The organism is Nocardia sichangensis (genome assembly GCF_047200615.1).
GTDB lineage: Bacteria > Actinomycetota > Actinomycetes > Mycobacteriales > Mycobacteriaceae > Nocardia > Nocardia sichangensis.
Genome location: NZ_JBJZOK010000026.1, coordinates 1 through 54132, shown reverse-complemented (window position 1 = coordinate 54132; position 54132 = coordinate 1). Strand labels below are relative to the sequence as shown.

The 54132-nt window shown below is 68.4% G+C and carries 59 protein-coding genes and 1 tRNA gene (1 of these 60 only partly in view); 24 read left to right on the top strand and 36 right to left on the bottom strand.

The genetic code is table 11. From position 1 onward, the window contains the following. Together ccsB and ACL03I_RS29465 are read left to right on the top strand one after the other, a co-directional pair. On the top strand, nt 1-311 hold the 3' end of the coding sequence (ccsB, locus tag ACL03I_RS29470) for a c-type cytochrome biogenesis protein CcsB (RefSeq protein ID WP_355071966.1). The gene continues 655 nt to the left of window position 1, outside the view; the window shows 311 of its 966 coding nt (coding positions 656-966); the start codon falls outside the window, past its left edge; its stop codon occupies nt 309-311. A 71-nt stretch (nt 312-382) separates the two neighbouring features. After that, complete coding sequence (locus ACL03I_RS29465; protein ID WP_355071967.1) at nt 383-1036, top strand: Uma2 family endonuclease; 654 nt, start codon at nt 383-385, stop codon at nt 1034-1036. A gap of 16 nt (nt 1037-1052) precedes the next feature. On the opposite strand, the gene ACL03I_RS29460 is transcribed toward ACL03I_RS29465, so the two are convergent. From ACL03I_RS29460 to ACL03I_RS29435, 6 genes are all read right to left on the bottom strand, one after another. Continuing rightward, on the bottom strand, nt 1053-1772 hold the full coding sequence (locus ACL03I_RS29460) for a hypothetical protein (RefSeq protein ID WP_412807477.1): 720 nt from the start codon (nt 1770-1772) through the stop codon (nt 1053-1055). A gap of 142 nt (nt 1773-1914) precedes the next feature. Then, the gene (locus ACL03I_RS29455) at nt 1915-2268 is read right to left on the bottom strand and encodes a hypothetical protein (protein ID WP_412807476.1); all 354 of its coding nucleotides are present in this window, start codon (nt 2266-2268) and stop codon (nt 1915-1917) included. Between the two features lie 220 nt (nt 2269-2488). Beyond that, the gene (locus ACL03I_RS29450; protein ID WP_412807475.1) at nt 2489-2755 is read right to left on the bottom strand and encodes a hypothetical protein; all 267 of its coding nucleotides are present in this window, start codon (nt 2753-2755) and stop codon (nt 2489-2491) included. Further along, entirely contained in the window at nt 2752-3240 is a 489-nt protein-coding gene (locus ACL03I_RS29445; RefSeq protein WP_412807474.1) for a DNA-directed RNA polymerase subunit beta, read from the bottom strand. Before ACL03I_RS29445 ends, ACL03I_RS29450 begins: the two co-directional genes overlap by 4 nt. Next, nucleotides 3237-3698, bottom strand: a complete 462-nt coding sequence (locus ACL03I_RS29440; protein ID WP_412807473.1) for a hypothetical protein — start codon at nt 3696-3698, stop codon at nt 3237-3239. The genes ACL03I_RS29445 and ACL03I_RS29440 overlap by 4 nt, the downstream gene beginning before the upstream one ends. A gap of 191 nt (nt 3699-3889) precedes the next feature. Further along, nucleotides 3890-5125 carry a helix-turn-helix domain-containing protein gene (locus tag ACL03I_RS29435; protein WP_397080052.1) on the bottom strand — a complete coding sequence of 412 codons (1236 nt, stop codon included), beginning with the start codon at nt 5123-5125 and terminating at the stop codon, nt 3890-3892. A 321-nt stretch (nt 5126-5446) separates the two neighbouring features. On the opposite strand from ACL03I_RS29435, the gene ACL03I_RS29430 reads away from it, so the two are divergent. Then, a complete protein-coding gene (locus tag ACL03I_RS29430; protein WP_412807502.1) occupies nt 5447-6517 on the top strand; it encodes a GNAT family N-acetyltransferase in 1071 nt (356 codons plus the stop codon). A 292-nt stretch (nt 6518-6809) separates the two neighbouring features. On the opposite strand, the gene lppU is transcribed toward ACL03I_RS29430, so the two are convergent. Continuing rightward, entirely contained in the window at nt 6810-7460 is a 651-nt protein-coding gene (gene lppU, locus ACL03I_RS29425; RefSeq protein WP_355071981.1) for an LppU family putative lipoprotein, read from the bottom strand. Between the two features lie 309 nt (nt 7461-7769). On the opposite strand from lppU, the gene ACL03I_RS29420 reads away from it, so the two are divergent. Further along, nucleotides 7770-8378: a hypothetical protein gene (locus tag ACL03I_RS29420; protein WP_356962556.1), complete on the top strand. Its 609-nt coding sequence runs from the start codon at nt 7770-7772 to the stop codon at nt 8376-8378. 192 nt (nt 8379-8570) lie between these two features. Here the strand turns inward: ACL03I_RS29420 and ACL03I_RS29415 are convergent, their stop codons facing one another. Both ACL03I_RS29415 and ACL03I_RS29410 read right to left on the bottom strand, forming a co-directional pair. Continuing rightward, entirely contained in the window at nt 8571-8777 is a 207-nt protein-coding gene (locus ACL03I_RS29415; protein WP_355071985.1) for a hypothetical protein, read from the bottom strand. Nucleotides 8778-8894: 117 nt separating this feature from the next. Further along, nucleotides 8895-9107 (bottom strand): BldC family transcriptional regulator, encoded by a 213-nt coding sequence (locus tag ACL03I_RS29410; RefSeq protein WP_039802103.1) that lies wholly within the window; start codon nt 9105-9107, stop codon nt 8895-8897. Nucleotides 9108-9292: 185 nt separating this feature from the next. On the opposite strand from ACL03I_RS29410, the gene ACL03I_RS29405 reads away from it, so the two are divergent. The 5 genes from ACL03I_RS29405 to ACL03I_RS29385 all read left to right on the top strand — a co-directional run bounded on the left by ACL03I_RS29405 (nt 9293) and on the right by ACL03I_RS29385 (nt 12114). Then, complete coding sequence (locus tag ACL03I_RS29405; protein ID WP_379253994.1) at nt 9293-9655, top strand: DUF4229 domain-containing protein; 363 nt, start codon at nt 9293-9295, stop codon at nt 9653-9655. After that, the gene (gene cds1 / locus ACL03I_RS29400; RefSeq protein ID WP_355071987.1) at nt 9652-10737 is read left to right on the top strand and encodes an L-cysteine desulfhydrase Cds1; all 1086 of its coding nucleotides are present in this window, start codon (nt 9652-9654) and stop codon (nt 10735-10737) included. Before ACL03I_RS29405 ends, cds1 begins: the two co-directional genes overlap by 4 nt. A 116-nt stretch (nt 10738-10853) precedes the next feature. Next, a complete protein-coding gene (locus ACL03I_RS29395) occupies nt 10854-11075 on the top strand; it encodes a helix-turn-helix domain-containing protein (protein WP_039802098.1) in 222 nt (73 codons plus the stop codon). Continuing rightward, nucleotides 11075-11656, top strand: coding sequence for a Clp protease N-terminal domain-containing protein (locus ACL03I_RS29390; RefSeq protein WP_355071991.1), 582 nt, complete (start codon nt 11075-11077; stop codon nt 11654-11656). Before ACL03I_RS29395 ends, ACL03I_RS29390 begins: the two co-directional genes overlap by 1 nt. Before the next feature lie 74 nt (nt 11657-11730). After that, nucleotides 11731-12114: a phage holin family protein gene (locus tag ACL03I_RS29385; protein WP_355071993.1), complete on the top strand. Its 384-nt coding sequence runs from the start codon at nt 11731-11733 to the stop codon at nt 12112-12114. A gap of 89 nt (nt 12115-12203) precedes the next feature. Here the strand turns inward: ACL03I_RS29385 and ACL03I_RS29380 are convergent, their stop codons facing one another. Together ACL03I_RS29380 and ACL03I_RS29375 are read right to left on the bottom strand one after the other, a co-directional pair. After that, entirely contained in the window at nt 12204-13073 is an 870-nt protein-coding gene (locus tag ACL03I_RS29380; protein ID WP_356962547.1) for a 1,4-dihydroxy-2-naphthoate polyprenyltransferase, read from the bottom strand. 126 nt (nt 13074-13199) lie between these two features. Beyond that, the gene (locus tag ACL03I_RS29375) at nt 13200-13664 is read right to left on the bottom strand and encodes an SRPBCC family protein (protein ID WP_355071996.1); all 465 of its coding nucleotides are present in this window, start codon (nt 13662-13664) and stop codon (nt 13200-13202) included. Nucleotides 13665-13796: 132 nt separating this feature from the next. Here ACL03I_RS29375 and ACL03I_RS29370 point away from each other — a divergent pair, with 132 nt between their 5' ends. Continuing rightward, nucleotides 13797-17135 (top strand): AfsR/SARP family transcriptional regulator, encoded by a 3339-nt coding sequence (locus tag ACL03I_RS29370; protein WP_412807472.1) that lies wholly within the window; start codon nt 13797-13799, stop codon nt 17133-17135. Between the two features lie 114 nt (nt 17136-17249). Here ACL03I_RS29370 and ACL03I_RS29365 read toward each other — a convergent pair whose 3' ends face one another. The 5 genes from ACL03I_RS29365 to ACL03I_RS29345 all read right to left on the bottom strand — a co-directional run bounded on the left by ACL03I_RS29365 (nt 17250) and on the right by ACL03I_RS29345 (nt 22121). Next, nucleotides 17250-18083, bottom strand: coding sequence for an ABC transporter permease (locus ACL03I_RS29365; protein WP_355071999.1), 834 nt, complete (start codon nt 18081-18083; stop codon nt 17250-17252). A gap of 70 nt (nt 18084-18153) precedes the next feature. Then, nucleotides 18154-19146: an ATP-binding cassette domain-containing protein gene (locus ACL03I_RS29360; RefSeq protein WP_355072000.1), complete on the bottom strand. Its 993-nt coding sequence runs from the start codon at nt 19144-19146 to the stop codon at nt 18154-18156. A 189-nt stretch (nt 19147-19335) separates the two neighbouring features. Further along, nucleotides 19336-20496, bottom strand: coding sequence for an o-succinylbenzoate--CoA ligase (menE, locus tag ACL03I_RS29355; protein ID WP_355072003.1), 1161 nt, complete (start codon nt 20494-20496; stop codon nt 19336-19338). 337 nt (nt 20497-20833) lie between these two features. Then, nucleotides 20834-21226, bottom strand: coding sequence for a VOC family protein (locus ACL03I_RS29350; protein ID WP_355072004.1), 393 nt, complete (start codon nt 21224-21226; stop codon nt 20834-20836). Between the two features lies 1 nt (nt 21227). Next, nucleotides 21228-22121 carry a 1,4-dihydroxy-2-naphthoyl-CoA synthase gene (locus ACL03I_RS29345; RefSeq protein ID WP_159841692.1) on the bottom strand — a complete coding sequence of 298 codons (894 nt, stop codon included), beginning with the start codon at nt 22119-22121 and terminating at the stop codon, nt 21228-21230. A gap of 187 nt (nt 22122-22308) precedes the next feature. Between ACL03I_RS29345 and ACL03I_RS29340 the strand changes: the two genes are divergently transcribed. The 3 genes from ACL03I_RS29340 (at nt 22309) to menD (ending at nt 25292) form a co-directional block, all read left to right on the top strand. Continuing rightward, a complete protein-coding gene (locus tag ACL03I_RS29340; RefSeq protein WP_355072005.1) occupies nt 22309-22965 on the top strand; it encodes a PaaI family thioesterase in 657 nt (218 codons plus the stop codon). 74 nt (nt 22966-23039) lie between these two features. Then, complete coding sequence (locus tag ACL03I_RS29335; RefSeq protein ID WP_355072006.1) at nt 23040-23486, top strand: DUF6918 family protein; 447 nt, start codon at nt 23040-23042, stop codon at nt 23484-23486. A gap of 162 nt (nt 23487-23648) precedes the next feature. Beyond that, entirely contained in the window at nt 23649-25292 is a 1644-nt protein-coding gene (gene menD, locus ACL03I_RS29330; RefSeq protein ID WP_412807471.1) for a 2-succinyl-5-enolpyruvyl-6-hydroxy-3-cyclohexene-1-carboxylic-acid synthase, read from the top strand. A gap of 5 nt (nt 25293-25297) precedes the next feature. Here the strand turns inward: menD and ACL03I_RS29325 are convergent, their stop codons facing one another. Continuing rightward, nucleotides 25298-25522 carry a hypothetical protein gene (locus ACL03I_RS29325; RefSeq protein WP_355072009.1) on the bottom strand — a complete coding sequence of 75 codons (225 nt, stop codon included), beginning with the start codon at nt 25520-25522 and terminating at the stop codon, nt 25298-25300. A gap of 129 nt (nt 25523-25651) precedes the next feature. Then, nucleotides 25652-25900, bottom strand: a complete 249-nt coding sequence (locus ACL03I_RS29320) for a hypothetical protein (protein WP_412807470.1) — start codon at nt 25898-25900, stop codon at nt 25652-25654. 127 nt (nt 25901-26027) lie between these two features. On the opposite strand from ACL03I_RS29320, the gene ACL03I_RS29315 reads away from it, so the two are divergent. Further along, entirely contained in the window at nt 26028-26630 is a 603-nt protein-coding gene (locus ACL03I_RS29315; RefSeq protein WP_412807469.1) for a TIGR03086 family metal-binding protein, read from the top strand. Here ACL03I_RS29315 and ACL03I_RS29310 read toward each other — a convergent pair. Beyond that, a complete protein-coding gene (locus ACL03I_RS29310) occupies nt 26627-27247 on the bottom strand; it encodes a TetR/AcrR family transcriptional regulator (protein ID WP_412807468.1) in 621 nt (206 codons plus the stop codon). The two genes, ACL03I_RS29315 and ACL03I_RS29310, sit on opposite strands and share 4 nt — an antisense overlap. 113 nt (nt 27248-27360) lie before the next feature. Here ACL03I_RS29310 and ACL03I_RS29305 point away from each other — a divergent pair, with 113 nt between their 5' ends. Continuing rightward, a complete protein-coding gene (locus ACL03I_RS29305) occupies nt 27361-28395 on the top strand; it encodes an aldo/keto reductase (protein WP_412807501.1) in 1035 nt (344 codons plus the stop codon). Nucleotides 28396-28417: 22 nt separating this feature from the next. On the opposite strand, the gene ACL03I_RS29300 is transcribed toward ACL03I_RS29305, so the two are convergent. The 5 genes from ACL03I_RS29300 to ACL03I_RS29280 form a co-directional block, all read right to left on the bottom strand. Then, nucleotides 28418-28768: a hypothetical protein gene (locus tag ACL03I_RS29300; RefSeq protein WP_412807467.1), complete on the bottom strand. Its 351-nt coding sequence runs from the start codon at nt 28766-28768 to the stop codon at nt 28418-28420. Nucleotides 28769-28904: 136 nt separating this feature from the next. Next, entirely contained in the window at nt 28905-33086 is a 4182-nt protein-coding gene (locus ACL03I_RS29295) for a molybdopterin-dependent oxidoreductase (RefSeq protein WP_412807466.1), read from the bottom strand. A 102-nt stretch (nt 33087-33188) separates the two neighbouring features. Then, the gene (locus ACL03I_RS29290) at nt 33189-33893 is read right to left on the bottom strand and encodes a demethylmenaquinone methyltransferase (RefSeq protein WP_355072019.1); all 705 of its coding nucleotides are present in this window, start codon (nt 33891-33893) and stop codon (nt 33189-33191) included. Nucleotides 33894-33967: 74 nt separating this feature from the next. Beyond that, the gene (locus tag ACL03I_RS29285) at nt 33968-35110 is read right to left on the bottom strand and encodes a glycosyltransferase family 4 protein (protein ID WP_355072021.1); all 1143 of its coding nucleotides are present in this window, start codon (nt 35108-35110) and stop codon (nt 33968-33970) included. 109 nt (nt 35111-35219) lie between these two features. Further along, entirely contained in the window at nt 35220-35693 is a 474-nt protein-coding gene (locus ACL03I_RS29280; protein WP_355072023.1) for a DUF3592 domain-containing protein, read from the bottom strand. Between the two features lie 39 nt (nt 35694-35732). Between ACL03I_RS29280 and ACL03I_RS29275 the strand changes: the two genes are divergently transcribed. Then, the gene (locus ACL03I_RS29275; protein ID WP_355072025.1) at nt 35733-36239 is read left to right on the top strand and encodes a DUF2505 domain-containing protein; all 507 of its coding nucleotides are present in this window, start codon (nt 35733-35735) and stop codon (nt 36237-36239) included. A 43-nt stretch (nt 36240-36282) separates the two neighbouring features. Here ACL03I_RS29275 and ACL03I_RS29270 read toward each other — a convergent pair whose 3' ends face one another. Genes ACL03I_RS29270 through ACL03I_RS29260 form a run of 3 tightly spaced genes read right to left on the bottom strand, consistent with a single transcriptional unit; the run spans nt 36283 to nt 38492 of the window. Next, nucleotides 36283-36720, bottom strand: a complete 438-nt coding sequence (locus ACL03I_RS29270; RefSeq protein WP_412807465.1) for a VOC family protein — start codon at nt 36718-36720, stop codon at nt 36283-36285. 58 nt (nt 36721-36778) lie between these two features. After that, nucleotides 36779-37207, bottom strand: coding sequence for a helix-turn-helix domain-containing protein (locus ACL03I_RS29265; RefSeq protein ID WP_412807464.1), 429 nt, complete (start codon nt 37205-37207; stop codon nt 36779-36781). A gap of 16 nt (nt 37208-37223) precedes the next feature. Beyond that, the gene (locus tag ACL03I_RS29260; protein WP_356962520.1) at nt 37224-38492 is read right to left on the bottom strand and encodes a geranylgeranyl reductase family protein; all 1269 of its coding nucleotides are present in this window, start codon (nt 38490-38492) and stop codon (nt 37224-37226) included. A 223-nt stretch (nt 38493-38715) separates the two neighbouring features. Here ACL03I_RS29260 and ACL03I_RS29255 point away from each other — a divergent pair, with 223 nt between their 5' ends. Together ACL03I_RS29255 and htpX are read left to right on the top strand one after the other, a co-directional pair. Beyond that, nucleotides 38716-39756 (top strand): polyprenyl synthetase family protein, encoded by a 1041-nt coding sequence (locus tag ACL03I_RS29255; RefSeq protein ID WP_355072144.1) that lies wholly within the window; start codon nt 38716-38718, stop codon nt 39754-39756. Nucleotides 39757-39914: 158 nt separating this feature from the next. After that, nucleotides 39915-40796 (top strand): zinc metalloprotease HtpX, encoded by an 882-nt coding sequence (htpX, locus tag ACL03I_RS29250; RefSeq protein WP_412807463.1) that lies wholly within the window; start codon nt 39915-39917, stop codon nt 40794-40796. A gap of 11 nt (nt 40797-40807) precedes the next feature. Here the strand turns inward: htpX and ACL03I_RS29245 are convergent, their stop codons facing one another. Together ACL03I_RS29245 and ACL03I_RS29240 are read right to left on the bottom strand one after the other, a co-directional pair. Further along, nucleotides 40808-41272 (bottom strand): MarR family winged helix-turn-helix transcriptional regulator, encoded by a 465-nt coding sequence (locus ACL03I_RS29245; RefSeq protein ID WP_364424254.1) that lies wholly within the window; start codon nt 41270-41272, stop codon nt 40808-40810. 69 nt (nt 41273-41341) lie between these two features. Beyond that, complete coding sequence (locus ACL03I_RS29240) at nt 41342-41833, bottom strand: YajQ family cyclic di-GMP-binding protein (protein ID WP_412807462.1); 492 nt, start codon at nt 41831-41833, stop codon at nt 41342-41344. A gap of 174 nt (nt 41834-42007) precedes the next feature. Here ACL03I_RS29240 and ACL03I_RS29235 point away from each other — a divergent pair. Further along, a tRNA-Tyr gene (locus ACL03I_RS29235) sits at nt 42008-42090 on the top strand. A gap of 256 nt (nt 42091-42346) precedes the next feature. Here ACL03I_RS29235 and ACL03I_RS29230 read toward each other — a convergent pair. Both ACL03I_RS29230 and ACL03I_RS29225 read right to left on the bottom strand, forming a co-directional pair. Then, entirely contained in the window at nt 42347-43003 is a 657-nt protein-coding gene (locus ACL03I_RS29230; protein WP_412807461.1) for a cutinase family protein, read from the bottom strand. Nucleotides 43004-43150: 147 nt separating this feature from the next. Beyond that, complete coding sequence (locus ACL03I_RS29225; RefSeq protein WP_355078553.1) at nt 43151-44149, bottom strand: zinc-binding alcohol dehydrogenase family protein; 999 nt, start codon at nt 44147-44149, stop codon at nt 43151-43153. A 197-nt stretch (nt 44150-44346) separates the two neighbouring features. On the opposite strand from ACL03I_RS29225, the gene ACL03I_RS29220 reads away from it, so the two are divergent. Both ACL03I_RS29220 and ACL03I_RS29215 read left to right on the top strand, forming a co-directional pair. Continuing rightward, complete coding sequence (locus tag ACL03I_RS29220) at nt 44347-44985, top strand: TetR/AcrR family transcriptional regulator (RefSeq protein WP_412807460.1); 639 nt, start codon at nt 44347-44349, stop codon at nt 44983-44985. After that, complete coding sequence (locus ACL03I_RS29215; protein WP_412807459.1) at nt 44982-46661, top strand: FAD-binding dehydrogenase; 1680 nt, start codon at nt 44982-44984, stop codon at nt 46659-46661. Before ACL03I_RS29220 ends, ACL03I_RS29215 begins: the two co-directional genes overlap by 4 nt. A gap of 3 nt (nt 46662-46664) precedes the next feature. On the opposite strand, the gene ACL03I_RS29210 is transcribed toward ACL03I_RS29215, so the two are convergent. The 3 genes from ACL03I_RS29210 to ACL03I_RS29200 form a co-directional block, all read right to left on the bottom strand. Next, nucleotides 46665-47531, bottom strand: a complete 867-nt coding sequence (locus ACL03I_RS29210; protein WP_356968628.1) for an expansin EXLX1 family cellulose-binding protein — start codon at nt 47529-47531, stop codon at nt 46665-46667. Between the two features lie 226 nt (nt 47532-47757). Further along, nucleotides 47758-48495, bottom strand: coding sequence for an IclR family transcriptional regulator (locus tag ACL03I_RS29205; protein WP_355081430.1), 738 nt, complete (start codon nt 48493-48495; stop codon nt 47758-47760). 142 nt (nt 48496-48637) lie between these two features. Continuing rightward, a complete protein-coding gene (locus ACL03I_RS29200) occupies nt 48638-48898 on the bottom strand; it encodes a three-helix bundle dimerization domain-containing protein (RefSeq protein ID WP_355081428.1) in 261 nt (86 codons plus the stop codon). A gap of 251 nt (nt 48899-49149) precedes the next feature. Between ACL03I_RS29200 and ACL03I_RS29195 the strand changes: the two genes are divergently transcribed. Together ACL03I_RS29195 and ACL03I_RS29190 are read left to right on the top strand one after the other, a co-directional pair. Then, the gene (locus ACL03I_RS29195) at nt 49150-49626 is read left to right on the top strand and encodes a nuclear transport factor 2 family protein (protein WP_355081427.1); all 477 of its coding nucleotides are present in this window, start codon (nt 49150-49152) and stop codon (nt 49624-49626) included. A 73-nt stretch (nt 49627-49699) separates the two neighbouring features. Beyond that, on the top strand, nt 49700-50752 hold the full coding sequence (locus tag ACL03I_RS29190; RefSeq protein WP_412807458.1) for an aminotransferase class V-fold PLP-dependent enzyme: 1053 nt from the start codon (nt 49700-49702) through the stop codon (nt 50750-50752). Nucleotides 50753-51279: 527 nt separating this feature from the next. Here the strand turns inward: ACL03I_RS29190 and ACL03I_RS29185 are convergent. Then, nucleotides 51280-52353, bottom strand: a complete 1074-nt coding sequence (locus ACL03I_RS29185; protein WP_355081424.1) for an NAD(P)H-dependent amine dehydrogenase family protein — start codon at nt 52351-52353, stop codon at nt 51280-51282. A gap of 1 nt (nt 52354) precedes the next feature. Next, on the bottom strand, nt 52355-53146 hold the full coding sequence (locus ACL03I_RS29180) for an SDR family oxidoreductase (RefSeq protein WP_379256320.1): 792 nt from the start codon (nt 53144-53146) through the stop codon (nt 52355-52357). 98 nt (nt 53147-53244) lie between these two features. On the opposite strand from ACL03I_RS29180, the gene ACL03I_RS29175 reads away from it, so the two are divergent. After that, nucleotides 53245-54126, top strand: a complete 882-nt coding sequence (locus ACL03I_RS29175) for a helix-turn-helix domain-containing protein (RefSeq protein ID WP_412807457.1) — start codon at nt 53245-53247, stop codon at nt 54124-54126. Nucleotides 54127-54132: the final 6 nt, after the last annotated feature.

Sequence of the window (54132 nt, the reverse complement as noted above, 5' to 3'; positions counted from 1 at the left end):
CCCGCACCCTCGACCGGCTCGCCTACAAGGCCACCATCATCGGCTTCCCGCTGTTCGGCGCGGGCGTCATCCTCGGCGCCATCTGGGCCGAAGCCGCGTGGGGCCGCTTCTGGGGCTGGGACCCGAAGGAAACCTGCTCCTTCATCGCCTGGGTCCTCTACGCCGCCTACCTCCACGCCCGCGCCACCTCGGGCTGGCGCGACACCAAGGCGGCGTGGATCAACATCGCCGCCTTCGTCGCGATGCTGTTCAACCTGTTCATCATCAACATGGTGATCAGCGGGTTGCATTCGTATGCGGGGTTGAACTAACCGGGCTTGATCAGCCCCTGCCGGGGTAAATAGCCATCCAGCGGGACAGCTTCGCCCACTACCATTGCGGCATGTCTGTTCCGAACACAGGACGCTCTGACCTCCCAGAGTTCATGACTTGGGAGGAGCTGGAGCGGCTCCCCGAGGAGCTCGCGGCGCAGATCGAGTTGTGGGACGGACATGTGGTCTGGGTGCGCCGCGGTCCGGCCGAGCATCAGACTTTCTCCAACCGGCTCTGGGCCACGCTCGAGCGCTGCGCACGGAAAGACATGTCGGAGAATCCCGAACAGTGTTGGCGCGTGACCACCGAGACGAACGTATTCCTTGGGGACGCCGGCAAGTCCAACTTCCTGACTCCGGATTTTCTGGTCCACCGCTGTCTCGGATCCGCCTATCAAGACGTGCGCGGCGGTGACGTCGTCTTGGTCGGCGAGGTCCTGTCGCCCGGCAACACGCAGACCGATATCGAAGCCAAGAAGGGACGGTACGCCAGCGCGGGCATCCCTTGGTACTGGGAAGTGACGTTGGCTCGTGAGGTCAGCGCGATCGCCACCGTTCGCGCGTACGGTCTCGACATCGGCCATGCACAACTCCCGGACGGGGTTCATCCGCTCCGTGCCGCCAACTACATCGTCGCCGCCGAATGGACCCACCAGAACCTGGACGGTATCGAGTTCGACCGCCCGTTCCCGATCACCATCCCATGGGATGAACTCGAATACTGACGTCGAACACTCAACCTCAGACAGTGGTAGCGGTGCGGGACCCTGCCGGTCCCATCCAGGCGCCCAAATCCACAACGCTGTTGCAATAGTCGTCGGTGTCATCGAGAACTGGCTGTCGAGCGATGTCGCCTGTACTGGCCAGCGGTGCCAACTCTTGGGCGAGGTAGGCGTATCCGGTCGGGCGGCCGTCGTCGCCGCTGACGGTCAGGTCGATGCCGTAGGTGCGGTCCGCGCGGGTGACATGGATGTAGATGCGGCAGGTGTCGGCGTCGGTGTAAAAGAATCCTGCGAACGTGTACTCGTCGGCGAACCAGGGCAGGCCGCCGCCGACCAGGAGGCTGAACAGACTGAACAGGCGTTGGTCACCGGAATCGGCTCCGGCGGTGTAGTCGAACCCGGTATCGGCTGCGGCGAGGACGGTGTTGCCGTGGCTGTCACGCGGTTGGTCCTCGTGGTCAGCCAGTAGCTGTGTGACAGCGGGCGCGAGGGTGATCCGCGCGTGGTCGATAGCGCCGGTGACATCGAATAGTCTTGTGCCAAAATTTAATTCGTAGTTAACCGCGATTCCTGAGACCATCGCTGCGTCCGGCGACAGCACGATGCGGGCATGTCCGGAGTCCGCGCGTACGACTCCCCGCACCCGCGGACCGACTGCAGTACCGGCCGGAGCGAGGATCAGCGAGATAGTGCGGCACAGCAGCAGATCGAACCGGCCATCCGCGTCTGCGTTGGGCACCGAGTCACCTCCTTGGTCAGCGGATGCCCCTCCGGGTACATATTCGTGCGCTCGAATAGAGCCTGCTGTCGCGGCGATTCTGGGGTCGCCGCAGGGCATGGGCTTGCCGCAAGCCTTCCTCTGAGGCACTTCGAGCCGCTGGCTATGCCGGTTCGGCCCAGAATCCAGCCCTATCGATCACGATGGCGCATGGCTGGTTGAGCACCCCCGCCTTGTAGACGGCCTCGCTGAGGTGAGTCGACATCAGAACCATCCACGTCTTCCACGGCGTGCTCTCGCCATTGGGAGTTCCAGCTTTCGCCGCGAGGCGCGAATAGTAGTCATGAAGTTCTTGGTCGGTGAAGCGGAACTCTACGGGGGGAACCACCGGTGATTCGCCTACAGCCGTGAGTAGCAGCCGACCTGCGCTGTCGCGGCCGATCTGGTATCCCCACTCGTTACCGGCACGAATCACCGAATCGGTGAGTTCAGCCAGATTCGGATCAGACTTTTCCACCACAGGCTCCTCCTGGGTAGGCGGTGATGATCTTGCCTCTCTCGGTGATGGCGCGTCAGCGGCCCGATACGGCTCCATCGCCTCCAGCGGGTGGTGGTAGCGCGCAGTCCTGACTGCCAACTTCATTGCTTTTCAACATGCTTTGACGCACCAGCCACGACTTCGGTTCCCTTGAGTGACTCGATCCCTTCTCTGTGTCGACGGGCACCGGCTGGCCTTGTCAACATTTGAGGTAGAGCCGCTCGTTCGGGAGGCGGGGGAGGCCGGTGGGGTCGCCGGGGAGGACGGTTACCGCGCCGGGGCGGTGGCGGGCGTTCCAGTCCTGGACGAATACCAATGCGGCGGTCAGGCATGCGGCGAAGTCCATTCGTTGGTCGTGCAGGTAGACCGAAAGGTGTACGTCGGGTTCCTCTGGGTGCGGGGACTGGGTGCGGCCGGTCATGAGACTGCGAATCGGCGGCGTGATCGATTCGCCGTGCGAGTTCATCGGCCTGTCCTGACCGCGCTTGCGAGCAGGGATGCTTGCACTGCTTCCACCACCAGCCGTCCTGAGGGCCGGTAGGTGTCGCAGGGAACCTCGAGCCATGCGCGGTATGCGGTGTTGCTGTCGGCCGGGGAAGGGAGGGCGATCAATCCGCCGTCGCGGATCACCTTCACGCGATCCCGGAACAGGCCCGCGAAGATTCGAGGTTCGTCGGGCAGATCAGGCCGCACCAGAAATGTCCAGGTCAGGGAATGCGGGTGCGTGATGATCGGACCGAGACCGTATCCGCCGCTGCGCAACCGGTCCGTCGCTGCCCGCCCCAACGGCTCGGGCACCGAGACGCCCCACACCAGCGAACCTGGTCGCACCACGATTCGGCCGAGTGCTTCGGGTTCTACCTCGGCAGGCAGTTGACAGATCATCTTGTAGTACGCGCACCGTCCGGATGGGGTTGCCAGATCGAAGCCTTCGATGCCCGGCGCGCTCATGCCTGAGCCTCCGCGTCCCCCGACGGTGCCGGGGTCGGGTACAGGGCGCGGCCGAGCATCACGTGTCCCGGCATGATCACGCTGCACTCTCGCGTGAAGTCGGCCGGAACCGAGCCGCCCAGATGCGTCATCCCCGGAACTATCACCGCACTCGCGCGGGCGACGTGCACCATTTCCAACACACGCGCCGCCGCCACCGGCGATACCGTCTGCGGCGCAACCACATAGATCGCGGCCAGTGTGTAACCGTGCCGCCGTGCGAGCGCCTCGATCGTCGCTCGATCGTTCACGGCGTCTGCCCCCGCGACCGCCGCGCACCGCATCCCGACGGCCAGTGCGCCGTGCGTATCTGTGAGCGAGCCACGCAACGGCGTCGACGCGTCTTTCAGATACGCCGCGATCCGCTCCAGCTCAGGCACTCCCGCCCGATACAACCCCTGCCGACTGCTCGCATCCATCCCCTGCGCCTCCCTGCGATCCGATTGGAAAGCACCCGACGCCGAGGGCGCAGCACCAGCCAGCGGTCATAGCCGTACTGGCGCGGCCGAGATGACGAGGTGGCCGGCTCACCCCGGCGTCGGGGCCGGAGCAGACGTTATGAGCTGGGCCACAACAGATTTGTCCACGAAGGACAAACGCGAGGACACGATCAGTTCTTGGGCGCGTGTTCGGGAGCGATACCCAGTCGCCATGCTAAGCCGCGCAATTCACGTCCGCCCGCATCGCGCCGTGCAGCGCGGAGCACATCGGCCACGGCTTCACGGGCCAGCACATCGGCGTGGACACGCTGCGGCGCAAGGTGCTCGGCGCGCAGGAGTACTTGCACGCCTTGCTCACGGCGAGTGGGATCGGTCAACAGGGAACGGCCGACTTCCATGTAGAACTCAGCTTGCCGCGACTTGCTGGGAATACTGTGCACGTTGACTCCGCGTGCGTTTTCGGCCACTTTCACGCCGTCGCCGAACTCCATGCCGATGCACGCGCGCCAGATCCCAATATTCGGCGCGCCGAACCACATGCGGCCGAATGTTCCGGTCTCGGTATCCATGCGTCCTGCCAGAGCGGCGGCTTCGTCCAAATGCGTCTCAGCCGTGGACCGATCGCGCTGCACAGCCGAAGCGAGCGCGGCCGAAAGATGCAGCATTCCGGCCGTTTGCAGGACTTGGCCGTCGTCCAAGTGCGGGCTTAGCGCATCAATGCACCGTACAGCGCGCCGGTACTGTTCAGGCCGGGACAAACCGCCCGTAGCGTCGCCACGAAGCCACGTGGCAAACCCGATCCACGCGGGCGAATCGAGCGCGGCGGCACACTCTTGTGCAGCTTTGGCGGCCAGCAGCGGAAGGCCACGCCCAGTAAGCCGTTTTGTGATCCACATCGCCGACGAATAGCAAAGAATCAGGCCAAGGAGCGTGTTGCGACGGTATTCCGGCGATCGGGCATAGACCGCATGCAACTCGGCAAGCAGGTCGGGAGTCATTCGTGCTTGTCCAGCGTAGTCGCCGCGTTGCTGAAGATCGGTCAGACGCTCTAGATCCGTGGCGATGGCGGGCCATTCGCGTACTGCGCCGCCGGGGTCGTCGCCGAGTTCGTATACATCTAGTGCGCGTTCGATCGCGACGACTCCGGCATGGGCGGACTCGTTGCCTTCGGCTCGCGAACCAGACTGTCCAGCTGCCGGATAGAACTCTGCCGGGGAGACGCGTAGCGCCCGCGCCAGCGCCTCCAGGGTGGCGCGGTTGGACAAGGCTTGCTCGCCGCGCTCGAGGCGGCCGAGATATCCGAAGCTGATACCTGCTAGGCCAGCGACTACCTCGAGGCTTTGCCCGCGCCAAACGCGGATTTCACGCAGTCTCCGCCCGACTTCGTTCGGGGGGATGTCGTTCATGGCGTACTCCTCCGCCGATGGCTATCCACTTCCGAAGGTACCTGTCGATATCCGCCGTGCAGGTGGCAAGCAGGCAAGACAATGTGGGCGGGTCTTCTCGCATCAGCCACCAAGCGACTTCCGACAAGCGGCATAGAACCAAGGCAAGTTACGCGCTGACCAGTTGGCCGACGCGCCAACGCGTGGGTGCAACGCGAGGATGATCTACACAGGCGCGGCTGATGCCGAGCCGGAGCTGCGCGGGTACGGCCGAATCCACTAGCCGTCGCGATCGCGGACGGTGATCATCATCTGGTGGGGAATAGCTCGGATACGGTCCGGATGCGCCGCGTGCCGGAATTGACCGCAGCGGCAGGCGAACTGGTTCTTCGACCTTGGTCGATGTCGTCTGCGGATCTCGACCTGGTTCGGGAAGCGTCGGACGACGACACGATCCCGTTGATCACCACTGTGCCGTCGATCTACACCGAGGAAGCGGCGAAGGAGTTCGTCGAGCGGCAGTGGGAACGACCCGGGAGCGGAAGCGGGTACCCCTTCGTGATCGCGCGAGCGACGGACGGTAAGCCGCTCGGCAGTATCGGAATCTGGACCAAGGATCTCGGAGAGGGCCGGGCATCGGTCGGGTATTGGCTGGTGCGGTCCGCTCGTGGGCAGGGTGTGGCCGCCCACGCGCTGCGGGCGGTCGCGGACTGGGCGTTCGAGCAACTGGCCGTTGCCCGGCTGCAGCTCTACGTGGAACCGTGGAATACCGCCTCCATCCGGACTGCCGAGCGGGCGGGATTCCGGCGTGAGGGGCTGCTGCGCGGGTGGCGGCAAGTCGGCGAAAGTCGTCGCGACATGTTCGTGTACGCGCGGCTCGCCCCGAGCCGCCCGTCGGCGAGACCGCGGTCGCTGACCGGCCCCACGGCTCGTGTCGCCGAGGAAGCCGATGTCGACGGGATCGTCCAACTGCGCGTCGCGGTGGCAGCGGAGGGCAAATGGATCGGGGCCGAAGCGCCGTTGGACGAGGAAGACGCCGCACGGCAGATACGAGCGAATCTCGGCGACGAGAAGCGCGGTGTGTTCGTGACGGAGATCGACGGATGCGTCGTGGGCACGGCGACGGTCTACTTCGGCACACCTGGCGTCACGGCCTTCGGCATGATGGTCGCGGCGGACCGGCGGGGACGTGGCATCGGGTCGGCGCTGCTCGAGCGAGTCATCAGTTGGTCGCGGGATCGGGGCGCCCACAAGGTGAGTCTGCAAGTATGGCCGCACAATCAGCGCGCGATGACGCTCTACGACCGAGCGGGTTTCGAGGTCGAGGGCGTCTTGCGCGGGCATTACCGACGCCGCAGCGGCGAGCTGTGGGACGCGGTGCTCATGGGCCTGTCACTCGACGGTGTGGGCTGACGAGCGCACGCCTGGAGTATTTCGCGGAAAACTAGGGTTTTTATTGGCGCGATTGCGCGAAAATAATTGAATGCGCACGTTTCAGACTGTGCGGCCCGAATTGTGTGAGATCGCCGCTGGTTTACGACGCTTGTAACGCGCGAGTGGCAGCACGCGAATTCTCCACCGGCAGAACAAATAACGTTCCGAGCCTCGCCTTAAGGGACACAAGACTTCGCATGTCTGTTAATCGGCCGCAAAGTCGCGGCTCCCTCGTGGGCGGAAAGTCCGTATCGCGGAGGTGTAACGGCACCTACAGCCGCGCCACGCAAACCACGAAATGCCTTTGCTGGTAGACGATTCCACTGTCGGCCGACCCGCACGCGTTGACGTCGACGGTGTTCTGCTTGATGTCGATGACCCGGACCGCGCCAGGGGTGTGGGCGGCGCAGTCGAGACGCTTGGGGCTGCCGGGTGTCAGTTCCATGCAGCCGCCGACGACCCAGTCGATGTCCAGGCACAGCGCGGCCTGTGTCGCCCCGTGCAAAGTTTCGTTGTAGGTGTGGTCGGCGTCGGTGGGGCAGGTGGCGTTCGCCGGTGCCTTATCGACGACTTTGTAGACGGAGTTCTGGCTGCCACAAGCGGTTTTGTCGATCGCGCCTGCTCCGCCGAGCTGTACGCAGTCGCCGATGTTCACCTGCATGCTGGTGGCGCTCTTGTTGGACGCGCCGCGCATCGCCGACGTGGTCGGCAGCGCTTCCGTGGTGGTCGGCAGCGGCTCCTCGGTGGTCGGCGGGGGAGCCGAGGTTGTTGCCGCGGCGGCGTTCTGAGCGGCGGCCTTGGCCGGCTCATCGGCGGGGCCGGACATCGATAGCGCGGCGACGACCACGATGGTGGCCGCCAGTCCGGTCCCGACCATGAAGGCGGCCAGGGTGATACCGGCGCGGACACGTTGGCGCGACACGTACGTCCTCCAGAGCTGTGAACCCTTCGACCCACCTAGCGACCCGAAGTTGTGAATCTTGCGGATTGAAGACCACGCCATGCTTACACTACGCGGCACGTCCGCGTCGAGTTTTCCTTCCCAGGCGTAGCGATCCGCGCTGGGAATTCACGTACGTGTCGGTATCCGGGCCCGGTGTGATCACGATCGGATAACGAACTTCGCGATCAGGTGTGCCGGTCGCCAAGTCTGGAAACTAGTCACGGGCGCTGTACAGTCACACGCCATCCGGCCTCCGGAGCCGGTGTCTCGGTGAGAAGGAATTCCAGAATGAAGTTCGGCACTATTGCCGCCATTACGCTCGGCGCGGTTGCCGCAGTGGGCATCACAGCGGGGGCCGCGAACGCGAAACCCGTAGAACCGGAGCGTGAGATCACGACAACCGGGGTAGAGCAGGGGGTCGACTACCACACCACGGTCTCACGCGAGACCGGAGCCATCTCGACCGCCGTCGAGCACGGCACCTTCGCGGTGGCCGACGACGGCACCAAGATCAAGCTGACCTCCGATACCGGGGCCGTGGTGGCCGAAGTGCCGCTCACCTTCCAGGTTTCCGGCAGCAAGCTGTCGGTCGCGCACGAAATCAGCGACAGCGGACGGCGTCTCGCGCTCACCCCGGTGGCAGGCGCCAAGGAGATCGGCGAGATGCAGCCGATCAGCTCGATGAACCGTCTCATCGCCGAGTTGAACCAGAACGTGGTCGGCGTGGTCGGCGGCGCGCTGCTCGGCGGACTGCTCGGGGCCCTGATCGGCCTGGGCTTCTTCAGCATCATCACCGGCCCGATCGGCCTGGTCGTCGGCGCGATCGCGGGCGGAGCCATTCAGGGTGGACAGCCGTTCACCGACGCGCTGATGGCGGTCGTCAACGGCGAACCCTGATCGATGGCGCGGATCGGATGCGGCAGGCGCACCGCAGCGCGCCTGCCGCACCCGGACCGGGTTGTCGATCGTCGTGGCGTTCGTCGAGGGCGGAGGTTCGGTCCCCGCCGGGACGGCGCCACGGCAGAGCGATGAAATCGCGCGAACGCCGGATACCGCTGGACGCGTGCTATCGCGCGGGTACTGCGAAGATCAACGCTCGGCGGAACCGGACTCGCCGTCACGGTGCTGGCGAGATAGTCGCCAGAGGAACTCCGGGTCGTCGTCGGGTCCGATGACGCGCTTGCGCCGTGGTGAACGCGATTGCGGGGCAGTGGGTCCAGTCCGCTCGGGGCCGAACGCCTTCCAGCACAACACCGCTATTGCCACCACCGCGATGAGTGCCAACAGGTACGTCACGTCGCTCACCTCCTGATTACGAGGGTAGCCGCGGACGTGACTCCAGCACACCGCAGACGCGAAAATGGTCTGCGGGCGAGCGCGGACCCGAGCACGACAGGTCCGCGCGCCCTGCGATCAGCGTGCTGCGGTCGCTTCGGTGGTCAGCGACTTGAGCAGCTGGAGTACTTCCGATTCGCGGAACCGGCGATGTCCGCCCGGTGTGCGAAGCGACCCGAGGCGCCCGGCGTGAGCCCAGCGCGTCACGGTCTTGGGGTCGACGTGGAACAGGGCAGCAACCTGGCCCGGAGTCAGCAGGGTGTCCTGGCCGCCGACGGTGATCGCAGTCATAGCAAACCTCTCCGTTCTCGACAGTTCCCTCATCAGATGGCGCCATCGTCGCACTGAAACCCCTAGGTACTCGAACCACCTACAGTTGGTAAAGGGGAGGTAATAGACAAAACGGATGCGCGCCCCACCCCCGGCTGTTGGGCGTGCACCGGGGGCGGGCAACAGCTTCGCATAGGCTGAGGGATGTGCGTGACGCGAATCCACCAAAAGGTGCTTCCGGACAGCAAACGGCTGGCGCTGGTCGTCGTCTGGCCCGCAATCTGGCCCTTTACACCGTCGCCAGGTTGGGTCTCGTGGTAGTGCTCGCCGCGCTGATCGTGCTGGCCGCGCGGCTGGTGTCGGTGGACATCCCCATCGTGGTCGCAGCCTTGTTCGCGCTCATCATCGCGATGCCGCTGTCGCTGGTGCTGTTCAAGCGGCTGCGGGCCAAGGTGAACGAGGACATCGCCCTGGTCGACGAGCGCAGGCGCCGCGACAAGGCCGAGCTACGGGCGCGGTTGCGCGGCGACGAGCCGCCCGCTCCGCCGGAGTCCGGGACTTCTTCGTGAAGTCCTGCGATCACACCGCTCCGCGCGACTGGGTCGACAACGCGGTGCGGTTGATCGACGCCGACACCCAGCGCAGCGCGGACACCCACTTGCTGCGCTACCCGCTGCCCGCCGAGTGGAACATCCAGCTCTATCTCAAGGACGAGTCCACCCACATCACCGGCAGTCTCAAGCACCGCCTGGCTCGCTCGCTGTTCCTGTACGCGATCTGCAACGGCTGGGTCGGCGAGGGGACGACCGTGGTGGAGGCGTCCTCGGGTTCGACGGCGGTCAGCGAGGCCTATTTCGCGAAACTGCTCGGCTTGGACTTCGTCGCGGTGATGCCCGCGAGCACCTCTCCGCAGAAGATCGCGCTCATCGAGGCGCAGGGCGGGCGCTGTCATTTCGTGCAACGCCCGCCGGACATGTACACCGAGGCGGCGCGGCTGGCGGCCGAGTGCGGCGGTCACTACATGGACCAGTTCACCCACGCCGAGCGCGCCACCGACTGGCGCGGCAACAACAACATCGCCGAGTCGATCTTCCAGCAGATGGCGTTGGAGACCAATCCGGTGCCGGAGTGGATCGTGGTCGGCGCGGGCACGGGCGGCACCAGCGCCACGATCGGCCGCTACATCCGGTATCGCAGGCATGCGACCAAGCTGGCCGTGGTCGATCCGGAGAACTCCGCCTTCTACGGCGGCTACGAGACGGGCGATGCGGGTTACCAGACCGGAATGCCCTCCCGGATAGAAGGCATCGGCCGCCCCCGCGTGGAACCCTCGTTCGTCGGCCAGATCGTGGACCGCATGTTCGAGGTGCCCGACGCGGCGTCCATCGCTGCGGCCCGGTTCGCGAGTGTGCGGCTCGGTCGCCGGGTCGGCGGCTCCACCGGCACCAACCTGTGGGGCGTTTTCGCCTTGATCGCCGAGATGCTCTCCGAAGGGCGCGGCGGCAGTGTCGTCACCCTGCTGTGTGACGGCGGGGATCGCTATGCCGGAACGTATTTCGACGACGCGTGGGTGGCGTCCCAGGGGCTGGAGCTCGCGGAGCCCACCGCTGTCCTGGAGAAGTTCGTGGCGACCGGAATCTGGGACGCCTGATCGGTTCGCGCCCCGGCCAGGGGTTTTGTTCGCCTGAGGCGGAACGGGGTTGAATCGCGTCCGCGCTTGTCAATTTTTGTTGACATCGCGAGCATGTGTCAATCAAAATTGACGTCATGACGGAAGCAACCACACTCGCGGCAGCCGCGGGCAGCCCCGATCCGAAGGTCGGGCTGCGCGCGGTGCTCGCGCTACGCAGGCTGCTCGAACGTCTCGAGGCGATCCAGGTGGCCAACGCCCGTGCTCAGGGCTGGTCGTGGCAAGCGATCGCGGAGGCGCTCGAGGTCAGCAGGCAAGCAGTCCACCAGAAGTACAACCGGAAAGGCAGGATCCGCTGATGTTCGAGCGGTTCAGCAGGTCTGCGCGCACGGCGATCATCGTCGCCCAGGAGGACGCGCGCGAACTCCACGCGTCGAATATCGAGGTGGAGCACGTATTGCTCGGTGTGCTCGCGCATGCCGAGCCGGAATTGGCAGCGTTGCTCGCGGACGCGGGACTCACTCGCGACGGCGTGCGCAGCGCGCTGGCCGAGCAGGGCAACGGGATACCGCTCGGCCCCGAGGACGCCGAGGCCTTGCGCTCCATCGGCATTGATCTGGACGCCGTCCGGGAGTCGCTGGACACGCATTTCGGCGAGGACGCGCTCGACCGCGCCGCGCCGGACCCGCGCCGTGGGCCGTTCCCGTGGAGCCGCGGTGGGTACTACGGGCACATTCCGTTCACGAAGGAAGCGAAGAAGGTGCTCGAGCTCTCCCTGCGTGAGGCGCTCGGTCGCAAGGACAAGACCATCGAGTCGGGGCACATGCTGCTCGGCATCCTGCGCGCCCCGAACCAGACGACGGTGCGCCTGCTCGGCGGCTCCGACGCGATCGGTGAATTGCGGCCCAAGGTGCACGCCCTGCTCGACCGTGCGGCTTGAGCAGGCGGACATGCGCTGCGGGAGTTCGTGTTTTCCAGCGGCGTGTGTCCGCCTCCGACGCCTAGCATTGGGCCATGCAGCTCGTGATTCGGTTGATCATCAACGCGGTGGCCATCTGGCTGGCCGCCGTCTGGGTCGACAAGATCGACATTCTCGCTCCGGAAGGCGGCAACGGCGCCAAGATCGGTGTGGTCCTCGCGGTGGCCGCGGTGTTCACGGCGGTGAACGCCCTGGTCAAGCCGATAGTGAAACTGCTGTCGCTACCGCTGGTGATCGTGACGCTCGGCCTGTTCCTGCTTCTGATCAACGCGCTCATGCTGTGGCTGACCGCCGAGATCACCGGAGCATTCAGCCATTACGGCCTGCGCGTCGAGGGCTTCTGGGCCGCGGTGTTCGGCGGCATCATCGTCTCGCTGGTGAACTGGGTGCTCGGCATCCTGGTTCCGGACGAGGATTAGTCCGCGCCGCCGCGAACGGACGACGCTCGATCGCGCATCGCGCCATCGAGTCCACCTGGTCGGCGCGATCCGCGACCGCGAGGGCCGCGCTAACCCAGCCCGACCGCCAGCGCGGTGACCGCCGACCAGACCAGCAGCGCCAGGCCGGAATCCCGCAGCGCGGGAATCAGTTCCAGCCCGCCCTTGCCGCCGCGCACCGGCGCGTTGGCGCGGACGGCGAGCGGTATCGCGAGCAGCCCGGCCAGTGCCCATGGCGTGCGGGCGACCAGCGCCAACGTCACGAGGAACGGGACGGTGAGCAGGGCCAGGTGCAGCGTGCGGGTGCGCGGATCGCCGAGTTTGACCGCGAGTGTGACCTTTCCGGACCCGGTGTCGGTGGGGATGTCACGCAGGTTGTTCGCGACGAGCACGGCACTGGAGAACGCGCCCACCGCGATCGCCAGCAGCGCACCGACCCAGTCGATCCGGCCCGCCTGCACGAACTGGGTGCCGAGCACGGCGATCAGGCCGAAGAAGACGAACACCGCCACTTCACCGAATCCGCTGTAGCCGTAGGGCTTGCTGCCGCCGGTGTAGTACCAGGCGCCGGCCAGGCAGGCCGCGCCGACGAGCAGCAGCCACCAGGCGCTGGTGAGCACCAGCACCAGGCCGAAGACGGCCCCGACGACCAAGCTGACGATCGCGGCGGTCTTCACCGCGGTGGGCGAGGCCAATTTCTGCCCGACCAGGCGCAGCGGGCCGACCCGGACGTCATCGGTGCCGCGGATGCCGTCGGAGTAGTCGTTGGCGAAGTTCACGCCGATGATCAGCGCCAGCGAAACGAACAGCGCGAGAATCGCTTTCCACCACACCGCACCATCGATCGACGCGGCGGCGCCGGTCCCGGCGAGCACCGGGGCGATCGCGTTCGGCAGGGTACGGGGTCGCGCGCCCTCGATCCATTGCGCTGCAGTAGCCATGTTCGCAGCATAATGGGCAGAGTCGGACGTAGTCCGTCCTCAGCTCGCGCATGGCCGGAGCGAAGGCGGAGGTTCCGCATAATCGGCGCAGTCGGACGCAGTCCGTCCTCAGCCCGCGCGCGGCGATCAGGCCGTTTCGGCCGTCACCGCCTCCTGCATCCGCGCGAGTCCCTTCTCGAAATCCCGGCCGACGAACTTGTCCATCGGGATGAGCTTGCCGATGACGGCCATCAGCCCGGTCTGCCGGCCGGTCATCCGCCAGGTCACTTCGGTGCCGGTCTCGACCGGGTCCAGGATGAAGGTCACCATGTTGGTGGCCTTCATGGGCTTCATGAACTCCAGGCGCACGCCGATCTCGCGCTCGGCGCTGCCGACGATCTCCATGCTGCCCGCTCCCGCCTTGCGGTTGCCGCTCCAGGCGTAGCGCGCGCCGACGCCGGATTCCGCGCCGGAGTAACTGCGCTGGAGCTGCGGGTCGAGGTCCTCCCACGGCGACCACTCGACCCACTTGTGGAAATCGTTGATCAGCCCGTGCACGCGCGCGGGGTCGGCCGTGATCACGGCCGATCGGACCACCTCGAACTCAGCCATGGGGGTCACACTATGCGACCGACCGCTCGCAGTCGCGGCAAAGAATTCGTGTCGAGCTTCTCGGGTCTGCTCGCCTACGATGACCGCGGGATGTTTCCGGAGCACAGCGGCCCGCACGGCCACAGTCGAGCAGTGACGACGCCCGCAGGCGAATCGGTCGTGGTGGCCTTGCTGGGCGAGGTCGCGCTGCGCCGCGACGGCACGCTGACGCCGCTGCCCGGTGCGCGCTCCCGGCTGCTGCTCACCGCCCTGGCCCTGCGGCCGGGTCGCAGCCGCGGCGCGCAGGCCCTGATCGAGGAGGTCTGGGGCGAGCAGCCGCCGCGCTCGCCGATGAACGCGCTACACACCCAGGTTTCCCGGTTGCGTTCGGCGCTGCCGGAGGGCGCGCTGGAAATCGGCCCTGCGGGCTATCGGTTGACCCTCGGCGCCGATCAGGTCGACTTGTCCTCGGTGGGCGAGCGCGTGGCGCGGGCGCACGGGCTGCGCGCGGCGGGAGACCTTCCGGGGTGCCTGGCGGAAATCACCCGGGCGCGGGGGCTGTGGCGCGGGGATCCCGGTGCGGATCTGCCGCCGGGCGACCTCGCCGACGAGCTTCGCGCAGCGGCCGGGCGGCGTCTGGCCGAACTGGACGAACTCGAACTCGCCGCACGCGAGGACGGCGGCGACGTCGATGGAGCCTTGCGTCTCGCTCGGCTGCGCGCCGCCGCGGAACCGCTGGACGAGCCCGCGCAGCAGACCTTGATGCGCCTGTTGGCGGCGGCGGGGCGGCCCAACGAGGCGGTCGAATCGTTCGCCGCTTTCCGCTCCCGGCTGGCCGAGGAACTCGGCACGGACCCGGGGCCCGCGCTCACCGAGATGCATACGGCGATCCTGCGTGGGGAGCGGATAGGCCGCGTCGCGCCGCCGCGCTCGGGCAGCGCGGCGAGCGAAGACGGCGGTTCCCGAAGCGGGCTCGCGGCCGAGGCGACACCCTCGGCCGCTGACGTACCGACACCGCACCTCGCCGCGATCGGCCTGCGTGCCGCGCCCAACGCACTGCTCGGCCGGGCCGCCGACATCACCGAGCTGATCGAGCTGCTCCGCGATGCCCGGGTGGTGACCGTGCTCGGCCCCGGCGGTGCGGGCAAGACCAGGGTCGCCAACGAGATCGGTTGGCAGGCGGCGGCCACCTGTCCGGTGGCGCTGGTCGAGCTGGCGTCGGTGCGCGACGAAGGCGACGAAGCCAGGGTCGAGATCGAGGCGGCGATCGCCGCGGTACTCGGGCTCAGCGAGGTCACCTTCGACGCGGCCACGCTGCGTTCCGGGCAGATCGTCGATCTGCGCGGGCGGCTGCACGACGCGGTGTCGGCGCGCTCGATGCTGCTGATCCTGGACAACTGCGAGCATCTGATCGACGCCGTCGCCGTGGTGGTCGCCGATCTGGTCGGCGTCGCACCGAGGCTGACCGTGCTCACCACGAGCCGTTCGCCGCTGACCATCACCGCCGAGACGGTCTATCCTTTGCCGCCGCTGACCATCGATCCGGCGGGCTCGCCCGCCACCGAGCTGTTCGCCGCGCGCGCCAGGGCGGTGCGGCCCGGCGTCCGGCTGGATCCGGACGTGGTCGCCCAGTTGTGCCACACCCTCGACGGGCTGCCGCTGGCCATCGAACTGGCGGCGGCCCGCGTGCGCGTGATGAGCGTCGAGGAGATCAACGAGCGGCTGGCCGATCGGTTCGCGCTGCTGCGCCACGGCGATCGCAGTTCGCCCGAACGGCATCGCACGCTGCACGCGGTGATCGACTGGAGCTGGAACCTGCTCGACACCGAACAGCAAGCCACGTTGCGCCGGTTGTGCCGATTTCCCGCCGGTTTCACGCTGTCGGCGGCCGAGGCGGTCGCGGGCGGAGCCGACGTGGTCGATGTCGCCGCGGCCGTCGACGGCCTGGTCAACCAATCGCTGCTCACCGTGCTGGACGACGAAGTGCTCGGCACCCGCTACCGGATGTTGGAGACGGTGCGGGAATACGGTGAAGAGCAGCTGGCCGCCGCGGCGGGAGAGCCGGAATCGGTCGATACCCGGATGATGCGGTGGGCCAAGGACTACGCCGATGACGTGGCGAGCCGGTATATGACCGGCGATCAGTTCCACCTCGCGCTCTCCGTGGCGGCGGAGGTGGACAACTTGCTCGCCGCGCTGCGTTGCGCGATCGAAAGGCGGGATGCCGCGACGGCCTACACGGTGTTCCCGGTCGTCGCCACGCTGTGGATCATCCGGGGATCGCACCTGGAAGTGATCGCCTGGGCTCAGCGGGTCATCGAATTGGAGCCGGCCGACTTCGGGCCGGAAGGTCCGCGTCCGGATCTGGTGCTCGTCACCTACCAGATGACGTTCCTGCATCTCGCTTACACCAACGGCAGCGCCAGGGAGATCGCCGTGCTCCGCAGGCGCGTGCGCCGATTGCTTCATCTTCCCGTCGAACTCACCGAGAACAGCCGATTCATCGCCCGGGTCGTGCTCACCAGGGCCGACGGACGCGGCTTCAGCAGGCTCCTCGCCGAGGCGGCGCGTTCGGCAGATCCGGAGACCAGGGGTTCGGCGCTGTTGTTGCGAGCCAACATCCGGGAGAACCTCGGCGATGTGCGCGGCTCCACCATCGATGCGATCAAGGCGCTGGAGGTGCTCGGGCGCGAGAACGTCTGGAGCGTGGCCATGGTGAGCAGGCACCTCGGACAGGTCTGTGGACAGATCGCCCGCTACGACCAGTCGGTGACCTATTACCGCCGCGCGCTCGAGGTGTTGCAGCGGCTCGGCGCCTACGAGGACACGGTGGAGATCCGCAGCCTGCTGGTGGCTTCACTGGTCGGAATCGGCGAGCTGGAGCAGGCGCGGCGGGAACTCGATCTCGCGTTCGGCACGCCGGACTTGGACAACTCGTCCCTCGGACAGAACCGGCTGCTGTCCACCGTGATGCAGAGCTCGGCGGAGTTGGCGTTCGCGGAAGGTGACACCGCGGGCGGGTTCACTCGCTACGAACGCGCGCTGGAACTGTTCGGCTGGCCGGACAACGCGCTCGGCCCCGGGCCCGGCGCCCTGATGCTGGCCGCGGCGGCGCTCGCCGCGCAGGTGATAAACGGCGCTGCCGACCCGGACGCGACTCTGCCCACGCAGCTTGCCGAGACGGCTGTGCCGACGATGACCCAGTACCGCGACCTGCCGCAGATCGGCGGCGTCGCCTGCGCGATCGGCTCGTATCTCATCGCCGTCGACCGCGAGGTCACGGTGGGGCTCGACTTGCTCATCCTGGCCCCGAACGTCGTCTGCCGACAGGACTTTCCCTCGATGCGGTGGCAACGGCACTTGGACGCGGCGACCGCGAAGCTTGGTCCCGGCCCGGTCGCCGAAGCCCGCCGCCGCCTCGGCCACCTGCGCCGGAACAGGTCCGCGGATCGCATCATGGAATTGCTGCAAGGCCTGGTCGACGCTCGCTGATCAGTCGACGGCGGTGATCTGGTTTGCGCGAGGAATCGAACCGTCGTGCGCGGCAGCACAGCGAAAGCGGGCCGGGTGACGATGTCACCCGGCCCGCTGTGGTGCGGTGATCGGTCACGCGCGGCGCATGTACGCCTTGACCGTGAGCGGGGCGAAGATCGCGATGACGACCAGCGAGCCGATCAGCGACCAAGCCAGATCGCTGCCGAAGGCGGCGCCGTTCATCAACCCGCGGCACGTGTTCACCATGTAATACACCGGGTTCACGTGATTGAGGCCCTGCATCCAGCCCGGCATCGTGCTCACCAGCGCGAAGGCGCCGGACATGAAGGTCAGCGGGAACATGATCATCATCGAGATGCCCTGCACGCCCGCCGCGCTCTTGCCGGTGACCCCGACCAGCGCCCAGATCCAGCTGATCGCGAACGAGCAGAAGACGATGACCAGACCCGCCGCGACGACCCCGAGCACACCGCCCTCCGGGCGATAACCGATGGCGACGCCGACGACGATGGTGAGCACGGTGGCGAGGGCGTAGCGCACCATATCCGCCAGCAGAGCGCCGGCCAGCGCCGAGACGCGGGCGATCGGGAGGGATTTGAACCGGTCGAAGACGCCCTTGTCCATGTCCTCGCGCAACTGGGTGCCGGTGACGACCGAGGTGAGCACCACGGTCTGCACCAGGATGCCGGGAATCAGGACCGGCAGGTAGTCCTGCACGCTGCCGCCGATGGCGCCGCCGAAGATGTAGGCGAACAGGGCGGTGAACAGGATCGGCTGGATCGTCACGTCGAACAGCTGCTCGGGCTTGTGCTTGATCTTCAGCAGGCCGCGGTAGGCCATGGTGAACGAGTTCGCCGCCGCTTGGACGAGCGGAACGTGGTTGCTCACTTCGGGGATCTTCGTCGGCGCCGTTCGGCGCGTCTCGGTCGCGGTGATGGTGGTCATGGTCGTGCTCCTTCTCTGCGTGCGCGGGATCCGGCGTGGTCACGCATGCTGCTGCCTGCGGTCCGGACGCTCATGCCGCGCTTTTCGCGGAATCGTCGGTGGTGTCCTCGGCCGGGTGGCCGGTGATGGTGAGGAAGACCTCGTCCAGGCTCGGCTTGGTCACGGTGATCTCATCGATGCCGATCTCCCACTCGCGCAGGCGGATCAGCAGATCGGCGGTGACTCCGGCGTCGGTCAACGGCGCGGTGAGCCGCCCGGCCTCCGGGGTGATCTGCGCTTCGACGCCGAGGAAATCGCCGACGATGCGGCGCGCCTCGTCGAGCTGGCCGCGATCGACCAGCGTCAGATGCAGCGACGAACCGCCCACGGAGGCCTTCAGTTCGTCGGCCGTGCCGTCGGCGATCACCTTGCCGCGGTCGATCACCGCGATGCGATCGGCCAGTTGGTCGGCCTCGTCCAGGTATTGGGTGGTGAGCAGCACCGTCGCGCCTTCGCGGACGAGGCGGCGGATGGTCTCCCACATCTGGGCGCGGGTGCGCGGGTCGAGCCCGGTGGTCGGTTCGTCGAGGAACAGCAGCGGCGGCGTCGCGATGAGACTGGCCGCCAGGTCGAGGCGGCGTCGCATACCGCCGGAGAAGTGCCGCAGCGGCTTGTTCGCCGCCTCGGTGAGGTCGAATTCCTCCAGCAGCTCGGCCGCCTTGCGCCGGGCGTCGACGCGACTCAGGCCGAGCAGTCGGGAGAAGACGATCAGGTTCTCGGTGGCGCTCAGGTCCTCGTCGACCGAGGCGTACTGTCCCGTGACGCCGATGAGCGAGCGGACGGCCGTCGGCTCGGCGACCACGTCGTGGCCGAAGATGCGTCCGCTGCCGCCGTCCGGTCGCAACAGGGTCGCGAGCATCCGGATGGTCGTGGTCTTGCCTGCGCCGTTCGGTCCGAGCACGCCGTACACCGAGCCCTGCGGCACCGCCAGGCTCACGCCGTCGACGGCCCGCTGTTCCCCGAACACCTTGACCAGGCCGTCCGCCTCGACGGCGAGCGCTGAAGTTGGTGCGAAAGAAGTCATGTGGACAACTGTGGATGCCCGGACTTGCACGGCTCTTGCATCGTGCTGGCTTGATTTCCAGCGCCTGCGGCACTGGGTGTTCGCGGCCCCTTTGTGGCTCGCTCGAAAGACGGGGTTGGGGTGCGCTGGGCGCGTAAGTCTCGGAGTTCGGGAGAGCTTCGCCGGACGCGTGCGCTGCCCGGCGATCCGCTAGCGGGTCGACTCGGCCAAGAGGTATTCGCGCAGTTTGGCGCGGTCGGGCTTGCCGGGGCCGCGGAGCGGGAATTCGTCGAGGACGGCCAGTTCGCGGGGGGCCGCGATGGAGTCCAGTTCGGCGGAGACGTATTCGCGCAGCTCGGGGAGGCTGGGGGTGGCGCCTGGGGCGGGGATCACCGCGACCGCGACGCGCTGGCCGAGCCGTTCGTCGGGCAAGCCGAGGACGACCACCTCGCTGATGGCCGGGTGGTTGATCAGCACGGCCTCGACCACCTGCGGGATCACCAGCAGGCCGCCGGTCGTGATCGCCTCGTCCAGCCGCCCGGTGATGCTCAAGACGCCGTTGTCGAAGGTGCCCGCGTCCTCGGTGCGGAACCAGCCCGGCTCGGCGAAGGCGGGATGGTCGGGCTGATTGCGGTAGCCGGAGGCGATCATCGCGCCGCCCAGCACCACCCGGCCCTCTTCGATACGGACCTTCGTGCCCTCCAGCGGCACGCCGTCGTACACGCAGCCGCCGCAGGTCTCGCTCATGCCGTAGGTGCGCACCACGGTGATGCCCGCGGCGCGTGCGCGCTCGTAGACCGGCAGCGGAGTGGCCGCGCCGCCCACCAGCACACCGTCGAGCTCGGCCAGCGCGGTGGCGGCGACCGGCGACTCCAACGCTTTGATCAGCTGGGTCGGCACCAGGGCCGTGTAGCGCCGCTCCCCGCGCATACCCGAGATGGCGCCCGCCAAGGCCTCGGGCAGGAATCCGCCGGACACGTCGAGCACGGTGGGTTCGGTCCCCGCCAGGATGCTGCGCAACAGCACCTGGATACCGGCGATGTGATGGGTCGGCAGGGCCAGCAACCAGTTGCCGGGGCCGCCGAGCCGGTCGTGGGTAGCGGTGCCGCTGGCGCGCAGGGCCGACGAGCTGAGCATCGCGCCCTTCGGTATGCCCGTGGTGCCCGAGGTGGTCACCACCAGAGCGATGTCCTCGTCGATCGGCTCGCCCGGCGACAAAGCGTCGCTCAGGCGCCTCGCCTCGCGCCGATCGCTGGTGGGAATGGGGAGCCAGGCGGCCCCGTTACCTTCCAGCGCCTCCCGTAGGTGGGGCATGACGTCGCCGAGACCGGACCCGGTCGGCATCGGCAAGGTACGCAGTTTCTTGGTCATGCCATGCCTCGCCGTTCGCCCGGCTCGGTGGTGCCCAGAGCCGCTGTGCCCATGGCTCGCTCGCTGCACTCCCTCACGGTAGGGATCGTGTCATGCCCGCGCCGCCGCGTGCGGAACGGGTCGGTATGCCGGAGTGGCGCGCCCGTAGCGCGGCCATCCGGTCGGATCGGGGCTCAAGTGGGACAGGCATCGAGACTGCGATTCACTCGTCGGACGGGACACGGACACAGCCGGCCCGGACGTCGGCGGTCGGGTGGCCATCCGAGCGTTATCGTCCTCGCCGGTCGGCGCGTTGGCAACTCGGTGCGGCCCGCCGAACTACCGAATGGAACCGTTGCTACGACGCCTGCCAGCGGGAATCCCGCCGGATCGGATGGGCAGGCGGGACCTCCACCAGAACGATCGGCACACCGTCCGGATCGCGTATCCACATCTCGTGCAGACCCCACGGCTCCTCGACGGGGGCGCGATCGATCGCGATGCCCTTCAGCGCCAGTTCCACGGCGGCGGCGGAGACGTCGCGCACCTGGAGCCAGATCGCGCCCTCGAACGACGACGATTCTCCGGACCCGCCGTGCGCGGCCACCTCGATCAGCGACTGTCCCGCGAAGAAGACCGTGCCGCCCGGATACTCCCGCGCGATGGCCAGTTCCAGCCCGTCCCGGTAGAACGCGAGCGTGGCCTGGTAGTCGGCGGGCCGCAGGATGATCCGGCTGCTGAGGATGTCCATGTCAGAAGTACCAGGGGTAGGGGGTCCAGTCCGGCTTGCGTTTCTGCAGGAACGCGTCGCGGCCCTCGACGGCTTCGTCGGTCATGTAGGCCATCCTGGTCGCCTCGCCCGCGAAAAGTTGCTGGCCCACCAGTCCGTCGTCCAGCAAATTGAACGCGTACTTCAGCATGCGCTGCGCCTGCGGGGACTTGCCGTTGATGTCGGCGGTCCACTCCAGCGCGACGTCCTCCAGCTCCGCGTGGTCGACGACCTTGTTCACCGCGCCCATCTGGTGCATCTCCTCGGCGGTGTAGGGGCGGCCCAGGAAGAAGATCTCGCGGGCGAACTTCTGGCCGACCATCTTGGCCAGGTACGCGCTACCGTAGCCGCCGTCGAAGCTGCCCACGTCGGCGTCGGTCTGCTTGAACCGGGCGTGCTCGCGACTGGCCAAGGTCAGATCGCAGACCACGTGCAGGCTGTGACCTCCGCCCGCGGCCCAGCCGTTCACCAGCGCGATCACCACCTTCGGCATGAAACGGATCAACCGCTGCACCTCCAGGATGTGCAGGCGGCCCGCGCGGGCCTGGTCGACCGTGTCGGCCGTCTCGCCGCTGGCGTACTGGTATCCGCTGCGACCGCGGATGCGCTGGTCACCCCCGGAGCAGAAGGCCCAACCGCCGTCCTTGGGGCTGGGCCCGTTGCCGGTGAGCAGCACCGCGCCGACGTCCGGAGTCATCCGCGCGTGGTCGAGTGCCCGGTAGAGTTCGTCGACCGTGTGCGGGCGGAACGCGTTGCGCACCTCCGGCCGGTCGAACGCGACACGCACGGTGCCCTGCTCGATGTGCCGGTGATAGGTGATGTCGGTCAGGTTCTCGAATCCCGGAACGGGGCGCCACAGCTTCGGATTGAACGTCACCGGGCAATGCTAGGTCTCGCTTCGCCTGAAAGTCGTGGTCGGGCCCGGGAAGCGGCGACGACCCGGACTTGCGATCCAGCGGCGGCGGAGGCGAGCGGTGCGGTCGAGGCCCCGCGAACCCGGGCATTCGCGCGGGGTTGGCCGGACTTCGATTTGACGGTGTAAAACTACGCGTTACCGTGCAAGTATGAGCGAGCGAGTGAAACCGGTTATAGACCGGAGCGCGGTGGACGGATCCCGGTACGAGAAGCACGGCGGGTTTCCGAAGGTCACACCCGCGAAGGTCGGGCCGAACTTCGGCGGGTTCATCGAAGCCATGCGGACGTTGCAGGATCTCGCGGTGAGCGCGAACGCGCCGGACGATGTCTTCGGGGCCGCGCAGGCCAAAGCCCGCGAGCTGATCGACCTGCTCGAGCCCTACCGCGCCCCCGAGTTGCATGGGCCGGCGGGCCGCGCGGTCGAATTGCCCGGGCGGGGAAGCCTTCTGCTGTTGCCGTGGCGGGTGGTCGAGGCGGGGCCGGACGGCATCGAGATGACGGGTGTGTTCCGCCGGTTCCATCTCGGCGGCAACGGCGCCGCGCACGGCGGTGTGCTGCCGCTGCTGTTCGACGATCTGCTCGGCATGATCGTGCATTACGCCGGACGGCCGATCAGCCGCACCGCGTATCTTCACGTCAACTACCGCAAGATCACTCCGCTCGAGACGGAACTGACGGTTCGCGGACGGGTCGATCGGATCGAAGGGCGAAAAACTTTTATCACCGCCGAATTGCTCGATGAGCAGGGCGATCTCCTCGCGGACTGCGAAGGTCTCATGGTCGAGTTGCTACCGTGGCAGCCGTAGCCGGGTGAATGCTGGCGCGGGCACGTATAGTTGCCCTCGCTCGTTCATCGATACCGATCCGGAGGAACCTGAAAGTGGTTGCAGCACTGTCTGAATCCCTGCTCGACGACGCGAAGCGCCCGGCTTTCCTTGCCGATGCCGTCGAGGTTCTCGACGCCGAGGTGTCGGACAAGGGTGGTGCGTCCGGCCTGGCTGTGAAGGGTGGCTACGCGGCGGTCAAGAAGATCAGCCCGTCCATCGTGCCCGATGCGCTGGAGTCGTTGGCGCCCAAACTGGTCGCGCAGCTGGAGCCGTTCTGGCAGGAGTACACGGCGTCGGGCTCCGGCAAGTTCGCCGATCTGCTCGTCGCCAAGTCCGATGAGGTCGCCGAGGCGTTGCTCGCCGTCACCGACGCCCGGGCCGAGTCCTCCAGCCGCCCTGCCCTGCAGAAGGTCTACTCCTCGATGCGTTCCTCGGCGAAGAAGAACGTCATCGAGGCGCTGCCGCGGGTCGGCGACCTGATCCAGAAGCACGCTGGATGATTTTGTGACTCGCGTCCGAGCGACCGCCGCCGGCGACTTCGTCGCGTACGCGGCGGCACTCGGACGCGAGCCCGGCCGTGGATGGGCCCGTGTGCGACGACACAGTGTGATTGCGAGCCTCCCGGCGCGGACTTCTAGTTGACTGTCTGCCAGTCTGGAGGCGTGAACCCGTCTACAGCACAAGCGCAGGTCGTCGTCGACGAACTCGTGCGCGGGGGCGTGCGGGATGTCGTCCTGTGCCCCGGCTCCCGGAACGCTCCGCTGGCATTCGCCCTGCAAGCCGCCGATTCGGCCGGGAGATTGCGCCTGCACATGCGGATCGACGAGCGAACGGCGGGCTTCCTCGCCGTCGGGCTCGCGATCGCGAGCCGGCTCCCGGTCCCGGTCGTGATGACCTCGGGTACCGCGGTGGCCAATCTCGGGCCTGCCGTGCTGGAGGCGAACTACGCTCGGGTCCCGCTGGTGGTGCTCAGCGCGAACCGGCCATACGAGCTGCTCGGCTCCGGCGCCAACCAGACCGTCGAACAATTCGGCCTGTTCGGCAGCCAGGTTCGCGCCACCATCTCGCTCGGTCTCGCGGAGGAGGAGCCGGGCGACGCCGAGCATCCGCCCTACGGCCGGCAGAACAGCCAGTGGCGCTCGGCGGTCTGCCGAGTGCTTGCGGCGGCGCGCGGTACCCGCTCCGGCAACGCGGGCCCGGTGCACTTCGATGTCCCGCTGCGCGAGCCCTTGGTCCCCGACTTGAAACCGGGTGAGACGGCTCCGGCGGGCCGCGCGGGGGAGTGCGCCTGGACCGACACCCAATACGCCACCTTGGACGTGCCGCTCGATCTCGACCTCACGCCCGACACGGTCGTGATCTCCGGACACGGCGCAGGCTTGCGGCCGGAGCTGGCGAATCTGCCCACCGTCGCCGAACCCACCGCCCCCATGCACGGTCCCGCGCTGCATCCCCTCGTGCTGCCGCTGTTGCGGCCGACGCAGGCGATCATCACCGGCCGCCCGACCCTGCACCGGCAGGTATCGAAGGTGCTCGCCGACCCGGACGTCCGGGTCTACGCGCTGACCACCGGTCCGCGTTGGCCCGACGTGTCCGGCAACGTGGTCGGCACCGGTACCCGCGCCGTTACTGTCGGCGCACCCAGCGCGCAATGGCTCGAGCACTGCCGCGAACTGAACGCGAAAGCCGACCAAGTGGTGCGTGGCGCACTCGCGCGGCACCCCAAGCCGACGGGGCTGCACGTCGCCGCAGTCGTGATGGACGCGCTGCGCAACGGTGACCAACTCCTGCTCGGCGCCTCGAACCCGGTGCGAGACGCGGCGCTGGTGTCGCATCCGCGTCCGGGGATCAGGGTGCTGTCGAATCGCGGCGTAGCGGGTATCGACGGCACGGTGTCCACCGCGGTCGGCGCCGCTCTGCACCACGACGGGCGCACCATCGCCCTGATCGGTGACCTGACCTTCCTGCACGACGCGTCCGGCCTGCTGATCGGGCCAGGCGAACCGCGGCCCGCCGATCTGACCATCGTCGTCGCCAACGACGACGGCGGCGGCATCTTCGAACTGCTCGAGCAGGGCGACCCGCAATACGCGGGCGTGTTCGAGCGGGTCTTCGGCACCCCGCACGGCATGGATCTCGCCGCTTTGTGCGCCGCCTATCGCATTCCGCACCGGCAGGTCGATCCGCAGCAGCTGGCCGTCGAGCTGACCGGGCACGCCCATGGCATACGGGTGCTCGAGGTGGCCACCGAGCGGTCCAGCCTGCGGGAACTGCACGCGACGGTGCGGGCCAAGATCCAGCCCTGACCGGGTCAGTAGCCGGATTCGTCCTCGGGTTCGTCATCGATCGGGACCGCGATGGACTGTTCGATCACGTCCGCCGGGTTCGCCTCGAAGGTGTCGCGCTCCGGAGTCGCCCGTCCGACGGCTTCGTCCTGCTCGGGCTCGTCGGCGAGCACCGGCTCCTCCGGATACGCCGGAACGGACTGCTCGGCGAGATCGGCCTCCGGGATCGCGTCGGCAAGGGGGTCTGACATCGTGCGCTCCTCTCCGCGTAGGCCTCTCGATCGGCATACCCCTCGTGGCACGCCGCAATCGAGGCGGACGATCAACTCGGACTGCATCGAGGATGCCCGCGGTCCGGGCGTACGGCAAGCACCCGGCGCTCAGTGTTGTCGCGCTTCGCCCGCCCGCGCCGCCGTCGCGTCCGCGGGGTGTTCGACCAGCGCGAGCATGCGCCCGGCCATGAACCGCGCGGTCCGCACGGCCGACCCCGATCGCGTCACTTCGCTGACTTCGACCACGCCTCGCGCGATCCTCACCTCGACCCGCCTACCCGCTCGGGTAGCCGCGATCTCGTAACTGCGAGACCCGTCGCCGACGTCGACGACGATCTCAACCCGATCACCCTTCATCTTTCAATTATCCGCTTTTCCAGGGCTTTTCGCCGCTACGGGTTGATTGCGGAACGACTCGCCGCTCAATTTCGGCGTCTCGTCCCGTCTCTATTCCCGGAGACGTCCCACACCCCGAGGAGGCCCGATGAATCCCGAGTTCGATTTCGAGCCCGCGGCCGCCACTCTGGCGACCGTCGTCGACGGCATCGCCGACGACCAGCTCACGGCGCCGACACCGTGCGCCGACACCACGGTCCGCGATCTGCTCGCCCACGTAGTCGATCTGACCGAGGCATTCCGTCAGTCGGCGACCAAGGAGGCCGTCGGCGGATCCGTCGCGCCCGGCGCCCCTGCCGAGCGCGCCTTGGCGGAGGACTGGCGCGAGCGCATTCCGGCTCAGCTCGATGCCTTGGTGGCGGCGTGGCGGGAGCCGGCGGCCTGGGACGGCAACACGGAGGCGGGCGGGGTGAACGAGCCCGCCCCGGTGATGGCCAGGATCGCGCTGGACGAGGTCGTCGTGCACGGCTGGGATCTCGCGAAGGCCACCGGTCAGCCGTTTTCGTGTGCCGCCGAAGATCTGGCGACCTTGCTGGACATGCTGCGCGGCACACCCGCCGAAGGGGTGCCGGGTCTGTTCGGGCCGGTGGTGCCGGTCGCGCCCGATGCCACCGCCTTGGAGCGAGTCCTCGCTTTCACCGGTCGCCGCGCCGACTGGACCGCGGGTGACCGGGGAGCGGTGCTCGGCTAGTCGGCGGCGGACACGAACGTGCCCGCCCGTACGGCATCGACGGCGGCGCGGGCGGCGCGGTCCGCCACGATGTCATCGATCGGATCGCCGCTGGCGAGCAGCCGGTAGTACAGCGGCGCCGACACCGCGGACAGCACCGCGCGTGCGTCGGTGCGCTCGGGCGCTTCGCCGCGCGCGATGGCGGCCGCCACGCAGACCGACCATTCGGTGAGACGCACGTCGTAGAAGCGGCGCAGGGCGGCTGCGGTGGACTCGTCGCAGGTGGCGGCCGCGATCACGGCGCGGAAGAGCCTGCCTTGGCGAGGATCGGACAGGGTTTTCGCGACCAGGCGGGCATTGGCGGTGAGGTCGCCGAGGAGCGAGCCGGTGTCGGCGTGCGGCAGCGACTGCTCGGCCATGTCGACCAACAGGTCCGCGATCAGGCCGGTGGGTGTGCGCCAGCGGCGGTAGACGGTGGTCTTGCCGACTTCGGCGCGTGTGGCGACTTCGGCGAGGTCCAAGTTGGCGAAGCCGCGTTCGGTCAGCAGGTCGCCCGCGGCTCGCAGTACGGCCGCGCGGACCCGGGCGGTCCGTCCGCCGGGCCGGACGGAGCCGGGGGTCACGTCATCCATGACCATAACGGTACTCCAGTTTCATTTACGCGCGAAGGGGTGTACCGTCCGAAGCGTTAATGGAACAACAGACCCTTTAGGAGGGTGGTCCAGTGAACGTTCGGACGGTTGAGACGCAAATGGAGTACCGGCGGCTCGGCGCGTCGGGTCTGCACGTCCCGGCATTGAGCTTCGGCGCGGGCACCTTCGGCGGTCGCGGCGAGCTGTTCGGAGCATGGGGCGATACCGATGCCCACCAGGCGCGACGGCTGGTCGACATCAGTTTGGACGCAGGCGTGACCATGTTCGACACCGCCGATGTCTATTCCGACGGTGCCTCCGAAGAAGTGCTCGGCGCCGCCGTGAAGGGCAGACGCGATCGGGTGCTGCTGTCCACCAAGGCGACGCTGCCGACCGGACCGGGTCCGCGGGACGCCGGTTCCGGCCGGGCCAGGTTGATCGGTGCGGTGGAGGGATCGCTGCGCAGGCTGGGCACCGACTACATCGATCTGTTCCAGCTGCACGCCTTCGACGCGGGCACGCCGGTCGAGGAAGTCGTCGCCGCGCTGGACGATCTGGTGCGCGCGGGCAAGATCCGCTATGTCGGCGCGTCCAACTTCGCGGGGTGGCAGTTGATGAAATCCCTTGCCGCGGCGGATCGCAACGGGCTGACCAGGTACGTCGCGCACCAGGTCTACTACTCGCTGGTCGGGCGGGACTACGAATGGGAGCTCATGCCGCTCGGCCGCGACCAGGGCGTAGGCGCGGTGGTCTGGAGTCCGCTCGGCTGGGGCAGGCTCACCGGCAAGATCCGCCGCGGACAACCGCTTCCGGAAGGTAGCCGCCTGCACCGGACCGCCGAGGCAGGCCCTCCGGTGGACGACGCGAAGCTCTACGACGTGGTCGACGTCCTCGACGAGCTGGCCGTCGAAACCGGCAGGACGGTCCCGCAGATCGCGCTCAATTGGCTGCTGCGCCGCCCCACCGTCGCGACGGTCATCGTCGGCGCCCGCAACGAGGAGCAACTGCGCCAGAACCTCGGCGCGATCGGCTGGGAACTCGACGCCGACCAGATCGCCCGCCTGGACAAAGCCAGCGCCACCACCCCGCCCTACCCCTACTACCCGTACTACCGCCTCCCGGACTTCACCCGGCTCAACCCGCCCGCGGTGTGAGCAAGTATTCGACGGCGGGCGGTCAGCACCCTCGGATCGGCGTCGCGGTGAAGCCGAACTTGCCGATCGTGATCACGGCCGGACCGTCGATGCGGTCCAGGGCGTATATCGCCTCGCCGAGGTGGGTGGACATCAGGACCATCCACCAGTCCCACGAAGTTGTGGCGCTGCCTCGTGAACCGTCCTGCGCGATACGCCGGTAGTACGCGAGCAGCGTGTCGGGCGAGAACCGCATGGCGATCGGCGGAGTCAGCGCCGCCTCGTTGCGTTCGACAATGTGTGGGACGCCATGCAATACCTGGATTTTCAAGCCTTCCCACGTCCCGGCTCGAACGATGGAGTCCGTCAGTTCGTCGTGTGTCGGATCTTCCATGGCAGCCTCGTCCCCCGGCGGTCGGTGACGGTCGCTTCGAACCCGTCGTGTTTCTTGACGGAGCGGAGTGCGACCGCGCTCCATGGTGTGATGTAGATCACTGAATCGGGCGCTGTGGGCCCGGCGATACGGTCGGTCAGTACACGTCGCGGACGTAGCGCTTCTCGGCGATGAGTTGCTTCTTGAAGGCCAGTGCGCCGTCCTCGTCGAGTTTGCCGTGGATGCGGGCGATTCGCAGGAGCGCGTCGTCGACGTCCTTGGCCATGCGGCTGGCGTCGCCGCAGACGTAGAAGTGGGCGCCGTCGCGCAGCCAGGACCACAGCTCGGCGCCGTGCTCGATCATGCGGTGCTGCACGTAGATCCGTTCGCGCTGGTCTCGGGAGAAGGCCAGGTCGAGCCGGGTCAGGAAGCCGGAACGGAACATGTCCTCCAGCTCGGTGCGGTAGTAGAAATTGTGCGCCGCGTGCTGATCGCCGAAGAACAGCCAGTTGCGTCCGGTGCAGCCGAGGGCCCTGCGCTCCTGAAGAAATCCGCGGAAGGGGGCGATGCCGGTGCCGGGGCCCACCATGATCATCGGCGCGGTCGGGTCGGCCGGAGGACGGAAATGCGGTGCGCGCTGCAGGAAGATCGGCACCGCCGTGTCGGTGAGGTCGGCGCGATCGGCGAGGAAGGTCGAGCAAACGCCGCCGCGCCGCGCCGCCGAGCCGGTGGCCGCCGGGTCGCCGTAGCGCACGATGCCGACGGTCAGCTCTACTTCATCCGGGCTGACCCGCGGACTCGACGAGATCGAATACTGGCGCGGCTGCAGTTTTTTCAGGGTGCCGAGCCACTCCACCAGATCGGCCCGCACAGGGAAATCGCGCAGCACGTCGACGGCCTGCCGATCCCACAGGTAGTTCGCCAGCTCGTTGCGATTGTCTCGGCGCAGCAGTTTGGCGAGTTTGCCGCTGGCGTTGCGCTCGGCGAGGAAGCCGAGCAGATCCTGACCGACCTTGGTGATGTCGAAGTGCGTGCGCAGCGCGTCGGCCAGGGGAACTTCGCGCTCGTCGACTTCCACGACGCGGCGACCGTCCAGCCCGGTGGCGGATAGCCATTCGCTGACCAGAGCGGTGCTGTTCACCGGCCAGACGCCCAGCGAATCGCCCACTTCGTACGCGGCGTCCAAGCCGCGCAGATCGAACGCGAAGCGGCGCACCTCCTTCGGTGATCCCGCGGCGGAGAGCAACTCGTTGCGCACCAGTGCGGCACGCAGCGGCGCGGCCCGGGTGAACGGTGCGGTGCGGGTGCGACCGAGTGCCGGGGCCATGCTCGGCGACTCCACCGTGGCCACCCCGCCGCCACGGGGCGTGGGTCGGCTCGGCGCGGCCGCACCGGTCACCGGCGAATCGGCGGGGTCCTCGGCCGGGCCGTCGCCCAAGGCGGCGAGCACGTCATCGAGCCAGCGCTGTGCCGCGTCTTGGTAGTCGGGTTCACTGTCGACGCGCGGGAGCAATCGGGTCGCGCCCAGTTCGGCGAATTTCTGGTCGAGTTTGCGACCGTAACCGCAGAAGTCGTCATAGGAGGAGTCGCCGAGCGCGAACACGGCGTAACGCACACCGGTCAGCCGCACGACGCTGTCGGCCAGCCGATCCCAGAAATCGGCTCCGTTGTCCGGCGGCCCTCCGTCGCCGAACGTGCTGCTGACCACCAGCACGTCGCCCTGGAGCGCACCCGGATCGCAGGAGTCCAGGTCCGATAGGCGCGGTGTGAATTCGTGCTCGGCGAGATGTGCCGCGACGGCGGCGGCGAACTCTTCGGCGTTGCCGGTCTGCGATGCCCACAGCACGGTGACCGTGCGGGCGGCGGCGCCCGTGTCCGTCGTGGGCGCCGCACTACGCGAATACATCCCGGCCAGCAGCCCGTCGACCCACAGCCTGGTGTGCGCGGACATCGGCGCCGTCTCCGGAAGCACCGGCTGACCGGTCACCGGAAGCGCTTGCAGCGCCGCCAGATAGCCGCTGAGGTAGATCCGCTCGGTCTCGCTGAGCGTGGGGGCGGTGCCGCTGTCGAGGCCGAGCACGGCGGCCAGCGGGTGCGCCGCCTGAGCCGCGGGCAGCGCGGCGGGAGCCTGCGGCCGCGGCACGGAAGCCACCCGGCGTAGCGCCACCGCGCAGGCCTTGAACTCCGGTTGCAGCGAGGCCGGATCGACCGCGTCGTTGGTGACCGCGTTGATGGTCAGGTATTCGCCTTGCTCGTCGTTCCAGTGGAACGGCACGAAGCAGTCGCCCTGCCGCACCCGGTCGCTGACCTGCACCGGCAGCACCGCACGGCCACGGCGGGAGGCGATCTCGAGCTGGTCGCCCGTGCGCAGACCGAGCCGCTCGGCGTCGGCCGGATGCACCTCGACGAACGGCGTGCCGTTCAGCTTGGTCAGTTTGTCGATCTTGCCGGTCTTGGTCATCGTGTGCCACTGATGTTGCAGGCGACCGGTGTTCAGCAGGAACGGGTAGTCGTCGTCGGGCATCTCCTCCGGCAGCAGGTGTGGCCGGGGCCAGAACACCGCGCGGCGGCTCGGCGTGGCGAAGGCCAGCCGGGGCCGGTGGCCGTTCTCGTCGATGAACAGCGTCTGGCTGACGCCGTCGTTGACGTAACGGATCGGGTTGCGCCTGCGGTCCGGCTCCGCGCACGGCCACTGCATCGGCCCTTCGCGCAGCGCCGCATAGGTCACGCCGCGCAGGTCGTAGCCGGTGGCGGGATTCGCGAACCGCTTGATCTCGTCGAACACCTCGGCGCTGGAGGCGAAGTCGAAGCCGGGGAATCCCATGGCGGTGGCGACGTCGGCGATGATCCGCCAGTCCGGCCGCGCGTCGCCGATGGGCGGGACCGACTGCTGCAGCAGGGTGAGGTTGCGTTCGGAATTCACCATCACCGCGTCGGCTTCCGCCCACAGCGTGGCGGGGAGCAGCAGGTCGGCGTAGGCGTTGGTCGCGGTCTCGGTGTAGGCGTCCTGGGCGATCACCAGTTCGGCCGCCTCCAACCCCGCGATCACGGTCTTCCGGTTCGACACCGTGGCGACGGGGTTGGTGCAGATGATCCAGGCCGCTTTGATCGTTCCTTCGGCCAGTTCACGGAACATCTCCACCGTGCCGGGCCCGGCTTCGGTGCGCAGGGTGCCGGGCGCCAGTTCCCACGCGGTCTCCACGAACGTGCGGTCCTCGGCGGAGAGCAGGCTGCGCTGGCCGGGCAGGCCGGGGCCCATGTACCCCATCTCGCGCCCGCCCATCGCGTTCGGCTGCCCGGTGAGCGAGAACGGCCCGCTGCCGGGACGGCAGATCGCGCCGGTGGCCAGGTGCAGGTTGCACAGCGCGTTGGTGTTCCAGGTGCCGTGTGTGGACTGGTTGAGTCCCATCGTCCACAGCGACATCCACTCGCCCGCCGCGCCGATCCATTCGGCCGCGGTCCGGATGTCGGCCTCGGCCAGTCCGGTGATCTCGGCCACGCGCTCGGGGGGATAGTCGGCCAGGAACTCCGGCATCGCGTCCCAGCCCTCGGTGTGCTCGGCGATGAACTCCGCGTCGATGTGGCCGCCTGCGACCAGCAGGTGCAGCAACCCGTTGAGCAGCGCGAGATCCGTGCCGGGCGCGATTTGCAGGAACAGGTCGGCGCGTGCGGCGGTCTCGGTGCGGCGCGGGTCGACCACGATGAGCTTCGCGCCCGTCTTCAGGCGATCGGCCATGCGGAGAAAAAGGATGGGGTGGCAGTCGGCCATGTTCGCGCCGATGACGAAGAACAGGTCCGCGTGCTCGAAGTCGTCGTAGGAGCCGGGCGGCCCGTCCGCGCCGAGCGACTGCTTGTACCCGGTGCCCGCGCTGGCCATGCACAGCCGCGAGTTCGCCTCGATGTGCACCGTGCGCAGATAACCCTTGGCGAGTTTGGTCGCGAGGTACTGCGCCTCCAGCGACATCTGCCCGGAGACATACAGCGCGATCGCGTCCGGACCGTGTTCGTCGAGAATCGCGCGCAACCGAGTGGCCGCCTCGTGGACGGCCTCGTCGACGGGGAACGGCACCGGAACCTGGCCGCGCTCGAAGCGCCGGTAGGCGGTCTCCATCCGTCCGGGAGTGCGCATCAACTCCGCGTGGGTCGCCCCCTTGGTGCACAGCCTGCCGGCGTTCGCCGGATGCAGTTTGTCACCGCTGACCTTGGCGATCACCGGCTTGCCCGCGCCGTCGGCGGCCGTCGACACCGTTATCCCGCAGCCGACGCCGCAGTACGAGCACGCCGTTCGGGCGGTGCCGTCGCCGCGGCCGGTCACTGGATCGGTCATGTCTCCGATCATGCGGACCGCCGATTGCGCCGGATTTACCTCGCGTTATCGCCAGGTGACATTCCTCCTCACCGCTCCCGGATCGGTCGGTGAGGTGTGATCCAGATCTCCGGCTCAGTCCAGCTTGTAGGCGCGGTGCAGGGCCACCACGCCCCCGGTGAGGTTGCGCCACTTCACCGACGACCACCCGTTCGCCGCGATCCGCATCGCCAGCCTGCGCTGATTGGGCCACTCCGTGATCGATTCGGCCAGGTAGACGTAGGCTTCGGGATTACTGCTGACCACGCGCGCCACCTTGGGCAGCGCTTTCATCAGGTACTCCAGGTACACCGTGCGGAACACCGGCAGCACCGGCGCGGAGAACTCGCACACCACCAGCCTGCCGCCGGGCTTGGTGACCCGCAGCATCTCGCGCAGGGCGAGGTCGGTGTCGGCCACGTTGCGCAGCCCGAAGGAGATGGTCACCGCGTCGAAGGAGTCGTCGGCGAACGGCAGCGCCATCGCGTCGGCCGCCACCATCGGCACGTCGCGGAACCGGCCCGCGCTGAGCATGCCCTTGGAGAAGTCGGCTGCGAGGCACCACGCGCCGGATTTCTGCAATTCCAGGGTGGATACACCGGTGCCCGCCGCGAGATCGAGCAGCCGCTCGCCCGGCCGTGCCGCCAGCGCCTTGCGGGTCGCCCAGCGCCAATAGCGATCCTGTCCGGCGGAGATCACCGTGTTGGTCAGGTCGTAGCGCCGGGCGACGCCATCGAACATCGCCGCGACTTCGCGCGGCTGCTTGTCCAACGAGGCCCGGTTCGATTGCGTTTTCGGCACGGGAAGACCCTAACTCGCGGTCTGTTACGAACCGAGCGCGGCGCGTGGATACCTCCGTCACGCTTCGGCCGGGTTCATGCCGTATGCGGCAACCGAATCCGCGCGCCGGTCACTTCCGTGTAGTGGCCCATCAACTCGGTGCAGATGGCGGGCCAAGTCCGCGACAGCACCGACTTCCGCGCCGCCCCGGCGAACCGGGTCCGCAGCTCCGGATCGTGCAGCGCCCCGACAGCGCTGGGCAGCAACTCGCCGAACCGGTCCACCGGAAGCAGATAGCCGTTGCGGCAGTGGGCGATCAGGTCGCGGGGACCGCCCGCGTCGGGACCGATCACCGGGACACCGGAGGCCAGCGCCTCCTGCACGCCCTGGCAGAACGTCTCGTGTTCGCCCGCGTGCACCATGACGTCCAGACTGGCGTACGCCCGCGCCAGCTCGCCGCCGCCGAGTTCGCCGGTGAACACCGCGGTCGGCATCAGCCGGGCCAGCCGCTGACGCTCCGGCCCGTCGCCGACGATCACCAGCTGGATGTCCGGGTCGGCGGCCAGCACCGCGAGCCGCTCGACGTGCTTCTCCGGCGCGAGTCGCCCCACGAAGCCCACCAGCAGGCGGTCCCGGCCCGCGAGCCAGGCGTCCCGCAGTTCGGCGGAGCGGGCGCTCGGCGTGAACCGCGCGATGTCGACGCCGCGCCCCCACCGGTGCACGCGCGGGATGCCGTGCCTGGCCAGGTCCTCGGCGGCGGCCCGGGACGGGGCGAGCGTGCGGGTGGCGCCCTCGTGGATGCGCCGGGTCCAGCCCCAGGCGGCACGGCTCGCCAGCCCGAGCCCGTAACTCTTGGCGAAGCCGGCCACGTCGGTCTGATACACCGCGACAGTGGGCAGATCCAGCCGCAATGCCGCGCCGAGGCCGCCGGCGCCGAGCAGGAACGGAGAGGCCAGGTGAACCACCTCGGCGTCGAAGTCCTCGATGGCCGAGACGATGCCCGGCTGGGGCAGCCCGACCGGCAGCGAACTGACCTTCGGGACCATGACCGCGGGTACCCGGTGGACCGGGAAACGCTCGTAGTGGCGCGGTGCGGCGGGCTGTCCGCGGGGGGTGTCCGGCGCGATGATCAGCGCTTCGTGCCCGTTCCGGTCCAGGTGGTCGAGCACCCGCAGCACCGAGTTGACGACACCGTTCATGTTCGGCAGGAACGACTCCGCGACGATCGCTACACGCACGCTCCCAGCGTGACCGCTACACCGCGCCACGCCGCCACGCCGAAGTGAAGCGCACGGAAAGATCCGGCGAACTATCGGAACCCCGACCGCTTTCCCGGTGACGCGGATCTCAGGCCTGCGGGGCGGGCCTGACCACCGGCGCGGGACCGCGCCTACCCGCGCGGAAAAGCAACCACAGCGCGGGCAGCGCGAGCAGCCACACCACGACGATCACCGACAACGCGGGCGGAACGGCGACGCGCACGTCACGGCCCTCCACCCGCACCAGGTCCGGGTCGCTGCGGCGGTACTCCACACGAATCCGCTCGCCCGCGGTCAAGTTGGTCGGATAGAGCACGCCGACCTTCGGATTGTGTGTCTCGCCGTCCGGTGTGACGTACATGACCGCCGAGCGCAGCCGTCCCGCCGAGAGCACCTCGGCCGTGGTGCTGCCCTTGTCCGAGCTGATCAGATAATCGTTGCGCCACGCGGCCAGCACCAGCAGCCCGACGAGCACGCTCACCGCCGTCGCGGCGATCAACACGCCGATCCTGGCCCGTCGCAGGCGGATCGGCCGCCTGGTGAACTGGCTGGTTTCCGACACCGCCACAGGCTACCGATCGGCTCGGCTACGGTGGCGGCCATGTCCCGAAAATTCAGCTTCACCGTGCCGTACACAGTCCCGGTCGAAGATCTCCACCGGGCACTCATCACCGACGACGTCTGGCGGTCCCGCTTCGCCGAGGCGGAGACGGCGACAGTCGACCTGTCGCATCCCGACGGCGCGGGCACCATTCGCATCCATATGACCGAGAAGGCTCCCGAGGACAAGGTGCCAGCGCTGGTCCGCAAGGTGCTCAGGAGCGAACTCACCTTCTCCCGCACCGACAACTGGCAGCCGCTGGTCGGCGAGGTCGCCAAAGGCACCTTCGAGGTCTCCACCGGCGGCATCAACACCGCGATGTCGGGGTCCTACGAGATCCGTTCCACCGCGGAAGGTTCCGAGATCGAGGTCGTCGGCACCGTGCGGGTGAAGGTTCTCGTGGTCGGCGGCGCGATCGAGCCACTCGCCGAGCAGTTGCTCCACCGAGTGCTGAAGGGCGAGCGCAAAAGCATCGAGGACTGGCTGTCCGCCGAGTCGACCGCGTGAGTGCGCGCGTTGCCCCAGCGCGCCGGGGCAACGCCGTCGCGGCCTAGGCGAAGTCCTGCGGCGAGAACTCCTTCTGCTCCACCAGGACCAGCCAGTTTCCCGAATTGTCCCGGATGATCGCCTCGGTCCCGTAGGGCCGTTCGGCGGGCGGCTGCACGAACTCCACCCCTTTGGCGGTGAGTTCCTCGAAGGTCTTCTGGCAGTTCTCGGTCCGCAGGCCGAGCGAGCCGTGCGTGCCGTTGGCCAGCGCCCGCCGGACGGCGTCGGCGTAGTTCTCGTCCAGCGGCGGGCCGGGAAGCATCAGCGTGATCTCCAGCTCGGGGTGCGCGGGATGCGCGACGGTGACCCAGCGGAAACCGTTGTCGCCCATCGTGACATCGCTGGTCTCGATGAAGCCGAGCTTGTCGACGTACCACTCTTTCGCGGCGGTTTGGTCCGTCACGTACACCGTCACCAGGGAAACGTTCGTAATCGTCGTCATGCGGTCCACGCTATGGCGGGCGCGGGGCCACCGGCTTCTCCGAAATTGCGCCGTTCGGTCAGCATGGCGGCTTGCGGTCGGAGAGCCCGTGCATGAAAACGAAACAGCCGGGGATACGCGGAGCGCCGTCGGCGAACTTCGCCTGGTATTCCGACGGCGTGACCCCGACCAACTGCCGGAACTTGCTGCTGAACGAGCCGAGGCTGCTGTAGCCGACCAGCATGCACACCTCGGTGACCGTCAGATTGGTCGAGCGCAGCAGGTCCTGGGCGCGTTCGATGCGCCGCTCGGCCAGGTACACGGCGGGGGTGCGGCCGTAGACCGCGGCGAACGCGCGCAGGAAGTGGTATTTCGACACCCCGGCGGCCGCCGCCAGTTCCTCCAGATGCAGCGGGTCGGCGTAATGGCGGTCCGCGAGGTCCCTGGCCCGGCGCAGATGCGGGAGCAGATACAGCGCGGGCAAGCCGCGCGCTCGTTGTCCGCCCATCGCGCCGCCCTCGTCCCTAAGCGAACGGCGGACGCTCGTCGAAGCGCAGCGATGCCCGGCCCGCCATCCGCCACGCCCGCGCGGTCAGGTCGACGTCCTCGTCGGTCACCAGATTGCCCATCACCCGGACCGCGGTGCGCTGCAAGTACTTCGACCGCATCACCGGAGGACCGCCCAGCGGCACCATGCGCGGGTGCGTGGCCAGGCCCGCGATCCGCCGGGCGACCGAGAACGTGCGTCCGTAGCGGGCGCGCAGGGTCTGCGGCCAGATCGCGGTGAAGTCGGGCTCGTCCAGCAGGCCGGCCAGCATGTGGCCGCCCTCCAAGCCGTAATCGATGCCTTCGCCGTTCAGCGGGTTCACACACCCCGCCGCGTCGCCGATCAGCACCCAGTTGCGCCCCGCGACGTTCGAGACCGCCCCGCCCATCGGCAGCAGGGCCGAGGCGACCGCGCGCAGCGAGCCCTCGAATTGCCATTCCTCGGTGCGCAGCGCGGTGTAGTGCGCCAAGAGCGGCTTCAACGCGATGTGCGAGGGGCGACGTTCCGTGGCCAGCGACCCCACACCGATGTTCACCTCGCCATTGCCGAGCGGGAACACCCAGCCGTAGCCGGGAACCAGTTCGCCGGAGGCGTCGCGCAACTCCAGATGCGAGGTGATCCACTGGTCGTCGCTGCGGCCGGACTTGATGTAGGCCCGCGCGGCGGTGCCGTAGGCGTACTGCCGATGCCAGACGCGGCCGAGCAGCCGCCCGATCGGCGAACGCACCCCGTCGGCGACCACCAGCGTCCGGCAGGCGATGGTGCGCGTGCCGCCCGCCGTACGCACCGTCACACCCGTGACCCGGTCACCCTCCCGGGTGACATCCATTACCTTCGTCCCGTCCACCATGCGCGCGCCCGACTTCACCGCCGTCTCGCGCAACTTGTCGTCGAGTTCGGTTCGGGGAACCGCGCTTCCGTACGTGGGGAAGGAACCGCCCGGCCAGTTCAGCAGCGCTTCGCGGCCGAAGCCGGTCATCCGGAGGCCGTGGTTGACGACGTGCGCGCGCACCCACTCGCCGAGCCCCAGCTGCTCCAATTCGGCGGTCGCACGCGGGGTGAGCCCGTCACCGCAGGTCTTGTCCCTGGGAAAAACGGCGGAATCGACGAGCACTACGTCGCGTCCGGCCCGCGCCGCCCAGGCCGCCGACGCCGATCCGGCCGGGCCCGCGCCGACGACCAGCACCTCGGCCCGGCTGGGCAACGCGTCCTCGTCGGGCGCGGGACTCGCTTCCGGTGAACCCATGCGGTCCATACTCGCAGGGCAGTCTCGCCGATGTCGACGGCGGTCGCGCTCGCGTCGTGGACGGTCACCATCGAGGCGGTGCGGCAGTGGACGATCCGCCACAGAGTGACGGTGTTCATGGGCCATCCGGCGGGGACACGCTAGGTTCTCTACCGTGGGGTCGGACGCATCGCTGGGAGAAGGAATGAGCACATCGGCCATGAGCGAGCGCAGCGAGCGAATCATGGACACGGCGCACGGCGGGCACAGCGAAGCCGGGAGCGACGCGGGCACGGTCGTGGCCGGGGTCGATCTCGGTGACGTCGGGCTGGCCGACACCGTGCGCAACGGCTTGGCGGACGTGGAGAGACTCCTCGTCGACGAGCTGTCCGACGGCGCGGAATTCCTCCAGGAGGCGGCGCTGCACCTGGCCAAGGCCGGCGGCAAGCGATTCCGTCCGCTCTTCACCATCCTCACCGGACAGCTCGGCCCGCGCCCCGCCGATCCCGCTCTGGTCACCGCGGGCACCGTCGTCGAACTCGTGCACCTGGCGACGCTGTACCACGACGACGTGATGGACGAGGCCCCGATGCGCCGCGGCGCGCCGAGCGTCAACTCGCGGTGGGGGAACAACATCGCGATCCTCGCGGGCGACTACTTGTTCGCGCACGCGTCCCGGCTCACCTCCACCCTCGGTCCCGACGCGGTGCGCATCATCGCCGAGACCTTCGCCGAACTCGTCACCGGTCAGATGCGCGAGACCATGGGCGCCCGCGAATCCCAGGACCCCGTCGAGCACTATCTGCGCGTGGTGTGGGAGAAGACCGGTTCGCTCATCGCCGCCGCAGGCCGCTTCGGCGGCACCTTCTCGGGTGCGGATGCCGAGCACGTCGAGCGACTGGCCCGCCTCGGCGACGCGGTCGGCACCGCCTTCCAGATCTCCGACGACATCATCGACATCTCCTCCGCCTCCGAGCAGTCCGGCAAGACCCCTGGCACCGACCTGCGTGAAGGTGTGCACACGCTGCCGGTGCTGTACGCGCTGCGCGAGGAGGGCGTCGACGGCGACCGGCTGCGCAAGCTACTCGCGCGTCCGCTGGAGACCGACGACGAGGTGAAAGAGGCGCTCGACCTGCTCGCCGACTCCCGCGGCATGGCGCTGGCCAAGGAGAAGCTCCAGGGCTACGCCGACCTCGCCTACGCCGAGCTGTCCGCCCTGCCCGGCGGCCCCGCGAACGACGCGCTCGAGCGGCTGGTCCGCTACACCATCGAACGCGTGGGTTGAGTGGTCCGCCGCTCATGAGCCGGGGCGCATGTCGGCGAGGATTGATTTCCGCCGGCTGATTTCGGCTGGGCGCGGATTCATCGGAACTTTGCCTAGAGCTTCTATCGTTTATCTGCTGTAAGGCGACTCGGTGAACGGGGGAGCGGCAAGGGAGACGTATGCACGGGCACGGGTTTGCGAACGGGCTGAAGACCTTCGGGCTGATGGTGGGCCTGTCGGCCCTGATCGTGTTCATCGGCGCGCTGTTCCGCAACCCGACGATCCTCGTCGTCGCGATCCTGCTCGCGGTGGGCATGAACGCCTACGCGTACTTCAACAGCGACAAGATCGCGTTGCGGGCCATGCACGCGCAGCCGGTCAGCGAGCTGGAGGCGCCGGTCATGTACCGGATCGTGCGCGAGCTGGCCACCATCGCGCGCCAGCCGATGCCACGGCTGTACATCAGCCCCACGAACGCGCCCAACGCCTTCGCCACCGGACGCAATCCGCGCCATGCCGCGGTGTGCTGCACCAGCGGCATCCTGCAACTTCTCGACGAGCGGGAATTGCGGGCCGTGCTCGGCCACGAACTGTCGCACGTCTACAACCGCGACATCCTCATCTCCTCGATCGCGGGTGCGCTCGCCGCCGTCATCTCCGGCCTGGCCAACCTGGCCGTCTACGCGTCCATGCTCGGCGGCAACCGCAACGGCGAGGGGCCGAACGTGCTGGCCGTGCTGCTGGTATCGTTGCTCGGCCCGATCGCGGCCACGCTGATCAAGCTGGCCGTCTCCCGCTCGCGCGAATTCCAGGCCGACCAATCCGGCGCCGAACTGACCGGCGACCCGCTGGCCCTCGCCTCCGCACTGCGGAAGATCGAACGCGGCGTCCACACCGCCCCACTACCGCCCGAACCGAGGCTGGCGTCGCAGTCGCATCTGATGATCGCCAACCCGTTCCGTCCGGGTGAGCGGGTCGCCCGCTGGTTCACCACGCACCCGCCGATGAACGAGCGCATCGCCCGGCTGGAGGAGATGGCGGGCGGTCCCCGCCGGTACTGAGCCCGGCGGCCTCAGTCGTCCGAGGCCAGTTGGTCTTCGTAAGCGCGGAACGTATCGACGAACAACTTCCGCTGGTCCGCCGTGAGCGGCTCGAGCACCGTACGCCAGGCGCGAGCGCTGCGTCCCAGCCATTTGTGCACGGATCGCTCGTGCGCCGATGCGATGGCGACGATGGTGCGTCTGCGGTCGTCCGGGTCGGTGCCGCGTTCGAGCACACCCTGCTTGCTGAGTTCGCCGACCATGAGACTCACCGTCGTCGGCGCCACCTCCAGCCGGGCGGCCAGATCCGTCACCGTGGTCGGGCCGTCGAACACCAGGTTGGCCAGCAACGACAGGTGCCGCGGCGCCAGCGAGAAGGATTCCAGCTCCGGGGGAACGCCCAACTTCTTGGCCCGTCCGACCACGCGCGGCATGAGCAGCAACAACGTGCGGATGCCCTCGTCCACGCCGAGTCCGGCCCGCTCCTCGGTCGACATGCAGTCCCCTCTAGCACCCTCGTGGACACGCTGAACGCGACCGACCCGGCCGCGCTGCGGACCCGGCGCTCAGCGGTAGTTGACGAACTGCAGCGCGATCCCGAAATCCTCGCCCTTCAGCAGGGCGATGACGGCCTGCAGATCGTCGCGCTTCTTGCTGCTCACGCGCAGCTCGTCGCCCTGGATCTGCGCCTTCACGCCCTTGGGGCCCTCGTCCCTGATCTTCTTGGAGATCTTCTTCGCGTGATCGGAGTCGATGCCCTGCACCAGCGAACCGGTGATCTTGTAGACCTTGCCGGAGGAGACCGGCTCACCCGCGTCGAACGCCTTCAGCGAGATGTCGCGGCGGATCAGCTTCTCCTTGAACACCTCCAGCGCGGCCTTGACGCGCTCCTCCGCCTCCGCGGTGAGGACGATCTTGTCCTCGCCGGACCATTCGATCGACGCGCCGGTGCCGCGGAAGTCGTAGCGGGTGTTGAGTTCCTTCTCCGCCTGATGCAGGGCGTTGTCGACCTCCTGTCGGTCGACCTTGCTCACAACATCGAAAGACGAATCAGCCACGCTGCGCTCCTGTTCTGATGGTCCGACGGGTGAGTTGAACCGGACGCTTCCAGCCCCCGTCAGTTCTACCCGGAGACCCGAGGGTAGTCGCGTCGCACGGCCGATAGCCAGCCGGTTTGCATTCAGGGTGCGGGTTCGATGTATTCTGCTCAGCGCGCGAAACAATGCGCGAAAGGCAGGTTGCCCGAGCGGCCAATGGGAGCAGACTGTAAATCTGTCGGTGAAAGCCTACGTAGGTTCGAATCCTACACCTGCCACTCCGCTCACTAGGCGAGCCCTGTACGCAGAAAGCGCGTACAGGGCTCGCTTCGTAATGTCTTGTGGGGGTGCAACCCCCACGCCCCGGGGGCCCGGGGGGGGGCCCCCCCCCCCCCCCCCCCCCCCGGGGGGGGGGGGGGGGGCCGGGGGGGGGGGGGGGGGGGGGGGTGTGGGGGGGGGGGGGGGGGGGGCGGGGGGGGGGGGGCCCCCCCCCGGGGGGGCCCCCCCACCCCGCGGATTTCCCGTCTCGGGATGTCACATCCGGTCTACCGCGAACTCCACGGCGGGCCACATGGCCCACCGGTAGTCCGTGTGCGCGGCCGGACGGATGCCGCCTTCACACACCGGATCACCGCTCGCGCAGTAGTTTCCGGTCCGCCCGGCGTATCGGTCCGGCACGTTCCAGCCGATCAGCCGGATCGGGTCGCCGAACAGCAGCACCGCCGCCACCCGGGCTTCCAGATCTCCGGGCAGCGAGTAGATGCCACCGAGCACGGTGACGATGCCGGTGCCGAGCACCCCGTGGGTGACGACGGCTCCTTGCGAGAAGCCGACCAGGATGAACCGCTGGTCCGGGCACTTCGCCGCTTGCCACATCAGGTGCGCGGTCATGTCCTGCGTGCCGCGGCTGATCGAGGACGGATCGAGCAGGTCGGCGGGGTAGTCCACCCGATAGGCCTGCGAATCGACCGGAAGCGCTTGCCACAGTGCGTCGTACAGCGGATCGCCCACCACCGAACCCAGATACCCGGGTTCATGGGTGCCTCTGGCGACGACGACGTCGACCGCCGCACAGGACGCGGCCCATGCGTGCATTCCCGTCGCAGCCCCGAAACCCGCGACGATCAGTAGCACGGCGAATGCCCTTACTACACGCCACTTCTCGAACTGGATTACCTTCCGGTTGGCCATCGTACTCACCTACTCACGCCGTTGTGAGACAGCCGATCGACACTTGTCAGTGACAATTACTCGGCTATATCCGCGAAGGTAAGAACGGCTCAGGAGGCCGTCAAGGAACTCCATCCGACCGATACGGAGTCAGCGCCGAATCGTGTTCTACGGCAGGAGAACCGCCGCACCGGCAAATCGTCCGTGCGCGAGATCGGCCAGCGCCCGATCGGCCATGTCCAGGGAATACCCGTGCGTGGTCAGATGTATCCGGTGTTCGCCGGCGAAAGCCAGGAATTCGCGGGCATCCGCGCGGGTGTTCGCGGTCACCGAGCGAATCTCTCGTTCCTGGAACAGATGCCGCTGGTAGTTCAAGGCGGGAATGTCGCTGAGATGAATACCGGCGACGGCGAGGATCCCGCCGCGATCGAGCGCCGCCAGCGCGGGCGGCACCAGCTCACCGACGGGGGCGAACAGGATCGCCGAATCCAGCAGCACCGGAGGCGGATCCGCCGCGCCCTGCACCGAGGCGGCGCCCAGCGCGGCGGCGAGCTCCCGCGCCGCCGGATCCCGCGTCATCACGTGCACCTCCGCTCCGCGCGCGGCGGCTACCTGAGCGGCGATGTGGGCGCTGCCGCCGAAACCGTAGATCCCCAGCCGCCCGCCCTGCGGCACGGCGGCCCGCAGCAGCGCTCGGTACCCGATGATGCCGGCGCACAACAGCGGGGCGGTATCGGCATCGGAGTAGCCCGGGGGCAGGCGCAGCGCGTAAGTCGAGGGCACACAGGCGAATTCGGCGTAGCCGCCGTCGGCGTCCCAGCCGGTGTAGGCCGAGTGCGGACAGAGGTTCTCCGCCCCGCGCAGGCAGAACTTGCACTCGCCGCACGTGTGCCGCAGCCAGGCGATGCCCACCCGGTCCCCCACCGCGAAACCCTCCGCGGCCCTGCCGACCGCGACGACCTCGCCGACGACCTCGTGCCCCGGCACCACCCCCGCGCGGTGCACCGGAAGGTCGCCTTCGGCCACGTGCAAGTCGGTCCGGCACACGCCGCAGGCCAGCACACGCACCAGCAGTTCGCCGGGACCGGGTTCGGGGACGGGTGTTCGCTCCGCGTCCAACGGTCCGCTCTCGATCGGACCCGGCCTGCGCACCCGCCAGCAACGCATCGCGGACGTTCCGCTGCGAACCTCGCTCATCGGATCACCTCGCACCGATCGGATCGACACGGATGGGCACCCCGACCGCGGCGGTCGGGCCGGAATCACCCTACTCGGCGAATACGGCCACGCGGTCCGGCGAATTCTGATACGTTTCTGTATCGAGTACATTCCTGTATCCAACGCCTCGACCGAGGAGGTGCCCGATGACGTCCGATGCCGTGCAGGCCGCGCCCGCCCGGGTCACCCGCCGCCGCGCCGAAACCAGGAACCGGCTGCTGACCGCCGCCTACGAGGCGTTCGCCGAGGAGGGTTTCGGCCGCGCCACCGTGGAGCGGGTCTGCGAGCGCGCCGGATTCACCCGCGGGGCGTTCTACTCGAACTTCAGCTCGCTGGACGAGCTCTTCCTGGCCATGTGGGAGCAGCGCTCCACGGCGATGCTCACCGAGGCGAGCGCCATCCTGGACGAGATCGCGGCCGAGGGCACCGATGACGTACGCGCCGCCGTCCAGCGACTGGAACGGGCGGTCCCGGTCGACGAGGGTTGGTACCGGATCACCGCCGAATTCACCGCGCACGCCCTGCGCACCCCCGCGCTGCGCCGGGTGATGGCCGCTCGTGAGGAGGCCATCGTCGCGGCGCTCATGCCCACGATCGTCGCGGCGCTCGCCCGCGGCGGCCGCACCGTGCCCGATCCGGAGGCGTTCGGGCAAGCGCTCATCGCCGTCCACGACGGCACCAGCGTGCAGGTACTGATGGAGCCGGGCAGCCGCGCCGTGCGCGAGCGCCGCACCGAACTCTTCCACCACGTCGTGCTGGCCTACAGCACCGCAACCGAAGGATGAACATGTCCCACAGCAGCCCCGAGGCGGACGTCCTCGTCGTCGGCGCCGGGCTGGCCGGCCTGGTCGCCACGCACGAACTGGTCAAGGCCGGTCGCACGGTGCACGTGCTCGATCAGGAGAACCGCAACAACCTCGGCGGCCAGGCGTTCTGGTCGCTGGGCGGGCTCTTCTTCGTCGACAGCCCGGAGCAGCGGCGTCTCGGCATCGAGGACTCCTACGATCTTGCTCTGCAGGACTGGCTCGGCTCGGCCAGGTTCGACCGCGACGACGAGGACAAATGGGCCAGGCAGTGGGCGCAGGCGTACGTGCGGTTCGCGGCCACCGAGAAGCGGGACTACCTGCGCGACCTCGGCCTGCGCGTGACGCCGCTGGTCGGCTGGGCCGAACGCGGCGGCGCCACCGCTGACGGGCACGGCAACTCGGTGCCGCGCTTCCACCTCACCTGGGGCACGGGCCCCGAGGTGGTCCGGGTCTTCGCCGAGCCCGTGCTCGAAGGCGAGCGGCGCGGGCTGGTCCGCTTCGGCTTCCGTCACCGGGTGGACGAATTGATCGTGGAGGACGGCGCGGTGGTCGGTGTGCGTGGCGCCGTGCTCGAGGACACCGATCTGGATCGCGGTCGCGCCTCGTCCCGCACCGAAGTCGGCGGGTTCGAACTGCGCGCCAAGGCCGTGATCGTGGCTTCCGGCGGGATCGGCCACAACCACGAGCTGATCCGGCGCAACTGGCCCACCGAACGACTGGGCCCGTGCCCGGAGACCATGATCTCCGGCGTGCCCGCGCACGTCGACGGCCGAATGCTGGCCATCACCGAGACAGCGGGCGGCGCCATCGTCAACCGCGACCGCATGTGGCATTACACCGAGGGCATCGTCAACTGGGACCCGATCTGGCCCGACCACGCCATCCGGATCATTCCGGGGCCGTCCTCGCTGTGGTTCGACGCCAACGGAAAGCGGCTGCCCGCACCGTGTTTCCCCGGATTCGATACGAACACGACGATGAAGGAGATCCTGAAGACCGGCTACGACTACTCCTGGTTCGTGCTCACCCAGTCGATCATCGAGAAGGAGTTCGCGCTGTCGGGCTCCGAGCAGAATCCGGACATCACCGGCAAGGACCTCAAACTCACTTTGAAGAGCCGCGTGGCCAAGGGCGCGCCGGGCCCGGTCGAGGCGTTCAAGCAGCACGGCGTCGATTTCGTCGTCGCGGACACGCTGCGCGAGCTGGTCGAGGGCATGAACAAGATCGCGCGCGGCCCCCAGTTGGATTACGACGACCTGGAACGCCAGATCGTCGCGCGCGACCGGGAACTGGCGAACAAGTACGGCAAGGACAGCCAGCTGATGGCGATCGCCAACGCGCGCCGATACTTCGGCGACAAGGCGGGCCGGGTCGCCAAACCCCACCGGATCCTCGATCCCGCCGCGGGCCCGCTGATCGCCGTCCGGCTCAACATCCTCACCCGGAAGACCTTGGGCGGTCTGCAGACCGACCTGAGTTCCCAGGTGATCAGGCCGGACGGCACGGCGTTCCCGGGTCTGTACGCCGCGGGTGAGGTCGCCGGATTCGGCGGCGGCGGTGTGCACGGCTACAACGCGCTCGAGGGCACCTTCCTCGGCGGGTGCATCTTCTCCGGCCGGGCCGCTGGGCGTGCGCTGGCCGCGAGGCTCACCTGAGCGCTACCGTCGACAGCCGGACGCGACCGTGACGGGCCCTGTCGCGGTCGCCAGCGACGGCGACGACGTGAACGACGGCGCGCCGGAATAGAGCCGGGTGCCCGCCGAGTATCGCCCCGGTTCCACCCGCACATCGGTGATCTCGGCCTCGTTGCCGAAGACGTCCGTCACGCGCGCGGTGAACGGGCCCAGCCCGGCGCCGGAAAGGGTCCAGTAGTTGTCGGCCCGTCGGCTGAGCTGTCGCCACGGCCCACCCTCCGCCGGACGAACAGCCGCCTCGCGCAATGGGTTTCCGGTGCCGCCGAACAGGATGCCGAACCAGGACGCGGACGAATCCGGCTTCACCTCGTAGGTCAGCTCCTGCGCCGGTTGCGGATCACGGACCAGACGGTAGCCGACCCGCGCCACTCCGTCGCGGGGATCGGCGATCCGCTCGAACGCCGCCGCGCTGAGATCCAATTGTCCCGGAGCGCATGCCGGGCAGTGGTCGACCACCAGCGCGCGGACCGACCCCCGTGGGCCCGCGATGTCCAGCAATGCCCCGCAGAGATCGGCGCGCCCGTAGTCGCGGGTCGAAAGCCCGGCATAGTAGCCGTCCGGCGGCAGCTCGCGGAAGGAACACGATGTCCGCGTGCCGAAGACGTAGTAGCGCACCTCGGCGGACATGTCCGGCCCGATCGGCGCGAAAGTCACGGCGGACACGGGAAATCGGGACGGCGAGGACACCTCGTCGAGCGGATGCGCCGCGGCGCAGGTCGGCGCCGACGGCCGCACCAGCCAGACGACCACCGCGACGGTGGCCAGCGCGCCCGCCGCAAACCATAGCCATTCGGAACGGAATGGCCGCTCTTGGATCGGTACCCGGTGCATCGCTTCCCCGACTCCGGCTCGGCTCCTCGCGGACTGTCCATCCTGACTTCACCAGGAAAGCAGCCCGGCCGCTCGCGCGCACAGCGAACGAAAATTCTTCACAGTGAAAGGCGGGCAATTCAGCAAGCGCACCGCTAATTTCGGCCATTCCGCCCGGGGACGGCCGCGGCCGATCGGAAATGATCCGGCGGAGCCAGGCGCACCGATGCCGGGCCGCGCGGTGCAGCTAGAGCCTACGCGCGTGCCGAGGACACAGGGTTCGCCCCGCCTCACGGGCGATCTCGGCCAGCGCCATGGCCAGCCGCGCGGTGTCCGGCGCCACCGCGTCGGCACCGATCAGGCCCGACAGCGACACCGCGGCCACCGCCGCGCCGCGACCGCGAATCGGCACTGCCACGCATGTGATTCCGGGCACGGACTCCTCGTTGTCGACGGCGACACCCTGACGGTTGCGGATGCGGCCGAGTTCGCGATGCAGTTCGGCGCGGTCGGCGAGGGTGCGAGCGGTCAGTTGCGGCAGGCGATCCCGGAAGGACGCCTCCACGATGCTCGGGTCCAGCGTCGCCAGCAGCGCCTTGCCGAGTGCGGTGCTGTGCGCGGGCATCCGGCCGCCGAGCCGGGTGGGCACGCTGGCGGCGATCCGGCCGCCGACCTTGTCCAGGTACAACACATCGCGCCCGTCCAGAACGCCGAGATGGCCCACCATTCCGGTCTGCTGGCAGACGTCGTGCAGCAGTGGGCTCACCACATCGCGGATCTCGTTTTGGTCGGCGGCCAGGCCACCCAACTCCAGAGTGCGCAAGCCGAGCCGATAGCCGCCGGGCGCGTGCGCCAGCCAGCGCAGCCGGATCAGCTGGTCGAGGATGCGATGCACGGTAGAGCGCGGCAATCCGGTGCGCTCGGCCAGTTCGACGAGGGTGAGCGTCGGCGTCGCGCCGTCGAACGCCTCCAATATCAGCGTCATCCGCTCGATCATCGATGCCGGGGGCTGGCTCGGTCGTGCTGCCTGTCCGGATCCGGTCGGCAAATCCCCCGTCTCGGAATCGGTCATCACCTCGACCGTCATTGCCAACCTCCACGCGTGCTCGCGTAGAGCTTAGAGGCCGCTAAGCGGACCCGTGCGCGGAATCCTCGAGGGCGAAAAGCCACTCGCGGGTGTACCGCTCGGCCAGCAGGGGCAGGAAGTTGACGATGGTGGCGTGGTGTGCGACATGGTCGTAGGAGGCCTGGAGATGGTCCTCGATCGCGGCTTCGCTGGCGACGCCGTCGAATTCGTTCTCCAGGCGCCGCGCGGCCGCCTCGAGGGCGAGTTCTTGGTCGAGAGGGATCTGCTGGTTCGAGTCGTGGGTGGCATGGCGGTCGGTCATCGCAAGATTCCCCTGGTCGTGACGGATCGGTACCCAGGACGCTGTCGTGGCGCACGATAACGCCCGTCATATGGGTACCCGCCCCCGCCCGGTTCGACACCCTCGCCTGCGGCTGAGGTCCCCGATCCGGCCTCCGCTCCGGACGACACAGTTGATCCCCGCGGATCTCGATCCGTCCCTTCGCGACGCCGACTCGCACCAAAATAGAACACGTTCTTGTCTGCGGGGGCCGCGCGTGCCAGGCTCGACAGATGGATCTCGACGCCATCGAAGCCGTCCGCCAGTTGAAATACCGCTACTTCCGTGCCCTCGACCTCAAAGAGTGGGACGAGTTCGCCGACACCCTCGCGGTCGACGCGAAAGGGCGCTACGGCACCCACGCCATGGGCGAGCCGCTGAACCTCGACGGCCGTGACGCCATCACCGCGTTCATGCGGGAGAATCTCGGCCCCTCGGTGGTCACCGTCCACATCGCCAACCACCCGGAGATCGGCGTCGACGGCGCGACGGCCACGGGATCCTGGGCCTTCGAGGACACCGTGCTCGCCACCGAGTACGGGGTGCTGATCCGGGGAGCCGGCTACTACACCGACACCTACCGCCGCGACGACGACGGCAAGTGGCGCATCGCCTCCACGGCCTACCGGCGCATCTACGAATCCATGCAGTCGCTGTCGGACACACCCAGCTTCCAGTTGCTGTCCAACATGTGGGCGCCCGGTAAGTGACGGGCGGGAAAACGGTCCACTATCCGCCCGGTGGCGCTGGACGGTCCCGCGCCGCCCGGCGGATGCTGCGAACATGCCCTCGCTAGCGCCTGACGAGTTCACTCCCGAGATCACCTACCTGAACACCGCCTCCTTCGGTCTGCCGTCCGCCCGCGCCCTGACCGCGGTCCGCGAGGCGAGCACGAGCTGGGCCACCGGCCGCAGTGGCCCGACATCCCAAGTGGACCTTCTGGTACCGGACCTGCGCGCGGGCTTCGCCCGGCTGCTCGACGGTGCCACCGCCGATGACATAGCGCTCGGCAGCGGTGTCGCGGGCCTGATCGCACCCGTGGCCGCCGCACTGCCACCGGGCGCGGAGGTCCTCCTGCCGGAAGGCGAATTCGCCTCGGTCTCGATGCCTTTCGTGTACCGGGACGATCTCGTCGTGCGCTTCGTCCCTTTGGCGGAGCTGGCCGCGCAGGTCCGCCCGGAGACGGAGTTGGTGGCGGTGAGCGTGGTCCAATCCGCGGACGGCCGCGTCGCCGATCTCCCCGAGCTGCGGGCGGTCACCCGGGCCAACAACGCGCGTTTGCTCGTGGACGCCACCCAGGCCGCGGGCTGGCTGCCGCTGCGCTTCGCCGACGCGGACTACTGGGTCTGCGCCAGCTTCAAATGGCTGATCGGCGCGCGCAGCGTCGCGTTCCTCGCCACGCCGCCCGAGTTCGTCCCGCAGCTGCGTCCGATCGGCGCCAGTTGGTACGCCGCCGAGGACCGCTGGGCGGAGCTGTACCGCCCGGCCGCGCTGCCCGCGACGGCACGGCGATTCGACACGACGCCCGATTGGCTCGGCGTCGTGGCGGCGCTGGCGGGACTGTCGCTGATCGAGGAACTCACCGTCGACAAGATCGGCGCGCACGACCTCGAACTCGCCGGCCATTTCCGTGCCGGACTGCGCGAACTGGGTTTCGAGCCCGTCGAGGCGCCCTCGCCGATCGTCTCCGTCCCTGGCGCGGGCGACCTCGCGGCCCGGCTCGAGCAGGCCGAGGTGGTCGCCTCAGCGCGAGGCGGCGGCTTGCGATTCGCCTTCCACCTCTACAACAGCGCCGACGACATCGAGCGGGCACTGTCCGCGCTGCGAGCCGGGTAGTCCCCGCCGCGGGCCGCCTACTTGCGCGGCCAATCGAAACGGGCGAGCCCGAAGTGTTGGCCGAGCAACCGCGCCGACGACATCGAGCGGGCACTGTCCGCGGCGCGAGCCCGGTAGTCCCCGCCGCGGGCCGCCTACTTGCGCGGCCAGTCGAAACGGGCGAGCCCGAAGCGTGGCCGAGCAACAGCGCCAACACTTCCGGTCGGCTGTTTGCGTCCGAGTTCGCGACGACGGGGCACTGTCGCCTGCGGGCCGGGTGGCTCCGCGTGCTGCCGAGCCGGTCACACGACCGGGCGGGGCCAATAGCGTGACACGCTGTCGCCGGCCGACCGGCACGCCGTGCAGCCGGTCGGTCGGTAGGCCGGTCGCCCGGTCGGTCGGCAAGCCGCAGCTCATCGATGACATCGACCGCGCACAGTCCGCGCGGTACGCCGAATAGCCTCGGCCGGGGCCGCCGTGTGATGGGCCAGTAGCTCCGCAGGCCTTCTACCTCCTACCTCCGCGTACCGCGTGGGCCGGGTGGTGGGTCAGCGACCGGGACGCTGCGCGGGAGCGGTGATCAGCGGGAGATCGAGCGCGGTGAGAATTCCGGCGGGCGCCGCGACCACGGCTGGAATCGCGTTGACGATGCGCAGGCCGGTCGCCAGCACGGTCGCGTAGTTGTGATCCCCGTTGCGGCTCGAGGTCACCAAGTCCAACGCGTAATTGGGCTCGCCGGTGATCTCGACCCGGTAGGAGCCCTCCGGGTCCGCCGGTTGGGGCCAGTCCGGGCACAGGTCGGGACGCAGCCTGGTCACGTGCTCGAGCACCGTGACGGGCACGTCTCCGACCATGCCCCGCACTTCGAAACGCAGTGCCGCCGCCGTACCTTCGGCGATGTGCCCGGTCGCGATATCGAACGACTCCGGCGCCGCGATCCGCTCGTAAGATTGCGTGACGGCGTCGAGGGTGACCCCGATCCCGGCCGCGAGCTGGCGAACCGTGCCGCCCCAGGCGAGCGACAGCACGCCGGGCTGCAACAGCATGGGGATCTCGTCGAGTGGCTTGCCGAAGCCCATGATGTCGAACATGACCGCGCGGTTGTCGTAGCTGGCGTAGTCCACGATCTCCAGACAGCGCAGCTGATCGATGCGCAGACAGGTCCCCGCGAGCGCGAGCGGCAGCAGGTCGTTGGCGAAACCGGGGTCGATGCCGTTCACCCACAGCGACGAATCGCCCTGCGCGGCCGCCTCCTGCACCGGCTTCAGCAACTCGTCGGGCAGCACGCCGTAGGGGTACTGGAAGAATACGGGTGCGCACGCGACGACATTGATCCCGGCGGCCAGGATGCGTTGCAGATCCTGTACGGCTTCGAACAGCCGGTTGTCGGTCATGCAGCAGTAGACGACGCAGTCCGGACGCGACGCGAGCAATGCCTCCGCGTCGGTCGTCGCGGCGACGCCGACGGGCTGATCGAGCCCCCCGAGCGTCCCCGCGTCCGCTCCGCTCTTGGAACCGGACACCCACACCCCGGTCAATTCCAGCTCAGGATGGGCGATTACGCCGGCCAAGGCATGCTTGCCCACATTGCCGGTGCCCCATTGCACTACGCGATATGTCATGTCACAGGTCCGGGATCGGAAGGTCGAGGTTGGGAACGATCAAACCGCCGTCGGGCTCGAGAATCTTGCCGGTGAGATACTTCCCCGCGGGGGACACCAGATAGAGCGCGGCCGCTGCGATGTCCTCCGGTTCGCCGATGCGATGCAGCGGTGTCTTCGACTCCAATTCGGTACGCATGGCGTCGTTTCCGGCGACGACCTCCAGTGCGGAGGTCAGGATCGAGCCCGGCGCGATGGCATTGACCCGGATACGCGGATTGAGGTCGAGAGCGGCGAGCTTGGTGTAATGGGCCAGAGCCGCCTTGGCGGTGCCGTATGCCGCGAACGCACGTCCGGGGAGCCGCCCCATCGTGGACGTGATGTTGAGAATCGAGCCGCCGCCCGCCGTTTCGAGCATGCGCGGCACCGCGGCGCGGACCAAGGCGTGCGCGTTCGAGACGTTGAAGTCGAACGCGTCCCGCAGTGCCTGCGGCGTCGTGTCCAGCAGCGGGCACGGCAGTGCGCCGCCCACGTTGTTCACCACGATGTCCAATCGCCCGAAGCGTTCGACCGCCGTCTCGGCGAGTGCCGCTGTGGCCTCGGCGTCGCTCAGATCCGCGGGTACAACGTGGGCCTGTCGCCCGGTGGCGGAAACCCGCTCGGCTACCTCGTCGAGCTGGCTTTTGGTTCGTGCGGCGATGACGACATTCGCACCCGCCTCCGCGAACGCGACCGCTATAGCCGCGCCCAGGCCACGACCTGCGCCGGTGACTATCGCGACCTGATCATCGATTCGGAACCGTTCCAGAATCATTCACGCTCCTAAGCGGCGACTGACGAATATTCGACAGCATGTGATCTAATATTCGTCATCGTAAGTCGCTCATCGAGCCGGGACAAGGGATTGCCATCATGCCGGACCGATCTGCGTCGCCGCCCACGCGGCGCGTCGTCGACATCGTGTCGCTACTGGCGACCTCCGGGGAGCCGATCAGCGTCGCGGGCATCGCCGAACGGCTGGGCATCGCGCGCGCGACCGCGACCGCGATCCTGGTCGAGTTGGACGCGGCCGGTTGGGTCGTGCGCGACCCGGCTCATGGTTACGGCATCGGCCCGGCGCTGGTGGGATTGCACGGCGCCGCGCTTCCACAGGACGTGGGCGAGCTCCTCGCCGGTCTCGCTGCCCGGACCGGCTATGGCGCCACGTTCAGCCGCATCGAGCCGGACCGGCTCACCGTGCTCGACGTCCGGCACGGCGTCGACCGGGTGGTGCCGGGAATCCCGGTGGGACATCGTATTCCGCTCCAATTCCCGGCCGGCGCGAGTGTGATGCCGTGGCGTCCGGCAAAGGAGCAGGATACGTGGCTGAACACCGCCGACGAGGCGGATCAACGCATCGTCGGCGCGCTGCTGGCGCTGGTGCGTGAACGCGGGGTCGCGGTGTTCCGGCCGCGCGCCGACGATGCGGGCCTGGTCGACCTGCTCGCCGATCTACTCGGCGCGGTCGGATCCGAATTGCTGCGACCGCATCTGCGTACTCGCGCGCTACGCCAGCTCGCCGCGCTCACGTCCCGGCCTTTCACGCGGACGGAGCTGGATTCGGATGAGATATTGCCGCTGAGTTATCTCGCGGCCCCGGTTTTCGATGCGAGCGGCACCGCGGCCTACGAAGTTCAGCTGGGGCCATTGCAGGTGGCGACGACGCGCGTGGAACGCGATGAATTCGTCGATGCGACCCGCAGCGCGGCAGCCGAATTGACGAACGCGCTCACCACCGGTCGGCATGGAAAGTAATTCTGT

What these genes read in the sequence shown, in the direction of transcription:
- ACL03I_RS29465 (WP_355071967.1), top strand. Translation starts at nt 383, where the DNA reads ATGTCTGTTCCGAACACAGGACGCTCTGACCTCCCAGAGTTCATGACT.
- ACL03I_RS29450 (WP_412807475.1), bottom strand. Translation starts at nt 2,755, where the DNA reads ATGAACTCGCACGGCGAATCGATCACGCCGCCGATTCGCAGTCTCATG.
- ACL03I_RS29445 (WP_412807474.1), bottom strand. Translation starts at nt 3,240, where the DNA reads ATGAGCGCGCCGGGCATCGAAGGCTTCGATCTGGCAACCCCATCCGGA.
- ACL03I_RS29440 (WP_412807473.1), bottom strand. Translation starts at nt 3,698, where the DNA reads ATGGATGCGAGCAGTCGGCAGGGGTTGTATCGGGCGGGAGTGCCTGAG.
- ACL03I_RS29435 (WP_397080052.1), bottom strand. Translation starts at nt 5,125, where the DNA reads ATGAACGACATCCCCCCGAACGAAGTCGGGCGGAGACTGCGTGAAATC.
- ACL03I_RS29430 (WP_412807502.1), top strand. Translation starts at nt 5,447, where the DNA reads ATGCGCCGCGTGCCGGAATTGACCGCAGCGGCAGGCGAACTGGTTCTT.
- ACL03I_RS29420 (WP_356962556.1), top strand. Translation starts at nt 7,770, where the DNA reads ATGAAGTTCGGCACTATTGCCGCCATTACGCTCGGCGCGGTTGCCGCA.
- ACL03I_RS29410 (WP_039802103.1), bottom strand. Translation starts at nt 9,107, where the DNA reads ATGACTGCGATCACCGTCGGCGGCCAGGACACCCTGCTGACTCCGGGC.
- ACL03I_RS29395 (WP_039802098.1), top strand. Translation starts at nt 10,854, where the DNA reads ATGACGGAAGCAACCACACTCGCGGCAGCCGCGGGCAGCCCCGATCCG.
- ACL03I_RS29390 (WP_355071991.1), top strand. Translation starts at nt 11,075, where the DNA reads ATGTTCGAGCGGTTCAGCAGGTCTGCGCGCACGGCGATCATCGTCGCC.
- ACL03I_RS29385 (WP_355071993.1), top strand. Translation starts at nt 11,731, where the DNA reads ATGCAGCTCGTGATTCGGTTGATCATCAACGCGGTGGCCATCTGGCTG.
- ACL03I_RS29380 (WP_356962547.1), bottom strand. Translation starts at nt 13,073, where the DNA reads ATGGCTACTGCAGCGCAATGGATCGAGGGCGCGCGACCCCGTACCCTG.
- ACL03I_RS29375 (WP_355071996.1), bottom strand. Translation starts at nt 13,664, where the DNA reads ATGGCTGAGTTCGAGGTGGTCCGATCGGCCGTGATCACGGCCGACCCC.
- ACL03I_RS29365 (WP_355071999.1), bottom strand. Translation starts at nt 18,083, where the DNA reads ATGACCACCATCACCGCGACCGAGACGCGCCGAACGGCGCCGACGAAG.
- ACL03I_RS29360 (WP_355072000.1), bottom strand. Translation starts at nt 19,146, where the DNA reads ATGACTTCTTTCGCACCAACTTCAGCGCTCGCCGTCGAGGCGGACGGC.
- menE (WP_355072003.1), bottom strand. Translation starts at nt 20,496, where the DNA reads ATGACCAAGAAACTGCGTACCTTGCCGATGCCGACCGGGTCCGGTCTC.
- ACL03I_RS29350 (WP_355072004.1), bottom strand. Translation starts at nt 21,226, where the DNA reads ATGGACATCCTCAGCAGCCGGATCATCCTGCGGCCCGCCGACTACCAG.
- ACL03I_RS29340 (WP_355072005.1), top strand. Translation starts at nt 22,309, where the DNA reads ATGAGCGAGCGAGTGAAACCGGTTATAGACCGGAGCGCGGTGGACGGA.
- ACL03I_RS29325 (WP_355072009.1), bottom strand. Translation starts at nt 25,522, where the DNA reads ATGTCAGACCCCCTTGCCGACGCGATCCCGGAGGCCGATCTCGCCGAG.
- ACL03I_RS29320 (WP_412807470.1), bottom strand. Translation starts at nt 25,900, where the DNA reads ATGAAGGGTGATCGGGTTGAGATCGTCGTCGACGTCGGCGACGGGTCT.
- ACL03I_RS29315 (WP_412807469.1), top strand. Translation starts at nt 26,028, where the DNA reads ATGAATCCCGAGTTCGATTTCGAGCCCGCGGCCGCCACTCTGGCGACC.
- ACL03I_RS29310 (WP_412807468.1), bottom strand. Translation starts at nt 27,247, where the DNA reads ATGGTCATGGATGACGTGACCCCCGGCTCCGTCCGGCCCGGCGGACGG.
- ACL03I_RS29305 (WP_412807501.1), top strand. Translation starts at nt 27,361, where the DNA reads ATGGAGTACCGGCGGCTCGGCGCGTCGGGTCTGCACGTCCCGGCATTG.
- ACL03I_RS29300 (WP_412807467.1), bottom strand. Translation starts at nt 28,768, where the DNA reads ATGGAAGATCCGACACACGACGAACTGACGGACTCCATCGTTCGAGCC.
- ACL03I_RS29295 (WP_412807466.1), bottom strand. Translation starts at nt 33,086, where the DNA reads ATGATCGGAGACATGACCGATCCAGTGACCGGCCGCGGCGACGGCACC.
- ACL03I_RS29275 (WP_355072025.1), top strand. Translation starts at nt 35,733, where the DNA reads ATGTCCCGAAAATTCAGCTTCACCGTGCCGTACACAGTCCCGGTCGAA.
- ACL03I_RS29270 (WP_412807465.1), bottom strand. Translation starts at nt 36,720, where the DNA reads ATGACGACGATTACGAACGTTTCCCTGGTGACGGTGTACGTGACGGAC.
- ACL03I_RS29265 (WP_412807464.1), bottom strand. Translation starts at nt 37,207, where the DNA reads ATGGGCGGACAACGAGCGCGCGGCTTGCCCGCGCTGTATCTGCTCCCG.
- ACL03I_RS29260 (WP_356962520.1), bottom strand. Translation starts at nt 38,492, where the DNA reads ATGGGTTCACCGGAAGCGAGTCCCGCGCCCGACGAGGACGCGTTGCCC.
- ACL03I_RS29255 (WP_355072144.1), top strand. Translation starts at nt 38,716, where the DNA reads ATGGACACGGCGCACGGCGGGCACAGCGAAGCCGGGAGCGACGCGGGC.
- htpX (WP_412807463.1), top strand. Translation starts at nt 39,915, where the DNA reads ATGCACGGGCACGGGTTTGCGAACGGGCTGAAGACCTTCGGGCTGATG.
- ACL03I_RS29245 (WP_364424254.1), bottom strand. Translation starts at nt 41,272, where the DNA reads ATGTCGACCGAGGAGCGGGCCGGACTCGGCGTGGACGAGGGCATCCGC.
- ACL03I_RS29230 (WP_412807461.1), bottom strand. Translation starts at nt 43,003, where the DNA reads ATGGCCAACCGGAAGGTAATCCAGTTCGAGAAGTGGCGTGTAGTAAGG.
- ACL03I_RS29225 (WP_355078553.1), bottom strand. Translation starts at nt 44,149, where the DNA reads ATGCGTTGCTGGCGGGTGCGCAGGCCGGGTCCGATCGAGAGCGGACCG.
- ACL03I_RS29220 (WP_412807460.1), top strand. Translation starts at nt 44,347, where the DNA reads ATGACGTCCGATGCCGTGCAGGCCGCGCCCGCCCGGGTCACCCGCCGC.
- ACL03I_RS29215 (WP_412807459.1), top strand. Translation starts at nt 44,982, where the DNA reads ATGAACATGTCCCACAGCAGCCCCGAGGCGGACGTCCTCGTCGTCGGC.
- ACL03I_RS29210 (WP_356968628.1), bottom strand. Translation starts at nt 47,531, where the DNA reads ATGCACCGGGTACCGATCCAAGAGCGGCCATTCCGTTCCGAATGGCTA.
- ACL03I_RS29205 (WP_355081430.1), bottom strand. Translation starts at nt 48,495, where the DNA reads ATGACGCTGATATTGGAGGCGTTCGACGGCGCGACGCCGACGCTCACC.
- ACL03I_RS29200 (WP_355081428.1), bottom strand. Translation starts at nt 48,898, where the DNA reads ATGACCGACCGCCATGCCACCCACGACTCGAACCAGCAGATCCCTCTC.
- ACL03I_RS29195 (WP_355081427.1), top strand. Translation starts at nt 49,150, where the DNA reads ATGGATCTCGACGCCATCGAAGCCGTCCGCCAGTTGAAATACCGCTAC.
- ACL03I_RS29190 (WP_412807458.1), top strand. Translation starts at nt 49,700, where the DNA reads ATGCCCTCGCTAGCGCCTGACGAGTTCACTCCCGAGATCACCTACCTG.
- ACL03I_RS29185 (WP_355081424.1), bottom strand. Translation starts at nt 52,353, where the DNA reads ATGACATATCGCGTAGTGCAATGGGGCACCGGCAATGTGGGCAAGCAT.
- ACL03I_RS29180 (WP_379256320.1), bottom strand. Translation starts at nt 53,146, where the DNA reads ATGATTCTGGAACGGTTCCGAATCGATGATCAGGTCGCGATAGTCACC.
- ACL03I_RS29175 (WP_412807457.1), top strand. Translation starts at nt 53,245, where the DNA reads ATGCCGGACCGATCTGCGTCGCCGCCCACGCGGCGCGTCGTCGACATC.